The sequence below is a fragment of the Spirosoma migulaei genome (genome assembly GCF_054776855.1).
This window is the reverse complement of record NZ_BAAHBG010000008.1, coordinates 33,584-91,254: the sequence shown is the minus strand read 5'-3', so window position 1 is coordinate 91,254 and position 57,671 is coordinate 33,584. Positions and strand designations below refer to the sequence as shown.

49 protein-coding genes (1 of these 49 cut by a window edge) are annotated in these 57,671 nt (G+C 48.2%); 21 read left to right on the top strand and 28 right to left on the bottom strand.

Features of this window, described 5'->3' with window-relative positions:
• Both ACYVGO_RS10120 and ACYVGO_RS10115 read right to left on the bottom strand, forming a co-directional pair.
• On the bottom strand, positions 1-886 hold the start of the coding sequence (locus ACYVGO_RS10120) for a TonB-dependent receptor (protein WP_460969149.1). It extends 2,432 nt beyond the left edge of the window; only the first 886 of its 3,318 coding nucleotides appear in the window; its start codon is at positions 884-886; its stop codon lies off the left edge, out of view.
• A 265-nt stretch (positions 887-1,151) separates the two neighbouring features.
• On the bottom strand, positions 1,152-2,207 hold the full coding sequence (locus ACYVGO_RS10115; RefSeq protein WP_460969148.1) for a FecR family protein: 1,056 nt from the start codon (positions 2,205-2,207) through the stop codon (positions 1,152-1,154).
• Between the two features lie 419 nt (positions 2,208-2,626).
• Between ACYVGO_RS10115 and ACYVGO_RS10110 the strand changes: the two genes are divergently transcribed.
• Complete coding sequence (locus tag ACYVGO_RS10110; RefSeq protein WP_460969147.1) at positions 2,627-3,916, top strand: nucleoside hydrolase-like domain-containing protein; 1,290 nt, start codon at positions 2,627-2,629, stop codon at positions 3,914-3,916.
• A 32-nt stretch (positions 3,917-3,948) separates the two neighbouring features.
• Here the strand turns inward: ACYVGO_RS10110 and ACYVGO_RS10105 are convergent, their stop codons facing one another.
• The 3 genes from ACYVGO_RS10105 to ACYVGO_RS10095 form a co-directional block, all read right to left on the bottom strand.
• A complete protein-coding gene (locus tag ACYVGO_RS10105; protein ID WP_460969146.1) occupies positions 3,949-4,704 on the bottom strand; it encodes a helix-turn-helix domain-containing protein in 756 nt (251 codons plus the stop codon).
• A gap of 435 nt (positions 4,705-5,139) precedes the next feature.
• Positions 5,140-6,111: an aldo/keto reductase gene (locus ACYVGO_RS10100; RefSeq protein WP_460969145.1), complete on the bottom strand. Its 972-nt coding sequence runs from the start codon at positions 6,109-6,111 to the stop codon at positions 5,140-5,142.
• A gap of 170 nt (positions 6,112-6,281) precedes the next feature.
• Entirely contained in the window at positions 6,282-6,854 is a 573-nt protein-coding gene (locus tag ACYVGO_RS10095) for an RNA polymerase sigma-70 factor (protein ID WP_142775554.1), read from the bottom strand.
• Positions 6,855-7,098: 244 nt separating this feature from the next.
• Here ACYVGO_RS10095 and ACYVGO_RS10090 point away from each other — a divergent pair, with 244 nt between their 5' ends.
• Genes ACYVGO_RS10090 through ACYVGO_RS10080 form a run of 3 tightly spaced genes read left to right on the top strand, consistent with a single transcriptional unit; the run spans position 7,099 to position 10,133 of the window.
• Positions 7,099-8,073: an alpha/beta hydrolase gene (locus ACYVGO_RS10090; RefSeq protein ID WP_460969144.1), complete on the top strand. Its 975-nt coding sequence runs from the start codon at positions 7,099-7,101 to the stop codon at positions 8,071-8,073.
• A gap of 48 nt (positions 8,074-8,121) precedes the next feature.
• Positions 8,122-9,102, top strand: a complete 981-nt coding sequence (locus ACYVGO_RS10085) for an alpha/beta fold hydrolase (protein WP_460969143.1) — start codon at positions 8,122-8,124, stop codon at positions 9,100-9,102.
• Between the two features lie 50 nt (positions 9,103-9,152).
• Positions 9,153-10,133, top strand: a complete 981-nt coding sequence (locus tag ACYVGO_RS10080) for a helix-turn-helix domain-containing protein (RefSeq protein ID WP_142775551.1) — start codon at positions 9,153-9,155, stop codon at positions 10,131-10,133.
• An 8-nt stretch (positions 10,134-10,141) separates the two neighbouring features.
• Here ACYVGO_RS10080 and ACYVGO_RS10075 read toward each other — a convergent pair whose 3' ends face one another.
• Positions 10,142-10,639, bottom strand: coding sequence for a cupin domain-containing protein (locus tag ACYVGO_RS10075; protein WP_460969142.1), 498 nt, complete (start codon positions 10,637-10,639; stop codon positions 10,142-10,144).
• Positions 10,640-10,890: 251 nt separating this feature from the next.
• Here ACYVGO_RS10075 and ACYVGO_RS10070 point away from each other — a divergent pair, with 251 nt between their 5' ends.
• Complete coding sequence (locus ACYVGO_RS10070; RefSeq protein ID WP_460969141.1) at positions 10,891-11,832, top strand: NAD(P)-dependent alcohol dehydrogenase; 942 nt, start codon at positions 10,891-10,893, stop codon at positions 11,830-11,832.
• Here the strand turns inward: ACYVGO_RS10070 and ACYVGO_RS10065 are convergent.
• The 3 genes from ACYVGO_RS10065 to ACYVGO_RS10055 form a co-directional block, all read right to left on the bottom strand.
• The gene (locus ACYVGO_RS10065; protein WP_460969140.1) at positions 11,825-12,733 is read right to left on the bottom strand and encodes a helix-turn-helix domain-containing protein; all 909 of its coding nucleotides are present in this window, start codon (positions 12,731-12,733) and stop codon (positions 11,825-11,827) included. The genes ACYVGO_RS10070 and ACYVGO_RS10065 overlap by 8 nt on opposite strands.
• A gap of 10 nt (positions 12,734-12,743) precedes the next feature.
• Positions 12,744-13,088, bottom strand: a complete 345-nt coding sequence (locus ACYVGO_RS10060; protein ID WP_460969139.1) for a hypothetical protein — start codon at positions 13,086-13,088, stop codon at positions 12,744-12,746.
• A 92-nt stretch (positions 13,089-13,180) separates the two neighbouring features.
• On the bottom strand, positions 13,181-13,969 hold the full coding sequence (locus tag ACYVGO_RS10055; protein WP_460969138.1) for an SDR family oxidoreductase: 789 nt from the start codon (positions 13,967-13,969) through the stop codon (positions 13,181-13,183).
• Between the two features lie 585 nt (positions 13,970-14,554).
• Here ACYVGO_RS10055 and ACYVGO_RS10050 point away from each other — a divergent pair.
• Positions 14,555-15,154 (top strand): hypothetical protein, encoded by a 600-nt coding sequence (locus ACYVGO_RS10050; protein ID WP_142775545.1) that lies wholly within the window; start codon positions 14,555-14,557, stop codon positions 15,152-15,154.
• A 375-nt stretch (positions 15,155-15,529) separates the two neighbouring features.
• Positions 15,530-16,201, top strand: a complete 672-nt coding sequence (locus ACYVGO_RS10045; RefSeq protein WP_460969137.1) for a hypothetical protein — start codon at positions 15,530-15,532, stop codon at positions 16,199-16,201.
• A gap of 718 nt (positions 16,202-16,919) precedes the next feature.
• Here the strand turns inward: ACYVGO_RS10045 and ACYVGO_RS10040 are convergent.
• Positions 16,920-17,795 carry a pirin family protein gene (locus ACYVGO_RS10040; RefSeq protein WP_460969136.1) on the bottom strand — a complete coding sequence of 292 codons (876 nt, stop codon included), beginning with the start codon at positions 17,793-17,795 and terminating at the stop codon, positions 16,920-16,922.
• Positions 17,796-17,961: 166 nt separating this feature from the next.
• Here ACYVGO_RS10040 and ACYVGO_RS10035 point away from each other — a divergent pair, with 166 nt between their 5' ends.
• Positions 17,962-18,318, top strand: coding sequence for a winged helix-turn-helix transcriptional regulator (locus ACYVGO_RS10035; protein WP_142775543.1), 357 nt, complete (start codon positions 17,962-17,964; stop codon positions 18,316-18,318).
• Positions 18,319-18,533: 215 nt separating this feature from the next.
• Here the strand turns inward: ACYVGO_RS10035 and ACYVGO_RS10030 are convergent, their stop codons facing one another.
• Both ACYVGO_RS10030 and ACYVGO_RS10025 read right to left on the bottom strand, forming a co-directional pair.
• Positions 18,534-20,576, bottom strand: coding sequence for a hypothetical protein (locus ACYVGO_RS10030; protein ID WP_460969135.1), 2,043 nt, complete (start codon positions 20,574-20,576; stop codon positions 18,534-18,536).
• Between the two features lie 317 nt (positions 20,577-20,893).
• Positions 20,894-21,793, bottom strand: coding sequence for a helix-turn-helix domain-containing protein (locus ACYVGO_RS10025; protein ID WP_460969133.1), 900 nt, complete (start codon positions 21,791-21,793; stop codon positions 20,894-20,896).
• Positions 21,794-21,999: 206 nt separating this feature from the next.
• Between ACYVGO_RS10025 and ACYVGO_RS10020 the strand changes: the two genes are divergently transcribed.
• The 5 genes from ACYVGO_RS10020 to ACYVGO_RS10000 all read left to right on the top strand — a co-directional run bounded on the left by ACYVGO_RS10020 (position 22,000) and on the right by ACYVGO_RS10000 (position 26,578).
• Positions 22,000-22,761: an SDR family NAD(P)-dependent oxidoreductase gene (locus ACYVGO_RS10020; protein WP_460969132.1), complete on the top strand. Its 762-nt coding sequence runs from the start codon at positions 22,000-22,002 to the stop codon at positions 22,759-22,761.
• 37 nt (positions 22,762-22,798) lie between these two features.
• Positions 22,799-23,278, top strand: coding sequence for a (R)-mandelonitrile lyase (locus ACYVGO_RS10015; RefSeq protein ID WP_460969131.1), 480 nt, complete (start codon positions 22,799-22,801; stop codon positions 23,276-23,278).
• Positions 23,279-23,348: 70 nt separating this feature from the next.
• Positions 23,349-24,032 (top strand): carboxymuconolactone decarboxylase family protein, encoded by a 684-nt coding sequence (locus ACYVGO_RS10010; protein ID WP_460969130.1) that lies wholly within the window; start codon positions 23,349-23,351, stop codon positions 24,030-24,032.
• An 89-nt stretch (positions 24,033-24,121) separates the two neighbouring features.
• Complete coding sequence (locus ACYVGO_RS10005) at positions 24,122-24,535, top strand: putative quinol monooxygenase (RefSeq protein ID WP_460969129.1); 414 nt, start codon at positions 24,122-24,124, stop codon at positions 24,533-24,535.
• A gap of 123 nt (positions 24,536-24,658) precedes the next feature.
• Positions 24,659-26,578, top strand: coding sequence for a pyrroloquinoline quinone-dependent dehydrogenase (locus ACYVGO_RS10000; RefSeq protein ID WP_460969128.1), 1,920 nt, complete (start codon positions 24,659-24,661; stop codon positions 26,576-26,578).
• A gap of 123 nt (positions 26,579-26,701) precedes the next feature.
• On the opposite strand, the gene ACYVGO_RS09995 is transcribed toward ACYVGO_RS10000, so the two are convergent.
• The 8 genes from ACYVGO_RS09995 to ACYVGO_RS09960 all read right to left on the bottom strand — a co-directional run bounded on the left by ACYVGO_RS09995 (position 26,702) and on the right by ACYVGO_RS09960 (position 37,871).
• Positions 26,702-27,589, bottom strand: a complete 888-nt coding sequence (locus ACYVGO_RS09995; RefSeq protein ID WP_142772941.1) for a helix-turn-helix domain-containing protein — start codon at positions 27,587-27,589, stop codon at positions 26,702-26,704.
• 74 nt (positions 27,590-27,663) lie between these two features.
• Positions 27,664-28,488 carry an SDR family NAD(P)-dependent oxidoreductase gene (locus ACYVGO_RS09990; RefSeq protein WP_460969127.1) on the bottom strand — a complete coding sequence of 275 codons (825 nt, stop codon included), beginning with the start codon at positions 28,486-28,488 and terminating at the stop codon, positions 27,664-27,666.
• Positions 28,489-28,767: 279 nt separating this feature from the next.
• Entirely contained in the window at positions 28,768-29,721 is a 954-nt protein-coding gene (locus tag ACYVGO_RS09985; RefSeq protein WP_460969126.1) for a hypothetical protein, read from the bottom strand.
• Between the two features lie 291 nt (positions 29,722-30,012).
• Positions 30,013-31,215: a glycoside hydrolase family 88/105 protein gene (locus ACYVGO_RS09980; RefSeq protein WP_460969125.1), complete on the bottom strand. Its 1,203-nt coding sequence runs from the start codon at positions 31,213-31,215 to the stop codon at positions 30,013-30,015.
• A 10-nt stretch (positions 31,216-31,225) separates the two neighbouring features.
• Positions 31,226-32,902: a glycoside hydrolase family 43 protein gene (locus ACYVGO_RS09975; protein ID WP_460969124.1), complete on the bottom strand. Its 1,677-nt coding sequence runs from the start codon at positions 32,900-32,902 to the stop codon at positions 31,226-31,228.
• Positions 32,903-33,092: 190 nt separating this feature from the next.
• A complete protein-coding gene (locus ACYVGO_RS09970) occupies positions 33,093-34,100 on the bottom strand; it encodes a pectinesterase family protein (protein WP_460969123.1) in 1,008 nt (335 codons plus the stop codon).
• Between the two features lie 139 nt (positions 34,101-34,239).
• Complete coding sequence (locus tag ACYVGO_RS09965) at positions 34,240-35,889, bottom strand: glycoside hydrolase family 28 protein (RefSeq protein WP_460969122.1); 1,650 nt, start codon at positions 35,887-35,889, stop codon at positions 34,240-34,242.
• 446 nt (positions 35,890-36,335) lie between these two features.
• The gene (locus ACYVGO_RS09960) at positions 36,336-37,871 is read right to left on the bottom strand and encodes a TolB family protein (RefSeq protein WP_460969121.1); all 1,536 of its coding nucleotides are present in this window, start codon (positions 37,869-37,871) and stop codon (positions 36,336-36,338) included.
• Positions 37,872-38,293: 422 nt separating this feature from the next.
• Here ACYVGO_RS09960 and ACYVGO_RS09955 point away from each other — a divergent pair, with 422 nt between their 5' ends.
• Positions 38,294-39,019, top strand: coding sequence for a class I SAM-dependent methyltransferase (locus tag ACYVGO_RS09955; RefSeq protein ID WP_460969120.1), 726 nt, complete (start codon positions 38,294-38,296; stop codon positions 39,017-39,019).
• Between the two features lie 97 nt (positions 39,020-39,116).
• Positions 39,117-40,883 (top strand): glycosyltransferase family 39 protein, encoded by a 1,767-nt coding sequence (locus ACYVGO_RS09950; RefSeq protein ID WP_460969119.1) that lies wholly within the window; start codon positions 39,117-39,119, stop codon positions 40,881-40,883.
• 71 nt (positions 40,884-40,954) lie between these two features.
• Here the strand turns inward: ACYVGO_RS09950 and ACYVGO_RS09945 are convergent, their stop codons facing one another.
• The 4 genes from ACYVGO_RS09945 to ACYVGO_RS09930 form a co-directional block, all read right to left on the bottom strand.
• Positions 40,955-44,008, bottom strand: a complete 3,054-nt coding sequence (locus ACYVGO_RS09945) for a two-component regulator propeller domain-containing protein (RefSeq protein ID WP_460969118.1) — start codon at positions 44,006-44,008, stop codon at positions 40,955-40,957.
• Between the two features lie 312 nt (positions 44,009-44,320).
• Positions 44,321-45,349, bottom strand: coding sequence for a sensor histidine kinase (locus ACYVGO_RS09940; protein ID WP_142775529.1), 1,029 nt, complete (start codon positions 45,347-45,349; stop codon positions 44,321-44,323).
• 70 nt (positions 45,350-45,419) lie between these two features.
• Positions 45,420-46,694 (bottom strand): MFS transporter, encoded by a 1,275-nt coding sequence (locus ACYVGO_RS09935; protein WP_460969117.1) that lies wholly within the window; start codon positions 46,692-46,694, stop codon positions 45,420-45,422.
• 320 nt (positions 46,695-47,014) lie between these two features.
• Positions 47,015-47,929 carry a pirin family protein gene (locus tag ACYVGO_RS09930; protein WP_460969116.1) on the bottom strand — a complete coding sequence of 305 codons (915 nt, stop codon included), beginning with the start codon at positions 47,927-47,929 and terminating at the stop codon, positions 47,015-47,017.
• Between the two features lie 58 nt (positions 47,930-47,987).
• Between ACYVGO_RS09930 and ACYVGO_RS09925 the strand changes: the two genes are divergently transcribed.
• The 6 genes from ACYVGO_RS09925 to dinB all read left to right on the top strand — a co-directional run bounded on the left by ACYVGO_RS09925 (position 47,988) and on the right by dinB (position 53,791).
• Entirely contained in the window at positions 47,988-48,119 is a 132-nt protein-coding gene (locus ACYVGO_RS09925) for a hypothetical protein (RefSeq protein WP_460969115.1), read from the top strand.
• Positions 48,120-48,128: 9 nt separating this feature from the next.
• On the top strand, positions 48,129-48,596 hold the full coding sequence (locus tag ACYVGO_RS09920) for a (2Fe-2S)-binding protein (RefSeq protein ID WP_142775526.1): 468 nt from the start codon (positions 48,129-48,131) through the stop codon (positions 48,594-48,596).
• Positions 48,593-50,758: a xanthine dehydrogenase family protein molybdopterin-binding subunit gene (locus ACYVGO_RS09915; RefSeq protein ID WP_460969114.1), complete on the top strand. Its 2,166-nt coding sequence runs from the start codon at positions 48,593-48,595 to the stop codon at positions 50,756-50,758. The genes ACYVGO_RS09920 and ACYVGO_RS09915 overlap by 4 nt, the downstream gene beginning before the upstream one ends.
• Before the next feature lie 246 nt (positions 50,759-51,004).
• Positions 51,005-51,907 carry an MBL fold metallo-hydrolase gene (locus tag ACYVGO_RS09910; protein WP_460969113.1) on the top strand — a complete coding sequence of 301 codons (903 nt, stop codon included), beginning with the start codon at positions 51,005-51,007 and terminating at the stop codon, positions 51,905-51,907.
• Positions 51,908-52,041: 134 nt separating this feature from the next.
• Positions 52,042-52,704: an arginine-tRNA-protein transferase gene (locus ACYVGO_RS09905; RefSeq protein ID WP_460969112.1), complete on the top strand. Its 663-nt coding sequence runs from the start codon at positions 52,042-52,044 to the stop codon at positions 52,702-52,704.
• A gap of 7 nt (positions 52,705-52,711) precedes the next feature.
• The gene (gene dinB, locus ACYVGO_RS09900; RefSeq protein WP_460969111.1) at positions 52,712-53,791 is read left to right on the top strand and encodes a DNA polymerase IV; all 1,080 of its coding nucleotides are present in this window, start codon (positions 52,712-52,714) and stop codon (positions 53,789-53,791) included.
• 10 nt (positions 53,792-53,801) lie between these two features.
• Here dinB and ACYVGO_RS09895 read toward each other — a convergent pair whose 3' ends face one another.
• The 4 genes from ACYVGO_RS09895 to ACYVGO_RS09880 all read right to left on the bottom strand — a co-directional run.
• Positions 53,802-54,134: a hypothetical protein gene (locus tag ACYVGO_RS09895; RefSeq protein ID WP_460969110.1), complete on the bottom strand. Its 333-nt coding sequence runs from the start codon at positions 54,132-54,134 to the stop codon at positions 53,802-53,804.
• A 1,044-nt stretch (positions 54,135-55,178) separates the two neighbouring features.
• Positions 55,179-55,805: a hypothetical protein gene (locus ACYVGO_RS09890; RefSeq protein ID WP_460969109.1), complete on the bottom strand. Its 627-nt coding sequence runs from the start codon at positions 55,803-55,805 to the stop codon at positions 55,179-55,181.
• A gap of 3 nt (positions 55,806-55,808) precedes the next feature.
• On the bottom strand, positions 55,809-57,044 hold the full coding sequence (locus ACYVGO_RS09885) for a hypothetical protein (protein WP_460969108.1): 1,236 nt from the start codon (positions 57,042-57,044) through the stop codon (positions 55,809-55,811).
• The coding region (locus tag ACYVGO_RS09880; protein WP_460969107.1) for an RNA polymerase sigma factor at positions 57,025-57,671 on the bottom strand (647 nt) is incomplete at its 5' end. The genes ACYVGO_RS09885 and ACYVGO_RS09880, both read right to left, overlap by 20 nt.

Below are 57,671 nucleotides of genomic sequence, written 5' to 3'. Positions count from 1 at the left end.
ACCGGTTACCCCGAATGGTGAAATTGAGCGGTGCGCCCGTTTCGCCACTGCTGCGGGTCAAGTCCATACCGGCAACCTTTCCCTGTAACGTTTCCAGTGCATTCACGACCGGGGTGGAGGTGATCTGCGTTTCCTTGATCGAAACGACGGAACCGGTCAGATCCCGTTTCTGAACCTGTCCATACCCAACCACCACGACTTCATCGAGCGAATTCTGGTCGGGCTGCATGCTGATGGTTAGCGCCGATTGATTGCCCACGGCCACATCCTGGCTCTTGTAGCCAACAAACGAAAATGTCAGCGTTACGTCACCCGTTGGAATACTAAGTTTGAACTGGCCTTTGGCATCGCTGGTGGTTCCCCGCGTGGTGCCTTTGATAACGATGCTGACGCCCGGAAGCTTTTCCCCCTTCTCGTCGGAAATCGTGCCGGTAATTACCTGATCAACGACTTCCGGTTCAGGCAACGTAGCGTCAGCTTTTGCTTCCTCATCCTGAACAATACTATCTAAAACAATATGCCCATTAATCAGCTGATACGTTAGATTGAGCGGTTTTAGCAGTTGATCCAGCGCATCGCCCAGTCGCACGTTATTCAGATGAATCGTGACGGGCCGATCGACGCCGATGTTGCGGGAACTGTAGACGAACTTTACCGACGTCTGCTTCTCGATCTGTCCGATCACAGCCCGAAGGCGTTGACCTTCGGTATGTAGGGAGATCGACTTATTCAGCAGTTCCTGCGCCTTGCCGTCGAAGCCGTATGACAGGCCTACAAACGTGACGAAAAAAAAGAGTTGTATAACAGATAGTTTCATAAGCAGCAGAAAAATCGGGACACGCCGGCTGCATGACCAGCTCAATAGAGCTGAATCAAATTTTTTCATACCTTTAAGGGTTTGTTAAATGGACGATTTGACAAATAAGTCCCTCGTTCATTGGGCAGTGCAATGCCGTAATGACTAGCTCACAAGGCTATAGGAGGGGAGATTCTGAAGCTGATTATGGTGCAAACATGATCAGCTTCTTTTTTTGTGAGGGGCGTAATGAATTTACATAGGCATTTGGGTTTAGTGGGTAATGTAAAATGAATAATGTAGAATGGATAATGCACAATGATTAACTTCCTAATCATTGTGCATTATCCATTTACTATAGATTCGCGCATCCTTTTCCACTAATCACAATGATTGTTCCCTGCACGGTGTAGCTTGATTTTGTGGCTGCGCAAATCATATCTAATTGAGCATATAAAGAAAGGTTAGACAGATCGGCGGTGAGCGGGCATTCGTTCTGATTCTCGTTTTCGAGCCTGATGGTCAGGCCGTAGGCTTCCTCCAACTGATCGACAACTCGCCGGAGCGGCACATCATCAAACTCGAATGAACGAGGCTTCGTCACTGATTTTTCTGCTGAAATGATTTGTGGTTGTTCGACAAGACCCGTTACAAATTGCTGATTATCGGGCGAATAGGTAGCTTTCTGGTTCGGGCTTAACACAATCGCATTCGCTCCCTCAGTTGTTTCAGCCGCTTTTGTCTGCTTATAAACGGCCACCCGACCCGTTGCCACTTCCACAACAACCTGTTTTGTAGTTCCCTGCGTTTTTACTAAAAAGCTGGTTCCTAATACCTTGGTGACCACTGTGCCAGTGTACACATAAAAAGGACGGGTGGGCATTTTTTGAATCGTAAAAAAGGCTTCGCCCGTCAGCGAAATTTCCCGTTTATCAGTCGCAAATTTCGCAGGGTATTGAATGGCACTTTGGGGTGCTAATCGAACCTGACTGCCATCGGGAAGTTGAATCACTTCGGCTTTGTCCGACGAGTTTGTCCGCTGCTGCCATCCGGCATGACTGATTTCTTGCTGAATCCCGTTTCCTGACTTTAGCAACCCGCCCTGCTGACGATAGAACCACCAGCCAGCCAACAGTACCAATACGATTGAAGCCGCAACCGCCATCCAGGGATAAGCAACCTGGCGACGGGGACCGCTAACCGGCATCGGAATTACCTTCGGCGACTGCGTCCGGCTCTGAATCTGCTGCCAGAGTAGAGGCTCCAGAGCCTGAAAATCCGTTTCCTCTAAGGGTTCCTTGTCTTTGTTTTGCACGATCCCGTACCAATGTTCGACAAATGCCCGCTCCTCTTCAGAGCATTTTCCGTCGAGATACTGTTGTAGAAGAAACCCAAATTCCTTGCGGCTCATACTAGGTGGAGTTAGTCGTCACATACACGACATATTTCTCACCTATCGACCGCAAAAGGTTTTATTAACTAGTGGAATATTTATAGTTGAAATGGCATTTTGCTAAATAATTCTATATATAGTACAAATTATTTTTCCAGAGTAAGTGAATATGCTTGTCGGTTTATTCCATTTTTTCATAAATGAGTTGCGGGAAAATACTAGGTTGCTTGACTTATAGAATGTGGTATACAGAAAAATCTAGGTCGTTTTTGTCCTTTCAACGCAGGAGAAATCTCAAGACTCCATATCAGTCAAGCTTGAGATTTCTCCTGCGTCGAAAGGACAAAAAAACAGTTTCGTTTTAGTGGAATTGGGAAAGTTTAAAAAGCTTCGATAATAGGTTTTAACTACACTAATTAAACCCTATCCTGACAACTATGAACAAGGTGTTGTTAAGTTACCTATTGGCCCTGCTTCCGTTTACGCTCGTGGCCCAGAAGCCCGTCCCGATTAAACCGCGCATCCTCATTAGCACCGACATCGGTGGTACAGACCCGGACGATAATCAGTCAATGGCCTATTTCCTGATGTACAGCGATAAGTTCGAGACGGAGGGGCTTATTTCGTCTCCCTCGTATGGGCTTGGTACGAAGAAGCATATTCTGGATATGATTGACCTCTATGAGAAAGACCTTCCCCGGCTGAGTCAACACCTGAAGGGCTATCCTACGCCGGATGCGTTGCGGGCCGTGTGCAAACAGGGGCGTCAGGGGGCGGCTCCGTTCAAAGGCTATAGCACCGCCACCGAAGGATCGGACTGGATTATTAACTGCGCCAAAAAGAAAAGCACAAAGCCGCTTTGGGTACTGGTTTGGGGCGGGTTGGACGATCTGGCCCAGGCGCTACACGATGATCCTTCGATTCAAACGAAGATCAAGGTATACTGGATTGGGGGGCCGAATAAAAAGTGGAGCGCGAACACCTATGCCTATATCGCGCAGAACTTCCCGAACCTCTGGTTCATCGAAGCGAATGGCTCTTACAACGGCTTCTTTTCCAATACGGGCGTGCCCGATAGCCTCGATACCCGTACGTATTACGACCGCTATATCCGCGCTGCCGGACACCTGGGCAAAGACTTTAAGAACTACTACAAGGGCAACGTGAAGATGGGCGACACGCCTTCGCTGCTCTACATGATGGATGGCGACCCAAATGATCCATTCAAAGAAAGCTGGGGCGGCAGCTTTGAAAAATTCAACCACAGCCCTCGGACCCTCTTTAACCGCAACACTACCCTTGCCGATACAGTGGGCGTTTATTCGGTGATGGAGTTTCATTTCAAAGGTCCTAAAGTCGATATTCCGGCGGATTCTGCCTGTTTTACGATGACCGTGCAGGCCCAGATTGGTGAGCAAAAATGGCCGGGGCATTACCTGGGTAACGGCAACTATGCAATTCTGTATATTCCCAAACAGGCCGAAACCTTGAGCTACACAATCAGCTCAACCATTCCGGGCTTTCCGCAACAGAGCGGGAAATTTGTGGTGAACAATAGCTGGCCGGGCAAACGGAGTACCAGTGATTTCAAATTAGGTACGAACTGGTACACCGACAAAGGCGACCCATCGTTGTTCGACGGCCGACAGCAGGGTGCTAAAACGGTGTTCAAATGGCGTAATGCCGTATTGCTGGATTGGGCCAAACGGTGGGCATGGCTGTACTAGGCCGGAGCGATCAGGCACCCGGCCAATACAGCCTACATTGACCACTCGGTAGGTGCCTTACCGAATTTTTTCTTAAACGAATGCGAGAAATGAGAGAGGCTTTCAAAGCCCAGTTCGAGGTAGATGTCAGAAGGTTTCTTATGCTTGGTTTCGATCAGATGCCGGGCTTCCGTAAGCCGCCTTTCCTGTAGCCAATGCCGGGGTGCCATGCCGAATGTTTTCTGGAAATCACGCTTAAACCCTGCAAGGCTTCTCCCTGTGAGAAGCGCAAACTTTTCAACTGGAACATTGTAATGAAAATTACTGTACATGAATTTTTCCAGGTCCATCTTGTAGGGTTCGGAAAAATCGAATAAGAATGCTTCGAGTTCAGGCATGGTATACAGGAGGAGGTGTACAGCCTCCTTTACTTTCAGCATGCCCATCGAATTGGTTATTTTTTCTCCCGGATTACGGACATAGGGAATAATCGATTGAAAAAAAGCCCGCAAAAAATCGTTTGCGGGAATAAGAACGTTCGGAGGCCCCACGTATTTTTGACCTATCTCTAGTTGCTCTTCCAGAACAATCTTCCGGAGCAGATCTTCTTGTAGACTTATGATAATGGTTTGGTATTCATTGTCTTCAAGCGGAGTTTTGGTAAGTTCGGCCAACTGATTTTTTTGTATCAACAACATCTCCCCACGACCCATAGAAATCTTTTGATTGGCCGTTTCCATTGAAAAGCGGCCTGAAATCTGCATGACCAGGGTATTATGTTCCAGGAACGCCACTTTCTCCTTTCTCATGGCCGAAGAGTAAGCGTAAAAAATGACTCCCGGAATTATTTCTGTTGGATTCGTCACTAGGAAGTTGTTTTAGGATTATTTTTTCAAGTCAGGTTTACCCTAAATCCCCTGAAGGACAGGGCTGTTAAGTTCTGAATTTTCTTTACTTAACCAGCCTCTTTTTGTTGGCTTATTTTTACCCCCCAACCCCCTGAAGGGGGAGTACTCCGAAGTGGATTTTCTCCCCCTTCAGGGGGTTGGGGGGTAAAAACGCTAGAACTTAACAGCCCTGCCCTGCCCTGCCCTGAAGGTGACTTTGTTTGAACACGAGCTAAGTCCCTTCAGGGGATTTAGGGGTAAAACTGACTGATAAAATCAAACACTCGTTCATTAAAAAGTAAATCCTAAACAGCCTTTAGGTAAAAAAAATAAACTGTAGGTTTATGTACAGACCAACTACCGTTGAAGGTACGTACCACCAAGGATCGCGCCCGGCGAAAACTGCGTAGTAAGCGTATCCATCTCGTCAGCCGTGAACTCGATCGCCATTGCCTGCATGTTTTCCGGTAAGCGTGATCGTCGGCTCATGCTGACCAGGGGCATAATATGATCGCCCTGCGCATTCACCCAGGCAATCGCCAACTGTGTCGGCGTATAGCCTTTTTCCTGTGCCAGTTGCTTCAATACGTCGACCTTTTCAAGATTCCTGATCAGATTCTCCCCTTGAAAACGCGAGAAGTGCGTATGGTAGTCATTGGCAGGAAGAGGGGCTTTCATCTCACCGGTGAGTAACCCCTCTGCCGTATTGGCAAACGCCACAACGCCTATACCCAGTTCCTTTGCCGTAGGAAGTAAGTCGCTCTCTATCTGCCGATCGGCCAACGAATACCCTATTTCCAGGGCGGTTACCGGGTGGATACTATTCGCCTTGCGCAATTGATCGGCCGTTATTTCAGAAACGCCCAGATAACGAACCTTTCCTTCTTTGATGAGGTCGGCAACTGTGCCGATGATGTCTTCTACCGGCACGCTGTTATCCATTCGGCTAGGCTGGTAGAGGTCAATGGTTTCAATACCCAAACGGGTCAGCGAATAGTTGATGAAATTCTTGATGGCTATGGGGCGCAGATCCATTCCCAGCCATTGGCCGTTGTAGAAAATTGCGCCAAATTTGACACTGATAAACGCGTCGTCCCGCCGTCCTTTGATGGCTTTGCCTACAAGCATTTCATTATGACCAGCACCATAAAAGTCTCCGGTATTCAGAAAATTGATGCCGCTGTCTAAGGCCATTTGAATAGTAGCAATACTTTCTGTTTCGTCAGGTGTAGAACCGCCCCAGATAGAAGACATGCGCATGCAGCCTAATCCGAGTTTAGAAACGAGGGGTCCATTTTTGCCGAGATTTATTTTTTGAATCGTTGTCATCGTTGTTGTTTTATGATTTGACGATACAAAGGTGGGCGTTGTTTTCCTTAGGCAATTTCGTCCACGGCTCAAATTACTTGTCTGTATGGATCAGCGATGCGGTCAATTTTAGCTCGTTGGCTATTACAACGAAGGGATCGATGGGGACTCCGTTTGAATGCACAGTAAACTTAGCAGTAATAGAGCGCGACTGCCAGCATAAAATAATCCTGTAATAAAGGCCGGAGCAGCTTGAGGGCTAAGTTGATATGGTATTCGACGGTTCGTTCGGGAATGCCCAGTTGAGTTGAAATTTCCTTCGCCGACTTATACTCCAATCGGTTTAGGCGGAAAATCTGACGGGTTTTTTCTGGCAAATCGTTCAGTTGTTGCTCAACTGTAGCCATCAGGTCGTTTAGCGCAATTTGTTCTTCTGTGGTTTGGGTATTGGGCGAAAAACTTTGCGCATGTTCAACGTACTTCTCGCGGATCAACCTCGCTTTGAACAGATTGATAATAGCGTGCTTGAGGGACGTTTGTAAGTAAGCGCCCAGATTTTCAATGAGTAGGTTTTCCCGCTGCTCCCAAAGCTTCACGAATAAATCCTGAACCATATCTTCGGGACTATCGGTCGATGGGAGTTTGTTCCTCGCTACAATGAACAATTTCCTCCAGTGACGCACATAGATCTCCTGAAACGCGGATTCGTCCCCTTGTTTCAGGTAAATCAATAAGGCAGTATCTGGAAGAGTCTTATACTCCATGATGAGTTGGTAGTACCGAAAATCGCTTGCTAAAGTACAGAATTTTATGCCTATAGTGATTAAAATAAGGGTGCAGAACCAGCACATTGCCCTGATTGTCGGGGGTTATCCATCACAGGAAAGTCAATTGATAGCGGCTTAATTGGTCGCTATGCAGCCTATTTTCTATCGGGAACGTTCCCGGTAACGATTGCGTAAAAAGTCACAATAGTTCCTTTGCTTAATCTAATTGGCTTCTCTATCCTTGACCGTCTTTTCCCTCAATCAGGTCTTGTTTACCTTATCCTTCCTCGAACGTATGCGCAAAATTGGTTTACTAGTTATCCTTCTTTTAGTTTCAGGCAACTACGTTACAGCACAGGACTTTATACCGCTTTGGTCTGCCGGTAGCATGCCAAATACAAAAGGTATGGCGCTAAAAGATAGTATTGCCAACGAGCGAGTATACCGGGTTGGAACGCCAGGCATGTACGCGTTCTTTCCATCAGCTCAGGAGAACAAAGGGGCGGCTGTGGTGATTTGTCCAGGTGGAGGCTACGAGCGTTTGGCGTATGTGATCAGCGGGTGGCAACTGGCGAAATGGTTCAACACGATGGGGATAAGCGCCTTTGTTCTTAACTATCGGTTACCGAATTCACCCGACTTAAAACAACGGGAGCTGGGGCCGCTACAGGACGCCCAACGAGCGATTCGATTTATCCGGGCCAATGCAAAAAAATGGGGTATCAAGCCCGATAAAGTGGGCGTTCAGGGTTCATCCGCGGGCGGCCATCTGGCGGCACTGGTGGCAACCCATACAACTGATGTATCGGCCATCAGCGATTCAATTAGCAGCCAGGCGTTCCGGCCCGATTTTGCGCTTCTGGTTTCACCCGTCATTACAATGGGCCAATACGCGCACGCGGGCAGTCGCAAAAATTTGTTAGGCCCCAACCCGTCGGCCGATTTGTTGAAAGCCTATTCGCTGGAAAACGCAGTGACGGCTACGACTCCTCCCTGTTTTCTGACGCATGCCTACAATGATACGGTTGTCGATCAGCGAAATAGTTTGCTATTTTATCAGGCATTGATCGACAAGAAAATTCCGGCTAGTCTGCATATATTTCCACAGGGTGGCCACGCCATTGCCCTGAGAAACAATCCAGGCTCAACGCAGCAGTGGACAACCTTGTGCGAAAGCTGGTTACGAGAAATGAATCTGCTTACCGATGCTCAATAGTTTGAAAAGTATTCCAAATTACTCGTTGACCGCCTTGACCAAACTTGTATGAATCGACCAGTTGCCCTACTACTTATCCTCGCTTTAAGCACAACAATTTCCTATGCCCAGTTAAAACCAACCGGTGGCCGGGATACGTCGTTTACGGTACAGGGCTCTTACCTGCGCGAGAAGAAATACCATCCCGACATTACTCTGGCCGATTCAACCTTGCCAGCCGGAGTCCGTATCGACAAAGCGGTTACGTACAGCACACCCGTTGCGGGACGAACGCTTAAGCTGGATATCTACGCCCGACCAGCCGTTGCCGGGAAAACTCGCCCGGCGGTTGTCATGGTTCACGGTGGGGGCTGGCGTTCCGGCGACCGATCGCATAATAATACGCTGGCCGGACAACTGGCGGCCAACGGTTTTGTGGCGATTCCGGTCGAATACCGCTTATCGACGGAAGCTCTGTACCCAGCCGCTGTACATGATGTGAAAGCGGCTATTCGCTGGGTTCGGGCTAATGCGAAGAAATACGGCGTTGATCCCAACCGAATTGCCGTGCTGGGCTTTTCGGCGGGTGGGCAGTTAGCCGCTTTGGTGGGCACCACGAATGGACAGGCAACGTTTGAAGGAACAGGCGGTAATGCACGCTATTCGAGCGCCGTGCAGGCGATTGTTGATATTGATGGAGTGCTGGCGTTTATTCACTCAGAATCGGGCGAGGGCGATGACTCGAAGTCGATTTCGGCGGCTACGTACTGGTTCGGCTACTCCAAAATACAGCGGCCCGATTTATGGCAGGAAGCTTCGGCGCTAAACCACATCAACAAGCAAACGCCCCCAATTTTATTCCTGAACAGCTCCGTAGATCGGATGCACGGCGGACGTGACGATCTGATTAAAAAACTGAATGCGCTGGGTATCTATTCAGACGTGCACACCTTTCCCGATGCGCCCCACACGTTCATGTTTTTCAACCCCTGGTTTACGCCAACCCTGACGTATATCACGGAGTTTTTGAACCGGGTATGGAAACCCTGAATTAACTTACTGATGACTAATTCAACTAAGCCTGAAGAGGCTCTTTCGTCATGCTATTCAGTTTCTATGCAACACCTGATTTCGACTTTATAACGTACTTTGCCCGTCATATACAGGCACCGGTACAAAACGGCCTGCTGGTGATACCGGATCATATAGGACAGGGGTACGTACGGAAGTTAGCATTCGGGCCGGACTTCAAGATCACCATACACCGATACTTGCTCAAGGAAGATCTTGTCCTCAAACGCACTACATCCGGCCAGGGAAATGACCTGATCACCGTCTTTTTTTACAACAACGAGCAGGCGCTCCAGATCGCTTACAACGAGGACACCCAGGTTCTGTTTTCGCAGCGCGATGAGTCGGCGATCCAGGTTACCTCCAACGATCTCAGCTCAACCATCCGTTTTCCCGCCCATCAACAGATTCAGTATGTGGTGGTCGCCATAAAACCGCTCCGTTTAACGGAATTATTAGGCGTTAACGAGCCCAATTCGGTACTCCAAACGATTACCGGCAGCGGTAATTCCTTCCTTTTTTTTGAACGTATGGAAGCCGAGACCAAGCTGCTGCTTAAAAACATGGCCGCCATGGACATGACTACCAATCTGAGCAACTTCTACATGCAGATCAAGGTGCAGGAACTGCTCTATCTGGTTTTTTATAAACTGTCTTTACGCGAAAGCGCTGCTCATCAGGCAATCAACAGCGCCGATGCGGAAAGGCTCTTGTCCATACGAAATGAAATTATCAGCGACCTGAGCGTGCCGCCGGTAATCCGTGAGCTCGCCCAGGTCGCTGCGATGAGCGAAACCAAACTAAAACAGCTTTTCAAGCAAACATTTGGCAGCACCATCTATACGTATTACCAGCAAGCCCGAATGGAAGAAGCCGCCTTCTTATTGAAACAGGGCAAGCATTCGGTTAGTGAGGTGGGCTATGAGCTGGGCTTTTCCAATCTAAGCCACTTCAGTCGACTGTTTGAAAAGCATTATGGCCTAAACCCGAAGCGATACTCTTATTCGTAACGCGCTGGTTATCCCAGATAATCCGGCGGGAATACTTGCTGACCGTACTTTTCGGCAATAGCCTGTAGTTTTCTTATCGTAGGGCCATCCAGCACGGGCGGTGGCAGAAACTGACCGGCTGCAACGGGTTGGCCGATCTCCTCAAATAACAGTTCCAGGCCGGCAGGTACCACAGTGCAAAGCAAATGGGCCGTTTGCCCGCTCGTATTCTTGAAGCCGTGCACTACACCCCCTTTGGGAATGCTAATAAAAGATCCTTTGGTGGCTACATAACTGCCAAACTCGGATTTGACCTCGATTTCGCCTTCGACTACGTAAAACGATTCCTCGAAATCGGCGTGGGCATGCGGTCCAGGTCCCCCGCCGGGAGGTACCAGCATGTCAATTGTAGCGAAGGCTCCTGTTGTGTCTTTGCCAGCCACCAGGATTCGATAGGTGCTTCCACCAACAGAAACGCTTTTGCCTTCCTGAGAGCCTACTGTGATCGGTTTTTTGTGATTTTCCATGATGTTTGATTGAAGTACTTCACAAAGCTCGGAAGACTTTAAGCCGGAAAATATTCCGATGTGACCGTAAATCAGTCCTATCGGACAAACCAAAGCATAAAGCCTACTTCCTTCTATATAGGGACACCTACCGGGAAGTTGCTGGGTGTAACTGCCTCGTCGGATTCGACTATTTTTCTGGCTTTTTGCGCTATTTACAGTTCTTTATCAGGCCCAACTTTGCGGTGTAGAAACTAAAACACACGGCAATCATGAGAAAAGTAATGTATAATCAGTTTGGCGACGAAAGCGTGCTGGAGATAGTCGAGCAAGCGGTGCCCAGTATTCAGAACGATCAACTGCTGATCCGGGTAAAAGCGGTTTCGATTAACCCGTTGGATTGGAAAGTATATGGTGGAGACATGAAGTTGATGTCGGGCACTGGCTTTCCTAAATCGGTGGGCATCGATTTCTCGGGTAGTGTCGACCAAGTGGGCAGCGCCGTGAGCCGCTTTAAGACTGGTGACGCGGTCATTGGCGTACTGGACGTATTCAAAGGCGGAGCCCTGGCCGATTACATTGTTGTTAAGGAGACTGATATTGCCCCAAAACCGGCCAACCTCTCGTTTGAGCAGGCAGCCGCCTTACCCCTAACCGGACTGTCGGCCCTGCAAATTATTGATCAATTGGCCGCAGTAGGCCCTAACCAGGACGTATTGATTAACGGAGCTAGCGGTGGGGTTGGCCTATTTGCTGTGCAACTAGCCAAAAAACGCGGTGCCAGGGTGACGGCAGTTGTCAGCACACAGGGCGTTGCTGAAGTAACCAAGTGGGGCGCTGATAACGTAGTCGATTACACCAGGCAGCCTATCCGGGATCTGGCTCAACGGTTCGATACTGTTATTGATCTATCGACCAAGCTTTCCTTTACCGATGCCAGGCCGCTAATGAAATCGAGAGCTGTCTTTGTCAGTACGCTTCCGTCGCCGTTGACGCTTCTTTACTCAGCCATTAACAATCTATTTTCCGGGCAAAAACTCAAGGTTTTGATCGTAAAGCCCACCGTCGACGGGCTCAATACGTTAGCGCATCTGGCTGAACATGATCTGCAGATCGTGCTGAATAAGACCTATTCTCTGGCCAATATCCGAGAAGCCTACCGGGAGTCTCGTCGGGGTAAAGTCATGGGGAAGTCAGTGATCGTGATTAATTGAACGACCGCCTAAATGCTAAAGGCGACAGATTCGTCTTCGATTTGAACAGTTTATTAAATGATTGCGAGTGCTCAAAGCCTAGTTCGTAGGCAATTTCGCCAACAGACAATTCAGTTGTCGACAGTCTTTCTTTCGCTTTGTCAATCAATTTTTCGTGAATAAGCTGTTGCGTGGTTTGCCCCGTGAGCTGTTTCAGTAAACTGCTTAAGTATTTGGTGGTAACATGGAGTGTATCCGCCATGTATTGAACAGTAGGCAGTCCTTTTGCCAGCAAATCCTCACTAGCAAAGTAACGGGTTAGTTCAGCTTCTAACCGGTCTAGTAGTTTGCTGTTGGTGATTTTTCGGGTAATGAATTGACGTTCATAAAACCGCTGGGCATACGTAAATAACACCTCCAATTGAGCAATAATCACATCTTGGCTAAATTTATCCAGGTTGGCATGGTATTCCAGCCTGATATTATCAAGTATGCCGTTGATGATCGTTTCCTCCTTGTCGGAAAGAAACAGGGCTTCGTTGGTCGAATACCCAAAGTATTCGTATTGCTTGATTTTTTTAGCCAGTGACGTATTCCATAAAAAATCGGGATGGATGAACAGCATCCAGCCTTCCAGATGGTGCGGTACACCGCTCTCTTCTCCACGCAAAATTTGCCCTGGCGAGATAAAGGCCATTAGCCCTTCATCGAAATCGTATTTCTGCTGACCATAAAATAATTTGTCGCAGCCCCTTTTTAAGGACACAACATAAAAATCAGAAATAACGGAATTAATGTTGGGGTCATTTTTAAGCCATTTCAGATCAATAATACCGATGAGCGGGTGCTGTGGTTTCGGCAGATTCATCAACCGATGTATTTCTGCTATTGATTTAATTCTGAATGGTTTTTTATTATCCATGGCCATACGGTTAATTCTTGAAGGGATACGTTAACCAAATCAGGAGTAACGGCAAGGCAAGAAAAGGAATTTCCAGTAAAGCCGTACTGACCGTTCCTGCTCGTAAGGATAAAGCCATGATCAATAGAATGGTGATTGCATTGAGTAGGTTTCCGATAAAAAATGTCTGGGGAAACAAAATCATCAACCCAATGATGATTGAAAATACACCAAAGAACGGTTTCACGGTTTCGGTGATGCCTAGGTCTGCCATCATTTTTGTTTGTTCGGCAGTAGCGGGTTGAAAAGCATCCCAACCATGCTTGAGGCTTAAAAACGATGAAATGAACAGGAGTAGGATACTAATGATTTTCATAAATTTAGTTGTGGTTTACTGGATGAACTCGTTTGAATTTCAGGGTCTGACCCAATAGCGGGATGCGTACGATAAGCCGTGAATTGTTCCTATTATTCGTGTTCCTGCTTACCATACATAAATGATGCGCCCATTTTAGCCGATTGCGAAATGATAAAGTTGGGAGCCACCCGGCTCAGAACCCGCATTAATTTGGCAAGACCGGGATAAATCTCATTCTTATCATGTTGCATTCCCTTGATGGCGGCATCGACTATTTTGTCAGGAGCCATCAAGGCACTCTCACTAAAGCCGTCTTCGTTTCGAAATTTGTCGTTTAGGGCGGTGGACGAACCGGGAGCGACAAGCTCAATAACCTTGATGTTGGTATTTTTTAGTTGTACCCGTAACGCTTGTGTATACGCCCGAAGCCCCGACTTACTGGCACTATAAATGGGGGATATTGGAAAAGGCATCAGCGCAATGCCCGACGTAACATTGAGGATAGCAGCCGTTTTTTTTGTTTTGAGATGCGGCAGGAACTGTTGCACCATCCGGATAGGGCCCATTAGATTAATGTCAATTTCTCGGGTAATATCCGTCAGGGTATGCTGATGATGTAAGCTGATTTTTCGCATTTCGCCCGCATTGTTGATGATGATATTGAGGTCCGGAAATTCCCTGGTCACTCGGTTATACAGGGTACTAATGTTTTCTACTAAACTCACATCGCTCTGTATGGTATGTACCCCAGGCAGTTTTTGGGCTACTTCCTGTAGTTTTTGAGCGTTTCGTCCGGTGATAATGACGGTATTGCCCAGTGCCATTAGTTTTGAGGCAAATTCAACTCCGAACCCACCCGTTCCGCCTGTAATCAGGATTGTGTTATTTGTTAAGTTCATGATTTGCGTTTTTTGTTGATGCAAAGTTCTGCCGTACTACAAAAACGGATGTAGCCAAAAGTCGCCATGTTGTAGTTGAAAGGGCATATAGTTACAGTAGGAGCAAGCCAGCTCTTAACCGCTTGCCTTTAGCTGTGGATCACTAAACAAATGTTTAGCGAGAACAGGGTGCGCAGCCGTCTTTTGAGCTGACTGTTTTCATCGTTTACTTTCCAACGTACAAAACAACATGCTGAGGAAAAGCAGACCCATTTTTACGGGCAGGGGAGTGTATACGTTAATAATCTATTTCTATCTGGTCTGGTATTGAGCCATCAAGCCAAGTTTTATGGATACGGCTTATGCCAATAGCGCAAATTTTACACAGGCAACTCATGCTCTCTAGTTTGGAATGATTTAATGGCTATCTTACTCTAAGAAAAGCCTCACGATAGATAGTTACTTCAATTGAAAGAGCCTAACCAAGACCACGTCAAGTCAACTCCAGTTAAACAGACTCTGCTATATCCCAATGCACCCTGGTATTTTGGGGTGGCCGTTATCATAACCTGGCTGGGATTTTCCCGGTCTTATTTTTCCCATCTCATGCAGACTGACCTCTATCATCATCTGCATGGAGCCTCCGCCGGATTATGGATGGGGTTACTCATTCTACAACCTATTTTGTATCGACGTGGGCAATTGGCCTTGCATCGAAAACTAGGTTGGATCGGCACGATTGTGCTAGTGCCTGCCCTGCTGATTGGAGGAGTCAAGATGATGCACCTGATGCTCAGGGCAGCCGATGAGTACCCGCCCGGAGCGGTTTATCAGCTTTCGTTCATCGACGCTTCCTCCCTGGTCCTATTTTCCTTGTTTCTGGGGTTGAGCTTAGGAAATGGGCAACGATTAGCCCTCCATGCCCGCTATATGGTTTGCACTGTACTCATCATTCTGCCACCCGCTATTACACGCCTATTATTTTTCATTCCTTGGTTTGACAGTTTCGCTAAAACATTGAATGGTAGCTTCGTCGCCATTGAAGTGGTATTACTGCTGCTACTGCTTGACGATCGACGAATGGGTCGGCTACAGCCATCGTACCCGTTGGCTTTAGGGCTCTTTCTGCTTTTGCACCTAACGATGAACGTAGCGGGTCAGTGGTTGTGGTGGCACAGACTAATGGATTACTTCGCCAGCATATAAGTAAGTAGGATGAACCCAGTCAATCTACCGTTTCGTAGTTTACGTAAAACCTGCAAAAAAGGGTTTTTATCAGAACTACGAAGTAAACGCCCTATTTAAGACGCAGACACGGACAGTTATCATGCAGGATCGTTTTTTTTAGAAAACTACTATCTCATCGAGTTCCGAACATGGATAGATAAAGCAGGATGTATCAACGTTATTTTCATCTCATATGGGAGCGTTTTGTAAGACAGCTGTATAGGCAACATTAGTGTACAGTATATCCAACTACTTCGAGGCCAAAATCCATAGCAGTCTGTAGAAGAAGATTTTACGTTTCGTTAACATTCTTTTACAGGCCATTAACAGGCGACAGAATACGAACTTTTAGCTTTGCGGACCACCGCAGTGGTTGAAATCCTTGAAAATAAAAAGAATGCCTTAACCGGATCTGATTTATCAGGATATAGACTTATTTTAATTAAACCTGCAAAAAACATGAAAAAAATTATGTATGCGCTGATCTTACCGCTGGTTGTGGTAAGCGGACTAGTATTAGCTAATCGTGAAATTAAAAATGAAGCTTCTAAAAAGTCAACCTCAACGCCATTCTCTGCTGCTGAAAAGAAAGCTGCATTAAAAAAATGGGAGGCTACCCCTGATGGTATAAGGTACAAAAAATGGGAAGCGTCTCCCGAAGGTAAAAAAGTGTATGCCGGTGAAGCTAAAGTAAGGAAACATATAAGTGCTTTTACCAATATGGAGGCTGTTGTAACCTCTCTTTCTCTTCCGCCAGGCTCACGATTAGGTTTCGGAGTGATGGTCAGGATTAATGGCGACGATTATATTCTTAGTTTTGGCTCGGAGAAATCTGACAGGAATTTATTGAACGTTAACAATGAATTTCAGCAATTGCATACCCTGAACGTTAACGACAAAATAATTATAAGAAGCCATAATGTATCGCACGCGCCCAAGTATTCATATCCAATACTATCGGGCGACTATGTAGAACGAGCCAGTAAACTAATTTATAAACGTGCCCCTCGCCAAGGCGGTTGCTAAGTAAATTATGAACTACATAGATTCGTTATTCTTAACGGTTGTTTTTTTTATCTACAGTGGACAAAACCAAACAGGAGGTAAAAAAATAGTATTAAGTCCGAAACCAAAGACGCATCCACTTCCAGATGGATTGACCCTACATATGAGTATACTGATTCTATCGGTAAGAGCCTGATCATACAGAACAGCCTCCCAAAAGGTGGAACAAAATACACTGACCCTGATGGCGAAGTATATTATTATGCTGTATTTTTTACTCGATAAAATCAGTGCACAATCAATGTATAAGCAATAGCGGGGTTCGTGGTAACTGTAATTGAAATAACGCAATCACTAACTTTTTGGGATTTTAGAAGCTAATAATGGACGTATTTTGGCTGGATATTTTTTTCGGAGTGTATCGTTATAATGGAATGACTCCTCACGGACTTTAGACGTAAAGAGGGGCAGAAATAAGGTGTATAGCTGTTCTAAAAACGCCCCATTTAAGAAGCGCATACATGAAATTCCCTTCGTCTCATATGGGAGAGTAGGTTGAGAATACGCTTTAATATCTGTCCTGTGTCCCGCTTCGGCACGGTCCGCCGTTGTGATACTAGCTACAGCAACTCAATAACGAGCGTTTAACGCGAAATTATAAAACAGGGATTATAATCAGAAACGGTCATTTCTGGTTATAATCCCTACGAACTAGGCCTTTCAATTAGCACATAGCTGATTAGTAGTGAATACGTTGCCCTTGGGGAAGGGTGGCAATATGGTTCAGCTTACCCTGTCTATAATCCTGGTAAAGCCGACGAATGTCCTCTTGCGTATCGCCAATGAAGGGTCCATGGGATACAATTTCGTCCCCCTGCCGTTCGCCGGCATAAAGAATGACGCGACCTCCCGTTTCACCAGCCGTTAATCTAAGTTCACTCAGGACGTCATCATCCGCGAATCGGTCAAGCCAGCCCACTTGATCCTGCATTAACTGTTTCTTCGCGTCGCCAACTTCCACACTACCCTCAATCGCATACAAAAAGGCGGTGTAGGGCGCAGGAATATATTGTACGGTAGATGCATGGGGTGCCAACCAGATATCGGCCAGAATCAGGGGCGTATAATTCTGAACGGGCGAGGTTACACCCGCCAAAGAGCCGCTGTAGACTTTGATATCCACCGACTCATTGGTAACTCTGGGCACATGGTTTAAGGGAATGTCCTGCACCCGTGGTGTAGCCCAGCGGTCTTTCTTGGGCAGCGTCAACCATAATTGCAAGAGACGCATATTGGCTTCACGCTCGATGGTTTCGGTATGAATCACGCCACTCCCGGCCGTCATTAGTTGTAAATCGCCCCCACTCATGCGGTAAGCCTCATCGCCCATCTCGCCTTCCAGCAATAGGGAAACCGTTTCAAAACCGGCGTGGGGGTGTGGTCCACCGACTGGCTGTTCATCCCGTTTTTCGAGCCGATCATCCATCAAGACGATAAACGGATCGCTCTCTGAAAAAGCAACCTGAATGAGAGGGCTGGCAAGATGGCCCGCTCCTAAAAATCCCCGCTGGGCTTGGGGTGTATATAGTTTGGCAAGATTTCGTTGAATGCTCATATCACTACCTGGTTTATGAAGGGTCAATGCTTGTGTTCCCTTTGCTTCTACAAATTTACTACATTTGCTATACTTTAGTAAGTAGTATACTCGAGTATAGTACTATACTCAAGTATAGCAACAAGCCCAATAAGGCAAACAACCTGCTTATTCCAAACGATAGTCTATGGAGCCAACAAACTTATTACCGGAGGAATGTAGCCGTACTTTGCGCCCCATACGGGATGCCCTGGATGTATTAAATGGGAAGTGGAAGTTGCCGATTATTGTGGCCCTTACCTTCGGGGAGAAGCGGTTTGGGGAAATCGCCAAAGAGGTTCAGGGGATTACGGATCGGATGCTCTCCAAAGAATTACGGGATCTGGAGTTAAACGGGTTGGTCAAGCGAACTCTATATGACACCTATCCCGCTAAGGTGACGTACACGTTAACAGCTCATAGCCAAACACTACATGACGTGATTGAATCCTTACGCAAATGGGGCGAGTTACATCGGCAAAAGATGATCTCGGGCGATAAATGAATGACAGGAAATAGTTTACGCTTGGTTGGATTAACTGTCTCTAAAAACACCCATTTCTTGAAGTAAACACATAAACGCTCATTCGTCTCCCAAAGGAGCGTTGTTTGAGAACCAATACCTTGTACTTACAAACAGGAAGGTTGATAGGCAGACTTCATAACAAAAGCAGACCCGCCAATTTTGTTCTGGCGGGTCTGTTCCCTCCTACACAAATCTTATCGGCTCTTGATCAACTTTACCGTCTGAACTTGACCCTCCGTGCGTACCTGGACCAGGTGTGTACCTACTTCTTGGCTTAAAGGCAGGCTGATCCGTTCCCGATCTGTGGACCAATCCAGCCGCTGCTGGTGCTGGCTTCGACCCTGAATGTCCAGCACCGTCACCTCTACCCAACGCCCGATAACTCCGCTAATTTCTACGTCCACCTGCTGACTCTGTACTGGATTGCCAAACACCTTAACCTGTAAGCCATTGCCGACTTCACTGGCTGCCTGCCGAGCTCCCCCAGTACAGGCAACCAGCCAGAAGTAATTATAGGCCGAGGTCGTATTCCCCTGTTGGGCAATCAGCGTCAGCAACGGCTGTTCAGTCGATAAGGTCTGTCTATAAGGACCGGCCTGGGTCGTGATTATTCCATTGGTCATGGCCAGCACGATTTGCTCACCCGTCAGCCCTGTATACTGAGGAGTAAACGTCACCTGCCACTGATTCCCCCCCAGGTTCTGACACCCAGTCGTGGTGACACCAACCAACGTAAAATGTTGAGTCGGTGGGGTGGTTCCGTTCACGGTGAGTTGGAACGTAGTTGAGACAAACAAGCCACTTGGATCAACCGCCGTTACACTGATCGGAAAACTGCCCGTGCTAGCGGGCGTACCGCTAATAATGACCCCGGTTCGGGTCAGGGGTGCGGGAAGACCGGATACGATATAGGTTAAGGGGTTTCCATCAGGATCCGTAACATAGTTCGCTAAGCTGAGTTGGTAAGCTTGCCCTGTCTGGGCCGTCTGGGGGGGAATACCCGGGGTGGTAGGCGGGCGGTTGGGCGTAGTCGTGTTGCAGCCAGCCAGCCACTGATAGTTATAGCTGCTTAGAACCCCGTTCTGCTGGGCAATCAGGGTAATGAGCGGATTGCTGGTGTCGAGATTGAGGCTATAGGGGCCTGGTTGGGTGGTAAAGGGAAGCTGCTGATAGACGGTGAAAAGGATGGGCTGTCCTGTGGTACCCACGTATTGGGGGGTGAAGGAGAGTTGTCGTTGGGTAGCCGAGATGGTCTGGCAACTAATCAGGTTGACGCCGGTAATGGCGAAGCTAGTCGCTGATGGGTTGACCGTAATGATGATGGGTACCCAGGCGGATCCCTCCTGACCATTCACATTATTGTGCGCGTTGACGGTCAGCTTCATGACGCCCGTGGCGGTGGGCGTGCCGGTAAGGGAAGGGGGGTAAGTTACATAAGACAGGCTCAATCCATTGTCCGGTAGCTGCGGTGAAGAGTAACCGGTGCTGTTGTCGTGCAATAGGACCGGTATCTCGAAGTGAAACGGCACTCCAGCGGTGGCTGTCAGGCTGATAGGGGTAGGAGGATTGACCGTGATAGTAACGGGTACCCAGGCCGATTCCACCTGAGTATTGAAATGACTGATTGAATTGATGGTCAGGCTCATCACACCCGTGGCGTTTGGCGCGCCGACGATAGAAGGGGGATACGTTACATACGACAGGCTCAATCCATTGCCAGGTAGCTCCGGAGACGAGTAGCTCGCATTATTTTCGAGCACGAGTACCGGTATCTCGTAGTGAAACGGCACCCCAGCGGTGGCCGTCAGGCTGATGGGGGTGGGTGGAATCACGGTGAGGGTGATGGGCACCCAGGCCGATTCTGGCTGACCATTTACAGTTAGATTGGCATTGATAGTCAGGTTCATCACACCTGTGGTATTTGGTGTACCCACGATGGATGGGGGTAAGGTTACGTAAGCTATGCTCAATCCATTGCCCGGTAGCTGTGGTGAGGAGTAAATCGCACCTTGAGTCAGTAGGGCCGGGAGCTTGTAGTTAAAGGGCACCCCCGCGGTAGCTGTCAGGCTGATGGGGGTAGGGTCGATAGCTGTATTTGGTTCACGAAAAGCCTTTGTAGCCTGAATAGAATCGATCTCGGTGAATTTAAGCCGAACCTCGGCCTGCAAATTCCAGCAGACAAGCAGCAACAATCCAATTAACCAACCGAGTGCTCGAGAAGTAGTACGTGTAGACATATCAGGAGTGTTTAAGTAAGATTGTGGTATCTCCTAATACTACTTAAGTCTGGCTACTAAACTCCTTACAAATGTGTAATCGGTAACTTATTTTATTGAATAGTCCACCTTTAAATTACCCTTTCGAAAAACACCCGTTTCCTGTAGCAGACGAGTGAAGATTCTATCGTCTCAAGTAGGAGGGTTTGCTGAGATTTCTTCACTCACGGTGACAACGCATTGGAACTATTGAAACTTCCTAAGTAAAGCTGGTAAGCAAGGATATAAAAACGAAACGTTAGCTACCCGGAGGCATTACGAATTACCTATAAGAAGAGTCAATTCAGCGAATTCCGATAGTCTTTGGGCGTGTGACCTACATGCTGTTTAAAAAGTCGGGTGAAGTGTTGCGGATATTTAAAGCCTAGTTCATAAGCTATCTCGCTGACAGATGCACCATGACTCAGTAGCTTTTCTTTCGCTATATCGATCACTTTCAACTGAATATATTCCAACGTGGTTTTGCCCGTTTCCTTTTTGACTAAGTCCCCAAAATAATTGGCCGATAAATTCAGTTGATCAGCGCAGTAACTAACCGTGGGTAAGCCCTCGGTTTGCGGTTTATCGGAGTTTAAATAAGCCGTCAACAACGTTTCGAACCGTTCCAATGTGTCATGGTTGGCATCGTTTCTGCTGATAAACTGACGGTCGTAGAAACGCCGGCAATAATTCAAAAACAGCTCAATGTTGGCCGCAATTAAGGTTTTACTGTGCTTATCGGTCCCCTGTTCCAGTTCGTACTGAATCTTGGCAAAACAATCCAGCACCAGCCGTCTTTCCTTTTCTGACAGGTGCAACGCTTCCCGGGTTTGGTACGAGAAGAATGTATACTCATCAATATGCTTACCCAGTGACGTCCCGCGAATCAGGTCAGGATGAAATAATAAGGCATACCCCTGTGGTTTGTAATCAGCATTAATATCCACGTTAATAACCTGACCCGGCGCCACAAAGACCAGCGTCCGATCCTGGTAATCATAAGTGTGCCGGCCATACTTCATATCCCCGCATTTTACATCCTTCAAGTACACCGCATAAAAGCCGAAGTTCATGCGGGATGCATAAATTCCGGGTACCCAGCCACTAAAGTCAATCACACTCACCAGCGGATGCAAATTTTCCTGCTGGTAAAAGGCATCATGCTCACTGACACTATTTAGTCTCAAAATGGTATCCATCGGCTTGCTCGTTTTTAACGAATACAAAAGTACGCCTTCTCGCACGCCAGCCATAGCTGGCAAGTCCAATCAGTGAAATAGGTAGGTATATCCGTAACCTGTATAAAAAGGATGCGGATCTGGGTAAGACCTTTGTCATACAAAAGGAGAAACGAAAATAGTCGGATTTAACACGGCTGTTTCTGCTGATAAACTAAACTACAGCAATGGATACTTGGAAAGACAAAGTCGCGCTGGTAACGGGGGCGGGCTCCGGCATTGGCCTGGCAACCGCCAAAGCATTTGCCCAGGCCGGTGCGTCGGTAGCGTTAGCTGATTGGGATGCGAAAGCCGTTCGGGCTGCGGCTGACCAACTGGCTACTCAGGGATACAACACCCTGGCTATCGTTTGTGATGTGTCAGACGATAGTCAGGTCGAGGCTATGATTCAGAAAGCAGTAACCACATTCGGGCGGCTGGACGCGGCCTTCAATAACGCTGGTGTTCAAAACGAACTAGCCAGTGCTGCTGATCAGACTCGGGAAGACTTTGACCGGGTTACCGGTATTAATCTACGTGGTGTCTGGAGCTGTATGAAATATGAGCTGCAACACATGCGTCAGCAGGGCAGTGGTGCCATTGTTAACTGCTCCTCGATTGGTGGCATATTAGGAGGAGCCCAGCGAGGAACCTACCATGCGGCCAAACATGGCGTTATTGGTCTGACCAAAAGTGCCGCCTTAGAGTATGCCCCGCTCGGTATTCGCATCAACACCGTCTGTCCGGGACTGATACAGACGTCCATGGCCGATAAAATGATTGCCAGTGGTCAAAAAGAAGCACTGGATGCTATGTTGCAAGCCGTACCGGTTGGCCGCCTGGGTCGTCCGGAAGAAATTGCGTCGGTAGTTGTCTTTCTATGCAGCGAGGCCGCAAGCTTAATCGTCGGGCATACGTTGGTTGCCGATGGCGGCTATAGTATTCAATAGGCATTGAGCTTCGCTATACTCAACTCATATAAACGTTATGAAATCGATCATTTTATTCAGCGCCTTACTACTCCTGGGCAACCTGCGCGGTCATTCCCAGTCAACGGAGAAAACTTCGGCCGTTCAGGCGGTTATCTTCCCAAAAGGTGATAAAGCCCCAGCTGAAAACTTCACGGGAACGGTATGGGTCAACTCATTAGTGCCGGACGATGCCACCTACAACTGCGTGGTAGGCAGCGTTACGTTCGAAGTTGGTGCCCGAAGTAATTGGCACTCCCATCCGGCCGGACAACTTCTGTTGATTACAGACGGTACGGGCTATTATCAGGAAAAAGGCAAACCCATTCAGCTTATGCACAAAGGCGATGTAGTCAAATGCCCACCGAACACCGAGCATTGGCATGGAGCTTCTCCACAGAGCATGATGAGTCACATTTCGATCATTCCCAATTCGGAAAAGGGAATTGCGGTCTGGCTCAAAAAAGTAACGGATCAGGAATACAACAACGGCAAATGATTCGCCTAGAAACACCATGAAGCCACTACGTATCTCCCTTTTTCTAACACTTCTGTTATCATTCATAGCGATGAACTCCTTAAAGGCCCAAAATAATACCGATACGCCTAAAACACTGGATGTAAAAGAGCAAGGTCTAGTGAACATCTCAGCCCTAACGGCTACCGGTGATCTGACAAAACTAAAACCGGCCTTACACACAGGACTGGACGCTGGATTAACCATCAATGAACTAAAAGAAGCATTGGTCCAACTTTACGCCTACTGCGGTTTTCCCCGAAGTTTAAACGGGTTGAATACCTTGATGGCGGTGCTCGACGAGCGTAAAGCGGCTGGTAAAGTGGACATTGGTGGGAAGGACGCTACACCAGTAACCAATACGGTAAACAAGTATGAAACTGGTAAGAAAACGCTGGAAGCACTCACCAAACTGCCCGACAAAGGCCCTACCGTTGGTGTGAACGGTTTTGCTCCGATTATCGATACGTTTCTGAAAGAACACCTGTTTGCCGACATCTTCAGCCGGGATATTCTTACCTATGCCCAACGGGAACTCATCACCATTTCAGCACTGGCCAGTTTACCGGGACTCCAATCGCAATTACAGGCCCACATCGGTATGGGTATGAATGTAGGACTAACCCAGGCACAATTAAGCCAGTCTTTTTCAATCATCGGAAAAAGCGTTGGTCAACGAGAAGCGGAGACGGCTAAAAAGGTGTTAACTAGCGTAGTTACCGCTCGGGGAAACTAATTATCCTGGCGGTAAACAGCCATGAACGAAACCAACTGGTAACGCTATATAACGTCAATAGCCCATTAACCTCTTTAAAACAACGTCCTATGAATAAAAAGTCCTCACTCATCACCTGTTTGCTTTTCGTCAGTATGCTCCTATTTACCAACACGACGGCTTCGGCCCAGGCCGATAACCGGAAAGTCAGGATTGCCAGGATCGAAATTTACCCGACCGATCTCGACGCGTACCGGGCAGCCCTTGCCGAGCATGCCAAAATCGCCGTTCAGGTTGAACCCGGTGTATTAGCTCTTCAGGCAGTATACGATAAAATACATCCTACCCAGGTTACGGTTTTTGAAGTGTATGCCAGCGAGGAGGCTTATCAGGCACACCTGAAGACAGCACACTTCTTAAACTACAAAAATGGAACCCTAAAGATGGTCAAGTCGCTGGAACTGATCGAGGTATCGCCTATTGCGCTAGAAATTAAACCTGATTTGATCAGCAAAAAAGAGTAGAAATAAGGGCTACCTAGGCCACTTGATTACCGACGAATTAAAACCGGGAACCTTGACTATTTGCTCTCTCGGAGATTCTTTACTGGCCAACTTCTCAATCGATTGTACCGATTTATAAACCTAATGAAAAAACAGCGACGACCTGGTAGCCTGACCCAAGTGGTCCTGGCAGCCGTTTCCATCTGGCTCATCACGAGCCGATCTGTGCATGCGCAGAACGACCGGAGCTGGTCGATCTACAAAGGCAATGAGAAGAGTGCAAACTACTCGCCCCTGACCCAACTGACCGTTGATAATGTGAGCAGTTTGAAGCCCGCCTGGACGTTCAGCATGCATGACATGCCGGCCGGTTCGCCCCCCGGCACCAGCGAGTGCAATCCCATCGTGGTCGATGGGGTGATGTACGCCACCTCCGCCAATCAGGGAGCCTACGCCCTGGATGCCGCTACCGGCAAAGAAGTCTGGTCCTTCAATCCGATTCAGGGCAAGACCACCGGCGAAGTCAACCGGGGACTGACCTACTGGGAAAACGGCGACGACAAGCGTATCCTGACGTCGGCCAATAATTTCCTGTATGCGCTGGATGCCAAAACGGGCAAGCCCATTGCCCACTTCGGAGACAACGGGAAAGTGGACTTGAAAGTGGGGCTGCGCGATGATCCAAAGAAAGGGTTTTACGTTTCCTTGACTACCCCCGGTGGCATTTACAAGAATTTGATCATCATTGGTTGCCGAACGCCGGATACCTACGGCTCACAGCCCGGTTTTATCCGGGCCTACGACTGCATAAGCGGTAAATTAGTGTGGACGTTCCATACCGTTCCCTATCCCGGCGAGCCGGGCTATGAAACCTGGCCCAAAGACGCCTACAAAGTGGTGGGTGGTGCCAATAACTGGGCTGGCCTGAGCATCGACAGCCAACGGGGAATGGTATTCGTGGCCCTGGGTTCGGCTTCCTACGATTTCTGGGGCGCGGAACGGAAAGGAAACAACCTGTACGCCAATTGTGTGGTAGCCCTGAATGCGGCCACCGGCAAACACATCTGGCATTTTCAAACCGTGCATCACGACATGTGGGATTACGATTTGCCCGCCCCGCCTGCCCTGGTGACGATTACCAAAAATGGAAAAGCGATTGACGCGGTAGCCCAAATTACCAAACAAGGCTTCGTGTTTGTCTTTAACCGGGAAACGGGTGAGTCCTTGTTTCCCATTGAAGAACGAAAAGTTCCCCAGTCGCAACTACCGGGCGAAGTATCGTCGCCAACGCAACCAGTTCCCCTAAAGCCAGCCCCGTTTGCCCGTCAATTAGTCACCGAAGCGGACTTGACCAATTATTCGGCTGCCGACCATGATTCTTTAGTGAAGCAATTCCGGTCCATGCGCTACACGGGCTTATATTCCCCGCCGGATTTAAAAGGGACGATCCAGTTTCCCGGTACGCGTGGGGGCGGTGAGTGGGGTGGAGCCGCCTTTGATGCGGTCAGTAACCTACTCTACGTAAAGTCGAATAATGCGCCGGATCTGATCACGATTAAGAAAGGGACTATGCATGGGGCCGTCGAGCAGGTTCAGCTATCGGCCAGCCAACTGGCCACCCCTGGCCGTAGCGCGCGGGATGACCAGTACGTCAACAGCACAGGTTACAAAACCTGGAAAGACCCTAGTGGCAACCCGGCCATCACGCCCCCCTGGGGCACCTTGAGTGCGATTGACCTGGCCACTGGGGAGTACGCCTGGCAGATCCCCCTGGGTAATGACGCAGCCCGCCAAAAGCCCGGCGCACCGGAGACGGGACAGGAGGGGAAAGCAGGGCCGGTGGTTACGGCGGGTGGCCTGTTGTTCATTAGTGGTACGGCTGACAATCAACTGCGAGCTATCGACAAGAAAACGGGCAAGCTGCTCTGGAAAACAACCTTGCCAGGACTAGCCAATGCGACGGCCTGTACCTACCAGGCTAACGGCAAGCAATATGTAGCGTTGTCGGTGAGCGGGAGTGCCGAAAATCCATCTGGCTACATGATGGCCTTTGCGCTGCCTTAACTAGCCCTAGTTTCGAGCTTACGTTTTGAGCCTTTGTTGATGAGCCGGACTCTATTCACATAAATTTAATACCTGTTCGACTCAATCTATAGCGTACAAACTACGCTACACGGAGATTTATCCTCAATTCAAATAATGCTTTTTGTAGTGGTTAGGGCTCACCCCTGTTTGTTTCTTGAATAAGCGGGAGAAGTACGGTGGGTTGTCAAAACCAAGCCGATAGGCAGTTTCTACCACGGTATAATCTCCGCCATTGAGCAGATTCTTGGCCTCCGAGACCAAAGCGATGTGAATGAGCTCTAGGGCGGTTTTTCCAGTTTCCTGCTTTAGCAGATCGCTCAGGTACCGGGCCGACATGTGCAACTCAGACGCCAAAAAAGCTACCGTAGGCAATCCTTTTTCCTGTAATAATCCTTGGTCAAGGTACGCTGACAAAATGGTATTGAACTTAGTCGCTGTTGTTCCGGAGCCGATCGTTCGGTTTAGGAACTGCCGTTTATAAAAGCGCTGGGAGTAGTTGAGGATCGATTCAATATGGCCCAGAATAATGTCCCGGGTGAACTCGTCCTGGTTGTTCGTATATTCGATCTCTATTTTCCGGTAAAGCTCCCAGATAATCTGCTGCTCCTTTGGGGATAGATGAAGGGCCTCATTCAGTTCGTAGTTGAAATAGCTGTACTTCTTAATGGCCGTATGCAACGGATGGCCGCTTAGGTAATCGGCATGAAACCATATCTCGAAGCCATCACTTTCCAGGGCGATATCCTTTAGTTGGATGGCTTGCTGTGGTTTCAAAAAATACATCGATCCGCTCTCGTGGTCGTAGCGTGTTCGGCCGTAGCGGATCTCCCCGGAGCGAAGTCGTTTAAAGGCGATAATATAGAAATCCGTTGTCACTTCATAGCTGAATACGCTCCGCAACGGGTTACAGGTAAATAGCGTCAGTAGCGGATTTTCCGGCCCTGGATAATTATTGCAGCGATGTACATCACTCAGGCTTTTGAAATGCATCGGATGAAACGGTAAGATCAGCCTAGGCCTGTGCCCAGGCTGATCGGTTATAAACGAACACTTAGTTGATGCTCTTAGAGGCCATGGGCTTCTACAGAAACCATGTTCCACTCTTCCCAGCTAGCCAGCCGATGCTGATAAATCGCTTTGGCCAGCGGGAGGGCTTTTTTGCCTAGGAACAGGCGTAGCGGAGGATTTGTTGCATCGACCAGCTTTAGAATAGCTGCCGCCGTGGCGTTCGGATCGCCGTAGGTATCGCTTTCGGTCATGGCCGGATTTGAATAAAGCGCGGTCCGTACCTGGTCGTAAGCTGTAATGGGCTTACTCTGAATCGTTGATGCCGTAAAGTCGGTAGCAAATCCATTTGGCTCGACGATGGTTACATGAATACCCATGTCTTTGGTTTCCAGGTAAAGAGCTTCACTGAAGCCTTCGACCGCAAATTTACTGGCGCTATAGATGCCCACAGAAGGAAATGTATAGACGCCCAGCGCACTGGATAGTTGCACAATATGGCCGCTGCCCTGTGCTCTTAGTATCGGTAGAGCAGCCTGGGTGATCCATAGTGAACCAAACAGGTTCGCTTCAATGATATCCCTCGACTCCTGCTCGCCGAGTTCTTCCACCATGCCAACGACACCCATCGCAGCATTATTGATCACCACATCCACCCTGCCAAAATGAGATTTTGCCTTTTCCAGTGCCGAAAAGCAGGCTGCCCGGTTGGTTATATCCAGTTCAAGCGGCAGCACCGCGCTGCCATACTTCTCGACCAGCTCGCTTAGTCCGCTTTCCTTTCTTGAGGTCACCACGACCTGGTCACCCCGCTCCAAAAAAGCTTCTGCCCAAATTCTTCCAAATCCGCGGGATGCCCCCGTTATAAATATTGTCTTAGCCATTGCCTCTTCTTTTTTTGATGAGGCAAAATTACCCTGTTGATCATCAGCGCTCCTTATACAAAACAGCAGAATACGGATACGTTTTTACGACGAAACCAAAGGAAGACTTTTTCACTACCGACTTGTAAAGAATGACTAGTGGCTGAAGTGTCGCTCAAAACGCCCGTTTCGTGGGGAAATTGACAGACCCAATAAGTACTCGTAACAAGGATAGCCTAGTGTTTCAAAAGGTTAACGGAATCCGGGAATTGTTTAGGGATTTTGCCAAATCGGGCTCTTTCAATTTGGCACTAGTCGTCCCTGGGCGTCCTCCACGTGCGGCCGGTTCAGGTCCAGTCCATCCAGAACCAAAACACCTTGTATGGACGACTGCTGCTTAGGGTCCTGCTTCCATGACCAGACCAGTTTACCTGCTGGCGTGTATTCCAGTATCTGTGTACCGCTGGCTCCGTGTTCAGGCCCGTGTCCCTGCCAGTTCGCAACGACCCAATTCCCGTTCTTCAGTATCTGAAACCCCGCAAAAAAATGGGGATTTACAATGGGCGGGCCACTGATACTATCCACCCAGACGCCCTTTTTATCGAATCGCTGGAAGTTGGCCGAATAGCCTCCACTTACCAGCGTAGAACCATTGCCCAGTCGCTGGGCCTGCCAGGCGTGTTGCGCTTTGTCCTGTTTCGTAAGCCGAGCCTGCCACACGATAGTACCATCGGGTTTACCCTCAAACACCTGATCATTGGAGGTAATCAGAAAGTTACCGTCGACGGTTTCCCGAACCAGTCGGACATAGGTAAAATCGGGGTAATTGATGGTTCGTTGCAGGGCCTGGTTCTGGTCCAGTTCCAGCAGTACGATGCCTTTCTTTCCCTGCCAGTTCAGGCCTACGAGCAATATATGACCATTGCGTAGGCGTCGGGCGGCAATGGTGCCATCGAACGTAGTGAGTTCGGCTACTTTGTTGCCCGTTTTAATGTCCCGCTCTTCATACCCCTTACCGGTGCCGATCATCACCCGCCCCTGCCCCACCAGCTGCAGATCCCGACCCGCCGGAATAGCGATAAAGTAGTTTTTTTCGGGGTGGGCCAGGTCAATGTAATTCAATTTAGAAAGCCCCTCGTCACGTAACAACAACTGCCGGGATGGGTAACTAGTGGGAGAGGGTTGCGCAGCACCCTGTAAATAGAGAAGAACAAAAAGTGCGGAAAATAAGCTGGTGGTGAGGTTCTTTTTCATGCGTTAAAGCTAAGCAGATCAGTTGAATGACAGTAGGTTGCTTTTGTCCTCATTACGGTCAGTAGGGTAAATAACGTTAAGTCGGTAGTTTAGTACAAATACGTGATCATGCAGAATTAGTTTTATTCATTCCTGCGTTGTGTGACCCCGATGGGGTCAAATGTTTATAGAAGAGTTTATTTGCTATAAACATCTGACCCCATCGGGGTCACACCAGGCAATAAATGATGTCGGTTACTTACATCTGACACCATGTCAAGCGGCACTAGCACCACCTTACACAGCCTTACTTTACTTCTGCCCCTCAAACTCAAGCGCCAGCATGATGAAGGGGCCGACGGATTTTGGGTCGTTATCCCGTTTGGCTTCCTTACAATAATACTCATAGGAGCCATCGCGGTAGGGCGTGCCACCCAGACCAGCGCCCGCGCAGGCATCCGTAATGGTTACGATGCCTGTGGGTTGAGTTTTAATGAAATTCGTTAGAATGCCGTCGTATCCCTTCCGGGCAACGTCTGCGTATTTCTGGTCAATATAGCCCTTCTTCGCGGCTTTGATCAGGAAATAAACGAACATCGTTGAACCCGACGATTCCAGGTAATTGCCGTCCTGTTTGCCTACGTCCATGACCTGGTACCAAAGACCTGTTTGCTTATCCTGATACGTAGCTAATGTTTGCGCCAGTTGATTCGTAATGGCTATAATCTGCTTTCGTTGCGGATGGTCGTTGGGGAAATAATCCAGAACGTCTACTAAGGTCATGGCGTACCAACCCATACCACGTCCCCAAACATGGGGTGATTTTCCCGTTTCCTTATCTGCCCAGCGCTGCTCTTTGCTTTCGTCCCAGCCGTGATAGTACAGTCCGGTTTTTGGGTCTTTATTATGCCTGTCGATGAGCTGAATTTGATTGGCTACGTCGGCGAACAAGGCAGGTTCGTTGAAGACCTGGGCATACTGGGCTAAAAACGGTGACGCCATGTACAATCCATCGAGCCACATTTGGTGTGGATAATGTTTTTTGTGCCAGAAACCGCCTTCGCTCGTGCGCGGATGGGTTAGCATCTGACTACGTAGTAATCGAATGGCTTTTTCGTATTTTGGGTCATGGGTCTTTTCGTACAAGGCAAAGAGGATTTTGCCCGAGTTAACCGCGTCGATGTTGTATTGGTTAAGGGTATAGGTTTTTATCGTGCCGTCAGGATTAATCAGGTCATCGGCATAGCCCTTGATATACGTGTAGTATTTTTCATCGCCCGATTTCTTCCACAACTGTTCGAGTGCGCTACACACCAACCCATTGCAATACCCCCAGCGAGGCTCTTTGGAAAAGTCGAGCATCCATCCTTTGGGATTTCGGATCATGTCCGAATCGGCCATCCGAACCGACCAGGATGCATTTGTAGCAACGGTGGCTGCGGGTTGGGCAAAAGCCGTAGTTAGGCAAAAGAGTAGCCATAGGGTAAGTGCGCATGGCTTTATTATCTTACTCATTAGTAAAGTATTAAGGTGTAGCACTTGTCACAGGTTCTACCCGGAACCAGTCGAAATCAGCATAACCCGAATCGTTGATCTGGGTGGTACGAGTGCAGAAAATGCCCATCTTGGCACCGATCCAGCGACCTACTTCGGCTTGAAAACTATCGCCTGTTTTCGTGAAATTCTGCCCGTCTAAACTGTAGCTGAACTGGCATTTCGCCCCTTTCGTTACAGCAACGCGCAGGTAAACCGGGGTGCCCGGATTGATACGGGTAATGACTGTCTCTTCTTCGGATTTTCCTTCCGATGCCTTCTTACAAACACCGTAGACCAGAGCAAGTCCCTCTTTGCTACTTTTTAGCATCAGATTGGCATAGCTCAACCCCATAATTATCAAGCCTGCCTTTTCATTTTCCTGTTTCGGATTCGGCTTGAAGATGACCTTTGTGGTGGCCATGAAGGTTTCTGTCGGAAATTTCTGCATCAGCAGGTTTGGCACCTCCCAGTTATTTTTCGTGTCCTCCGGAGTTTTGTAGGAATACAATCGCAGAAATCCCTGCCGACTGGTGGTGTGCCAAATGCCTTTCGGGTTCGCCTGCCACTGCCATTGCAAGCCCAGCGCTGTCGTGTTAAACTCATCCGATTCCGCGGGGGTAGCAATCGGATAGGATTTTCCGCTGGTGTGGTTCGGTTTTTTATAACTCAACACAGGTTCGCCCTTGCCGTCGCCATCGGGGTCTACACCAATCACTGGCCAGTCGGACACCCACTTCATCGGTTGCAGATGTACCACCCGGCCATAGGCTTCTTTATCCTGGAAATGTAAAAACCAGTCTTCAGCGGCTTTCCCTTTGCCCGGATTTGTCGTGACCCACGCGCCCTGATGCGGCCCGTTGATGGGCGTTTTACCCTGATCCATAACGACTTTCCGTTCGTAGGGTCCATAAATACTTTTCGAACGTAACACCAGTTGCCAGCCCGTAGGTACGCCACCCGCCGGGGCAAAGATGTAGTAGTAGCTGTTCCGTTTATAGATTTTCGGCCCTTCGATGGTAGGGTCGGTTTCGTGGCCGTCGTACACAATGGCACCTTCGTCCGTCACCTTTGTGCCATCGGGACTTAGCTTTTTTACCGTAATGATGCTTTTAATCCCGGCCCGGCTACCCGCCCAGCCGTGTACCAGATATACCTGCCCATTGTCATCCCAAAGTGGGCAAGGGTCGATCAGTCCTTTGCCGCTTTCAACCAGCACCGGTGCCGACCAGGGGCCAGCCGGGTTAGTGGCTTTGGTCAGGTAGATGCCAAAATCGGGGTCGGGGTAATAGATGTAGAACTCCTTATTGTGGTAGCGAATAGCAGGTGCCCAAACCCCGTTACCGTGCTGGGTCTTCTCGAAATGATCGAAAGGGGGCTGACGCTTCAGGGCATGACCGATGATGGTCCAGTTCACCAGGTCTTTTGAATGAAGAATGGGTAAACCCGGAATGGCATCGAAACTGGATGCGACCAGATAGAAATCATCTCCCGCCCGGCAGGCATCGGGGTCCGAATAATCGGCGTCCAGAACGGGGTTTTTGTAAGACCCATTGCCTAAGTCCGCTACCCAAACTTTCGACACATAAGGCGTTGGTGTCGGGCTCGTTTGCGCAACGACTAAACGTGTGACTAAAAAAAATATGCCAGAAAGTAATTGTGATTTCATATGCCTATAGCTGCAATCTGAATCTGTTCGAACTATTTATTTAGATGCCTTTTTTGTCATGCTGACGAAGGAAGCATCTCAACTTGTCCTAGCACATTATCAAGGAAGTCTTGAGATGCTTCCTTCATCAGCATGACAAAAACGCCCACATCAAGCTTATTATCTACATAGTAAACAGATTCTACATTCCTCATTGCTTTTCCGGTAGCCAGGGTGATTTCTCGGAGAAGATACTGGCCACGGTATATTGGCGGACTTCTTTAGCGGTTAGCTGTTTCGACCAGGCTATACGATTCGATGTATTTCCCCCAACGCCGGTACTGCCGTATTCGGCATAGAGCACCGTTTTTTCATTGGCCGCATTGCCCCAGTTGTCCCAACCGACGGGCAGAATATGGTCGCCCATTTCGGTTCGAATGAAAATCGTTTTAGCATACGGGCGCCAGGGGCGACCCAGATATACTTTTTTCGCGGCTGGATCGGCGATGAGTTTGCAATCGAAAAAGATGAACCCATAGTGCTGGTACTCAGGCGTAGCAGCAGCGGTGATGAACGAGTCCGATAAGCTTTTGATGGTGCAGGATTGGAAAACGGAGATCGATTTTCCGAAAATAAAATCGGTCGTTCCTTCGATAAAGCAATTTTCGTAGTACTGACGGCTTCCTTCGGCGGCTGCGTACAACGTATCCTGATTGCCGAACAGCATGCAATTTTTGCACACAAACCGGTCGCCTTCTACATGTAGCGCCACCGCCTGCCCCACCCGACCAGCGGTATTCCGAATGGTCAGATTCTCCAGAATAACATCGGGCGCATCGACCAGTACCGTGTAAGAGGTGTAGGTACTGAATTTGTCTTTCCCTGTTGCATCCTTCCCGCCCGGATAGTCTTTCCCTGAATAATCATCACCTGTAATAATGACCCCTTCCTTACTTTCGCCGATAACGTGGATATTGGGTTTCCAGGACGGAATAACGAGTTTTTCGGCATACACGCCGTTCCTGACATAGAGCGTAACCCGTACCTGCATATGATCCCGGAAGCTGTTGACGGCTTCCTGAATGGTTTTAAAATTGCCACTTCCATCCTGAGCGACTGTAACCGAAGCCGGAGACGTAGGGGAAGCAGGCGGGGACGTTTGGGCAAAAGTGCCTGTTGCCCAGATCAATAGGGAAATCAGGAATGAAAATCGAATCATTGGATTATAGTTGGAACGGTCAAGGGGTTTAAGCACGAATACATTTTATTGTCCACAGAGGCACAGAGAACACAGAGTTTAAACAAGCTCTATGTAAACTCTGTGTTCTCTGTGCCTCTGTGGTTAATTTAATCGTTACCTACTGGCTTATAACCAATTGCTTTTCGGCTGCACCTTTGTTGAACTCAGCTTTGGTTTTGGCTTTGGTGAGATCGGTATGGGAGACCCGAATGGCCTGGCTACGCTCGCCCGTTATTGAGAATAGTAAACTCGTATTCGCATCGTACTGAACAGCATCGAACGTAAGATTGCTGCTATTATCAACCAGAATGACGGGCTTAGTATCGTTGGTTATTAACTGTACATGGTCAAGGCGAATACCACTGGCGTCGATTAACTCCACGCCTTTATCGGCCTGAAGAACCAGGTTGCTCATTGTAATATTCTTGACCGCCATTTCGGGCAATCCCCGAATGAACACGCCCTTTTTGGCCCCATTGCAGACAATGTTCTCAAACTTCATATTCTGGAAGACAGGCGTTCCTTCATTCACGACCGGGCGTTCATCCCGTTCCCCGTCCGTCGCGAATTTGACGAAGTAGTACATATCGAAGAAGATAGCTTCCTGCGCAATGTCTTTCATGAAAATGTCTTTCGCGTAGATGTGCTCGACAACGCCACCACGACCCCGCACCGATTTGAAACGAAGCCCTTTATCGGTCCCCATGAATGTGCAGTTCGAGACGAAAATATAGCGGGCACCTCCGCTCATTTCGCTACCCACCACAAATCCGCCGTGACCGTTGTAGACGGTGTTATTTCGAATGATGCCGTTTTCTGTCGGCATGCCTCGTTTACGGCCTTCTTCGTCCTTGCCGGATTTGATGCAAATGGCATCGTCGCCTACATCGAGTGTGCACCCTTCGATCAGGAAGTTCTTGCAGGATTCGATATCCATACCATCGCCGTTATGGGCGTATTCTGGATTCTTGGTGGTGACGTTTCGGATAGTCAGGTCCTGACACATCAGCGGATGCAGACACCAGGCGGGCGAATTCTGGAACGTAACGCCGTCCAGTAACACTTTTTTGCAGGACGTCAGCACCAGCAGATTAGGCCGCAGAAAGTCCTTCATATCGGCAAAATCCTGAGGAGTTTTTCCGGCTGCCAGCAACATACTTTTATTTTCTGTAGCGGCCCGTTTAAACTGATCACTCGGATACCATACCTTACCATCGTCTTTCAGTACCCCTCCCGACGCTACTTTCTCCTGCCACTGGCTGTCGGTCAGCTGTCCTTTGTTCACAGCCCGCCACACATCCCCATTGCCATCAACAATTCCCTGACCCGTAATGGCTACATTTTCCAGATTCACCCCCGAAATGGGCGATTGATTCCGGGCCGCCCGTTTGCCTTCGTACGTACCTTCGACCAGCGCATACTGGCTTTTGTCGGTGGTAAATAGCAGGGTCGCCGATTTTTTCAGGTGTAGATTGACGTTGCTTTTCAGCTCAATTGGGCCCGTCATCCATAAGCCAGCGGGCACCAGTACCACGCCACCACCTTTCTGGCTACAGGCAGCAATGGCCGCATTGATCGACTTCGTATTCAGCGTAACGCCATCGGGTTTTGCGCCATGCGCCAGAATCGTTATCGTATCCTTTCGAAAAGCGGGTTGAGCGATTTTGGGCAGATTAGTCCAGCTATAGGTAGGAGGAGATTGCGCCCATGTCGGAATATTGGTCAGTGTTGCAAGAGCAGCAACTACTAGGAATTGATGTTTATTCATTTCTTCTGGTTCAAGACTCGGCAGCCGTGGGCTTATACTACCAAGGACAAACAACGGGGTATAAGGCCGCAAATAGTTTTATTGATTACTGGAATAGTTTAACTAAATAAGGGCTATTCTCTAATAATTATTTAAATAATACTATACAGTACGGTTGCAATCCTGCCGAAAAAAGAAGGGACTGCCCAGGCCGATAGTTCAGTCAGGATGAGCTTGTCTTATGTCCGCCCCAAGATGGTATTTGTTGAATCCACACCGTGCTAAACCAAAAAACGCTGGCCCTAACGGAGCCAGCGTTTCCTATTACATCTACATTACTATAACTGCGCCCACAGTTAACAGAATGAAATTAAAAGAAGCAATATCTATACCAAAAGGTAAGTAGTCTTGGTATTTTGTTAAATAAATAATTAATATGGTAACATTTGGGTAATTAGCGAGCGCTCTTATTTCTCAACAGGACTAATACTACTCTCCGCCGTATTGCTGATAAAGGCAACCCGTTTGCTATCTGGCGACCACGAAGGGGTATTAATGGTACCTTGTCCTCCGTAGATGTATGCAATCACTTTGGGTTGGCCAACACCCGAGATGGGTAACAGGCGCAGGTAAACGTGCTTGTAAAATGGGTGATCATCCGCTTTTACTTCTTCCTTCAAAAAGGACAGGAATACGATCCATTTGCCATCGGGTGAGATGTGCGGGAACCAGTCGTGAAACTCCCCATTCGTAATCGCTTCCTGCTCGCTACCGTCGGCTTTCATACGGTAGAGTTGCATGGTGCCGGTACGGCTGGAGTTGAAATAAATGTACTTGCCATCGGGCGTGTATTCGGGACCGTCATCAAGCCCTTTCGCTTCGGTTAATCGGGTTTCGGGGCCACCGGCAGAAGGGACATTGTAAATGTCGTACTCATCATTCCGTGAACCCGTGAAAACCAGCGTTTTCTTATCCGGCGACCAGCCATGCAGGTAGGAGGGACCTTTGGGGGTAATCTGTTTCGGTGTGCCGCCCGTTGCCGGTACGGTGTAAATGATAGAACCACCTAACTCTTTTACGCCACTACTCAGTCCCAGCATTTTACCATCGAACGACAGTACGTGGTCATTGTTGTTATTTTTCACATCTCCCGTGTTCAGCACAGAGGGTTGACCTTTTGCCAGATTGAAGCTATACATCTGGCCGTCGCCATTATAGAGTAGGGTTTTTCCATTGGGCATCCAGTTAGGAGCCTGAATGGACTTGGGTGCGTTGAAGATCACCTGCCGGTTACCTGTGGCTACGTCCAATATCTCCAGGTTACTGGCCAGGTATTCGCGGTAGGGGACGAGGCCATCATGAGCGGGTACGCTGATACGCACATCGCGGAAGGTACCCTGCTCAAGTACGTCTTTGTTGTGCGATCCGATGAAGAGTCCTACATACACTTCGTCGCCCAGATTTAAATCAGTCACCTGTTCGGTCACGAAGGGTTCGCCAAATTTGGCGACCCGCATGGTGTAGGTGTTCCCTTTGCGTTCCAGTTGGATAACATCGGCGTGCGTTAATTTCGAACGGACTTCTTCAGTATTGGCCCCGGTTGTGCGACGGAATTGCAGGGACGTAAGGCCATCACCATGTTCGGCCGCGTTGATATGCGCCGATTTTCCATCCAGACTAGTTCGAACCATCCAGCCAACTTTGCGGTGCGGATCAACGCCTTTTCCCAGCAGGCTTGCCCGCGTGTAGAGAATGAAATCACCTTTGATGCGTTTCCACAGATAGTGAAATTCATCGTGGTCGAACCAGATATTATAGCCGGAGCCAGAGAGTTCGTACTGGTGGGTCTTTGTATTATACTGTGCTGATCCCGGCTTTAACACGGCACCAATGTCGGTATGTCCTTCAAAAATTCCCAGCTTTGTTTGGGCTAAGAGGGGCGTGGTTGGAGTCAGCGATAAGCTGACTAAACCAGCCAGCAACGTTTGTGTTAGGCGTTTCATAAAAGGGCTTACTTAGGTTGGTAATACGTTCTAGTTAGGTCTATCTACGAAAGCCTTGCCGGGTGGATTCTACCGACTACTAAGTAATTAATGAGCAATTAACCCGGAGGAAGGAGTGCTTTATCTAAAAAAATAATTGCTATCCAGCTTAACGGTTGCTTTTTTTCATTTCATTTCTTTATTTGGTTTCAAAATTCATCAGCATAAGTTGAACTAGCTGAACATCTTACGTTCCTGACGATATATAGCGGATACCATATAGCGGATACCGTTTACTATAGGCTTGTTAGCCTCAGCGTACCTGATTCTTTTCTCTTCAATTCTCAGTACCCATTGTCTGTTAGTTAACTAGTAGTCATTGCTTACTAGTGCCCATTTCGAAGTTAGTAGGATCTATCCTCTCACCAGTTTTATCTTCTTTCATGAATATGACTCTAAAAAAGAATGTTCAGGAGTTTAATCGAAACGTGCGGGAAAATGGTGGATTTCTCTACACCACCAATGCTCAATTCTCGTCGCACGTTGCTAACAAACGTATTTCAGACGAAATCTTTAAACTCATTGACCCTTCCTACAAAACGCTGGTAGATATTGGTTGTGGAGATGGTATGTACACCCACAACATCAAACAGAATTTTCCGCAGTTGGAAGTACATGGGTTTGATCCGGCCGAATCTGCCATTCAGATTGCTAAACAAAACTATCCGTCTGTACAATTTAGCTCGATCAATCTCCTCGATGATCAGCTACCCGTACCCCCAAAGAAATACGATGTTGCCGTTATTAGGGGGGTGTTGCATCATTTGTCCGATCAGCAGAAGGCTATCACCAATGCCTTTAAACTGGCCGACAATCTGATTATCATGGAACCCAACGGGAACAACCCTATTTTGAAACTCATCGAACGAACCTCCCAATACCACATCGAGCATGAGGAGCAGTCTTTCTTTCAGTGGGAGCTAAAACGATGGATACGAAATGCAGGTGGACAGATCCGGTCCTGGAATTACGTGGGCTATGTTCCGTTTTTCTTTCCAACTGGCCCCGCCAAAGTGATCTATTTTTTTCAGCCCCTATTGGAAAAAATACCGGTGGTAAAGCACATATTCTCAGCTCAGTTTATTATCTTCTGTACGAAACGTAAATGACCCTGGCAAGTGTAGCTATAAGCAATGGATAATGAATAATGGACAATGAGTAATGAGTCTACATTACCATTGTCCATTAAATTAACGCCATTCATGTATGAAATTAGTCAAGTCGACGAACGCAGTCCTGGCAGTAATTCTGATTCTGGCCTTTACCTTACGGGTTTACCATTCCGGCACCTATGGTATCTACCTTGATGAAAAGTATACGTTGCTTATCTCCCAGGGAATTTCTATGGAGGGGGCTAACCAGCGGGACGTGTTTTTTACACCTGGAAAACCTTATTTTACACCCCGTGAATTCTGGAAAGAAAAGTCTATTGACGATTTTATTGGTGCCAACATTAGGGGAGATATTGGCAATAGCCCTAGTTATTACGCTGTTTTGTGGCTGTGGACTAAGTTGTTTGGCCTGAGTGATTTCTCGCTGCGCTTCCCTTCCGTGTTGTTCAGTACACTACTCGTTGGTCTGGTCTTTCTGTTTGTTCGCCGACATTTTAAATCCGAGCGTTTAGCCTTACTCAGTGCGTTGCTAACGGCTGTCGAGCCCTTTTTTATTGCGTATAGCCACATGGCTCGTAATTATTCGATGAGCTTTTTTCTGACCTTATTAGCAACTCATTTGTTTTTATTGATCCTGGATCAACATCGATCAGGGCAAGCCGTAAACAAACGCCTGTTGGTATATGGACTTGTATTTGTGATGGCTTTACTCTCGCACTACCTGACGATCACCGTTTTTTTATGTCATGGTCTCTATGCACTGATCTATGTACGACCGGCACGCCGTTGGGTACCCTTTCTGCTGACGGGATTGGTGGGGGTGGGGCTCGTATCGTTATGGTTCCTGTTTGGTGGAGGGGTTTATACCTTTAAAACGCTTGCCTATCAGGCACAGTTTTACCGGAATCTGGCGCTCACAGATCCCTACAAGAATGGATTTGGGATCATTCTGCCAGCAACGTTGATCAACGTTGCTGAACGCTCTGCACCCATCTGGGCGGATTTGTTTATTATTTCGAATGGGCTAGGGCAAATCGATGCTCTGGGGATTCGGAATGTAGCGATTTCAGTGTTTTTTGGTTTGTTCGCCGTCGGGCTTCTTTATCGTTACCACCCAATGAGCCCACTTCCGCTGTGGGTATTCCTGCTTTATCCGCTTCTGCTGGTAGCTGCTTTGCCGCTGGTTACGGTCATCAACCTTCAGTATGTAGTGGTAGCTGCGCTCCCTTCCTTTGCCTATCTTCTCCTGCTGGCCATTCGTAGACAAGCGATGGAAGGACGGCTTCCGCTCCTGGTCTTTGTTATCATGCTGGCCGTTGTACCTACCCTCTTTCTGATCGTGATGGCCTTTCGAAATGGGCACACCTATGGAATTACCCAGCGTTATTCTGGTTTCTCGTTTCCGTTCAGTGTTATTCTGGTGGCCTTGTTGCTGCAACAGGCTGCGCGCATCCAAAACGAGTTCCGGGAAGTGCTGTGGGTGGTTTTAGCGATCCAGTGTTATTTTGTTATTCGGCTGCTCTACCACATTTATCAGGACCAGGAGCCCAAATACACGTATTTTGCCAGACAGCGTAGCCCTAATCCCTATTATCTGGTTGCCCAAAAGATCAAGCAGGCTTATGTGCCGGGAGATACGGTGCTTTATCCGTCTATTCGGCTACACCCCCGCGATGAAATTGAAAAGACGTACTGGCCTTTTTCAATTCAGGATGCCCAACTGACCAATATGTATTTGCCCAAAGATGCTGAGTATGTACAGCGGATGGACACAACCGAAGTCGATAAAATCACGCTAGTCAAACCGTCAGGCAAGAAGATCACGCTTTTTGATTTGAAAGGCAACACATACCGCTATTAAGTGTGTGCTTGTTGGTACTGGCGTGCATATTCACTCGTATTTTTCATCTGGCCAGCATTCGATAGCACGTTCTACCCTTTTTCAACGGGAATTATCATTTCTACGCGGGTACCTGCCGGGTTATGAGTGGCGTCGAAGAGGTCGATAATCTCGAGTTTAGCCTTGCTGTCTTTCCGGCTGAGCGATTCGAAAAGACCTTTGGTCATCTCCTGACCCCTTGAAATGTGCCCCTCCCGCTGGGGCGTTAGTGTTCGGCCAACACCGTTGTCTTCGATCATGCAGTAGATGTGGTTACGGTCGATGTAGGCGGAGATGGTAAGTTTTTTCTCTCCTTCTTTGGGCATTAGCCCGTGCCAGATGGCATTCTCGACGAAGGGCTGGAGTAGCATGGGTGGCAACAGGGCATCCAGCAAGGTTTCGTTATCTTCAATGTCGAATTCGTAATGAAATTCGTGATTGAAGCGGAACGACTCCATTTCGACATACATCCGTAGCGTTTCGATAATCTGCTCGAAGCGCAGGTACTGATGATTCGATTTTTCCATGATGCGCCGAACCAGTCTGGAAAATTTAGACAGGTATTTGGCACCCTCAATACCCCGATCGGTGAGCAGGTAATTTTGAACCGAGTTGAGCGAGTTGAACAGAAAGTGAGGGTTCATTTGCGATTGTAGGGCTCTGAGTTTCAATTCGGCAATTTGCAGGTCCATGTGGTTGCGTTCGGCTATGGTCTGGTTTCGCTCAGCCAGGGCATTCACACGCCACCGCATCATACCCACTACAAGACCACCAATGAACAGGCCAATGAGGGAGCGGAACCACCAGGTAGCCGTAAAATGGGGTTTCACTGTAAAACGAACCGCTAATGGCTTATCCGTCCAGATTCCACTCCCATTCCCGCTTTTGATGTTGAGCTGATAGGCTTCTGGAGCCAGGTTTGTAAACGAGAGCATATGCCGATCACCCAGATCGACCCAACTGGTATCCAGGCCCTGCAACTGATACTTGTACTGGTTTTTAGAGGACGGCTCGTAATTTAGTGACGAGAAACTCAGCGTAATGGCATTCTCATCAGGTTGCAGCATAATCTCCTTCGACACATCCTGCTGGATGGGTTTCCCTTTTACTTCAATCGAACTGAGGGCTATGTGGGGTTTTGTGATCTGATTGTTTAATAGATTGACATTGAGAATGTTGATTGTATTGGTGTGGCCAAGAATCAGTTCGTTTGCCGGGCTATAGTAGAACCCAACCGGCGAATTACTGTGTAAGCCCTCAATAGTAGTCAGGTAGCGGATCGTGTGGTTTTGGGGGTTGGCAATATTGATACCTTCATTCGTACTAAACCAGAGATGCTTAGTCGGGGATTCGGCGATGTTTGAACAATAGGTGTCGATAAGGGCATCCGTTTTGAACTCGAAGGTTGTCAGGATATGGCCTTTACTTGATAGCTTCGAGACGCCCCCCCAACTGGAGATCAGGATAGACCCATCAGCCGTTCGTTGCATTCCATTAATGCAATCGCCACCAATAAGCTTGCCTTTATTAGCCGGGAGGCTTTCGATGTTGATAAACTCAGCCCGCTTTTCATCGAAAAAAAATAACCCGCGGGAGCAGGTAGCTACCCATATACGCCCGTCAATACCTTCCAGAATTCCTTTTATGTACGTCAGATTCAGGAGTTTGCGATTCTCTTTTTCGGGCCACAGGTTGAGTTCCTGATTTGTTGCGGGGTCAACTACCTTCACCCCTTCATTTAAATTGGCAATCCAGATCCGGCCTTTCCGGTCGAGCAGACCGTCGCGAAAATCAGTGTTTTTGTACAAACGGGCCGCCGGTTGCCAGACGGAAAAACTGCCTTTCTGAAGATCGCCCGCAAAAACACCTTTATCGGTAAACGCAAAAGGACGCCCCTGTATCCAACGAAATTGCTGCGTGAGCGCATTCTCATTGGTGGGATACGGCAGTTGCTGGAAGTGGTTGGTGGCAGGTGTCCAGATCAATGCCCCCGAATGCGATAAACCCAACAGGTGGTTGCCGTTGGGAAGGGGTAAAATACTGGTAATTTTTACAGGTAGCCGAACAATGTTGGGGGGAATATCTACGGTACGAATACCAACGTTTCGGTAGCGGTACTTATAAATACCTTCGCCCGTTCCGATCCACAGAATCCCATTGGCGGTATCGTCGTACATATCTTTTACCTGAATGCCACTGTTGTAAAACTCAGGTAAATGGTACAGTTGATTCCGGTCAGGATAAAAGATACTCACCCCATCATCGGTGCCCACAAACAGGATTTTTTGCCCATTTTCATCCTGTGACTCCTTCACACAGACCACATTGGTATGATCGAACCCCTCTTTCCGAATACGAAATGCCTGACTTTCTGGCGAAAACCAGACTAAGCCATACTCATAACCGCCAAGCCAAAGGTTACCATCGGCATCGGCGGAGGCTTTGCATAAGCGAATGGGTATGCGATTTCGGGCTAAACTAGCTTCCTTTCCCAGCACACAAATGAGTTTGTCGTGCGAACGGTCAAACCGATAGAGCCCTATTTCCGAAACGATCCACAGTCGGCGCTGGGCATCCTCGAAAAAGCTGGCGTATTGATACACATCGCCACCCGAAGCGGTCTGTGAAAAGGTGTAACGATGGAGTTTTTTAGTGGACGGGTCGTAGCGTTGCACCGAGGTATAGTCGCACACCCACACCTGATCGTAGGAGTCAACCATTCCCTGCTCGTGGAGGTCGTTGCTCGGGTCGGCATCATCGTAATCGTTTTTGACTACAGTTGTTACGGCCAGCGTTTTTACATCAATTTTGCAAAGGCCCCGGGTGTCGTTGGAGGTGTATATATCGCCTTTAGAGTCAGTCGAAACGCCAGAGCAATAGCCCAGTTTCAGGCTATCTAATCGCAGAAAATTGTAGCCGTCGTAACGACAGATATTTCGGCCCGTACCGATCCACAAAAAGCCCTGCCGGTCTTTGTTCAGACACCAGACATCGTTGGAGGGTAATCCCTCGCGGGTTGTTAGGTGTTCAAGCTTTAGGCTGGGCATTTGGGCTGAAGCGGCCCCGGAAATCAGAAGTACCAATAGACCGAACAGAAAACAACGCATTGGTTACCGTGAAAAAAGCCTTTTTGACTATGAGTACTACGATGGGTACGGTTGAGTTAAAACAAATACAACACAAGCAGGATAATCAGCGCAACAACGATCAGGATGATCCAGTCGACTGATTGCTCGAAAAACCTATGCAGCCAGTCGGTGAACAAGTTCATAGGTTTTTTTTTCATAAGCTAATGGCCTTGTTCCAATGAAGGCCATTAAAACAGCACATTCTGCCGTTAACAAACGGACGGACTTGATAGATGGGGCAATCCATCCCAAAAACGGCGGATTTAATTTGACATGCGGTAAGAAATGGACTTACACCGCTGGATTGAGCAGGGGAACGCCAACCAGAAACCGATCCTCATCATGGTAAACCATAACGGATGATTGATCGAGCAGTTTATACTTCATCATGATGTTCTGCAAGCCGATTTGATTCGATGGAACAGTTACCTTCTTCTGTTGCAGGTTGTTTTCTACGTACAACTGCCCATTTTGGGTGTATAATTTGATCGTCAGCGGTCGGTCGGCGAGGATGACATTATGCTTGATGGCATTCTCGAACAGAATCTGAAGGGTCAGGGGTGGAATGCGGTACGCGAGGTACTGACTCTCGATCTCATTCACCAGAAAAATGCCGTCGCCATAGCGGGTTTTGATTAAGTGGAAATAGGCGTTGATAAACTGCATCTCCTCATCAAGCGGGCAAAGATCACGGCTATTTTGCTGGAGCAGATAGCGGTATACAGATGAGAGTTCATCCAGAAACCGCTCGGCCTGTTCGGCGTTGGTGGTAATCAGCGATGACAGCGAGTTCAGGTTGTTGAACAGGAAATGAGGGTTGATTTGGGTTTTCAGCGAGTCGAGTTGACTTTGCAGGTTCACTTTCTTAAGTTCCAGCGCTTCGGTATAGGATACCCGCCAGCGCTCGTACAGATAAACACCCTCGTAATAGGCCGCAATCTGAATTGTGCCCACTACAGATACGAGCGTATTGAAAAAGTAAGGCTTGAATAAAAAGTAATCTTCGGATGGCCAGAGGCCGATAAATTCGTAGAAAAGTGTTTGTGAGATGCGGATTCCGCTGGCACAGCAGACAAACCAGCTTAGCTGAAATAAAACCCGCTTAAGTGTCTGGTTCAGTTCCGGGTAGCGTCGGCGCGATACGATAATGCCCCAACGGTTGGCCTCCCACACCAGTACGCTGCCCAAAATGAAGAAAAACGGAATGCGCCAATCATCCGGATACGGGATGTTGGTATAGCCATACATCATCCATTGCCCGGTTAAGGAGAGCAACGGAACACCGATGATGCGCATCCATTTATCATTCAGCTTCTGCATTGTAATAACTTGGATTAAACACAGAGATACAGAGGCACAGAGAACATAGCTATAACCTGTTGATGATAAGCTATATCTGTGCTCTCTGTGCCTCTGTGTTTAATCTAATTTTTGACATAGGCTTTTTTACGGCGATTAGGGTTATCAGTGCGGAAAGCAACAGCGAGCCTGCCATGAAAATATACGATGCTCCGAATCCATTGGTTGTTCCGTTTAAATAACCAACAATATACGAGCCGATAAATGATCCTAATGCCCCCAGGCTGTTAATCAGGGCCATAGCGCCACCCGCTACGTTTTTGGGTAATATCTCCGGGATAATGGCAAAGAAAGGACCATAGGGCGCGTACATAGCTCCTCCAGCTATGATGAGCAGCGTAAAGGATAGCCAGAAATGATCGGCACCCAGTAAATAGGAACCATAGAATGCCAACGCCCCAATCAACAGGAACGGCCAGACAAAAGCTTTTCGGTTTTGCGTTTTGTCCGAAAAATACGACGCGCTCAGCATGCCAATAATGGCTAGTACGTACGGAACCGAAGACAGCCAGCCTGTTTTGATAATCGACATGTTGGGCGCTGCATGTAGAATAGACGGTAGCCACATTACAAAGCCATACACCCCGATGCTCCATAATGCATACTGTAAACTGAGCAGAATAACCACCCTGGATTTGAAGGCTTCGGCGTAGTTCTTGACTGGTTTGATACCTTGCTGCTCTTGCTGTAACTGATCGGCTAATGCCTGTTTTTCGGCGTTGGTTAACCAGTTGGCATCCTGCGGTTTATCATCGACCAGCCGCCACCAGAAGAACGCCCAGATAATGGCGGGAAGCCCTTCCAGAATAAACATCCATCGCCAGCCCACCGCCTGGATCAAATAACCCGACAGTACCGACATCCAGAGGATAGTGGCCGGATTGCCAAGAATTAAAAACGTATTGGCCTGAGAGCGTTCGGCTTTGGTAAACCATCGGCTTAAAAAAAGCAGCATCGACGGCATAACCGCACTTTCGACCACGCCAAGCATAAAGCGAATACCAATTAGCGCATTCACATTGCTGATGATACCCGTTGCCATAGCGAGCCCGCCCCACAGAATCAGCGACCAGAAGATCAGCTTTTTGGCGCTTCGGTTTTCGGCATATACTGCTCCCGGAACCTGAAAGAAAAAGTAGCCCAAAAAGAACAGGGACCCCAGCAAAGACGACATCGAGGGCGTAATGTGCAGGTCCGTCGCCATGCCGCTGGCAGCTCCAAAGCCAAAGTTCGCCCGGTCCAGGTAGGCCAGACTATAGGTAATAAACGCAATCGGCAGGAGTCGGTACCACCGCGATTTAGCCATTGTTTGATAGAGTTATGCAGACCCGAGGGAGGCCGCTGGTTTTTGTACACGATGTTGTCGCCAACAGAAAAGGAAAGTGCTGGGGTTGCTCTACTGGTAAAACTTGGATTCTCAGGATTCTATTGTTTCCCCATTCACGCGCCGTTCTCGCTTGGCTACGCCGAGTGAGGGCTATTGCTTTAACGGCCTCTGGCCGGAGTAACAGGTCAAAAATGGGCCAGAGGCCCTTGAACTAATAATCCTCACTCGGCGTAGCCAAGCGAGGACAACTTGGGGAATGAATAATGGATAATGTACAATGGTTATTTATTATCCATTATTCAGGATAGCGGTTGGGGCGGGGGTGTTCCGGCAGGCCTTGACTTGTCATTGGGTAAGGGTACAAACTCCGAGTTGTCGTTGGGTGGCAGCGCAATACGACCGGCCAGCCAATCGGCTTTGGCCTGCTCAATGCGCTCGGGCCGGGAGGAAACGAAGTTCCACCAGATAAACCGTTCGCCCAGAGCCTCACCCCCTAACAGCATCAAGGTACAGGTTTCACGCGCCACCAAAACGGGGTCCATGCCAGGTGTGAAAACCAGCAGTTGACCGACTCCGTGGGTTCGGCCATTGACTTCAAGGCTACCTTTGGCTATATACACGCCCCGTTCTGAATAGCCCTGAGGAATACCGAAACGCGTACCGGGTTGCAGCACAACGTGCGCATAAAACAAGGGCGAATGTGTTTTTACTTGGTTCCGCAGGCCAAAAACATCTCCGGCAATCAGCCGTAACCACACACCTTTGTCGGTGAATATAGGTAGTTCGGCTGGGGCGTAGTTCTCGAAGGTTGGAGTCTGTTCTTCGTTGGCTTCGGGAAGCGCCACCCAGGTCTGAATCATTTCCAGTGAGCCACCTACCAGCGTGGCCGGATCTTCAAACCGTTCGGAATGTGCTATGCCTTTTCCGGCTGTCATCCAGTTGACTTCACCCGGCCGAATGATCTGCTGAACACCCAGGCTATCCCGGTGCGTTACCTGCCCATCGAACAGATAGCTAACTGTAGACAGGCCAATATGCGGATGAGGAAGCACATCCATCGTAGACGCCTGATCGGGGGTGAAGTTGACGGGCCCGGCATGATCCATAAAAATGAATGGCCCGAGCATACGTCGTAGTCGGTAAGGTAGAATACGTCGGACGGCAAACCCATTTCCAAGAGAAGCCTGACGTGCGTCAATGATTTGATCGACCATAAAATAATGGGGATAGATAGGCACACTCCCCCGGGAGCTAAATTAGGGGATTACTCGATTGGCAGCGCACATAATCAACCAGAAAATGCAGTTGGTCTATGCTGGCATGCGGGTGGTCAACTACATTTTCTACTTCGTAGCTTACGTATTTCCTTTGAGTACGGGCAACCCTAAAGCGGGCGATTCGTAGCAAAAAAATATGATAACGCTTTCCGTCAATAAAAAGAGGTACACGCTGGATGTCGATCCATCTATGCCCTTACTTTGGGTCATTCGGGATCGTATTGGGTTGACAGGGACAAAATTTGGTTGTGGCATGGCGCAATGTGGGGCCTGTACTGTTCATGTAAATGGTGAAGCGATGCGTTCCTGCGTAACACCCGTTTCAATTGTAAAGGGGCAGGAGGTAACCACTATTGAAGGCCTTTCGGGTGATATTGGTCGGCAGTTGCAGCAAGCCTGGATTGCCGAACAAGTGCCGCAATGTGGCTATTGCCAGTCGGGTCAACTTATGTCGGCAGCTACCTTACTTCGCGAAAAACCAAACCCTTCCGACGAGGATATTGATGCCGCTATGGCGGGTAACATTTGTCGGTGTGGTACGTATCAGCGTATTCGAAAAGCCATTCATCGGGCGGCTATGCGCAACGAAAAAGATGTAAAATGAAGGAAACAAGGCCTGTTAGTCGTCGAGATTTTCTTAAAACAAGCTCACTTGGCGGTCTTGTTATCGCTTTGGGTATGCCTGTCAGCGCTACCCCGTCCAGCTTTACAGCCTCTCCGTCAACCCGACCGGCTCGGAAACTGAATGCGTTCCTGCGTATTGGCGAGGATAATAGCCTACAACTTATTCTCTCGAAGGTAGAAATGGGTCAGGGTATCTGGACGACCCTAACTATGCTGATTGCCGAAGAGCTGGACTGTGACTGGAACAACATACAGGTTGAACACCGGCCAGCTGGCAAAGGGGCTGATTTTGCCGAACCGCTTTCGGTACAGACTACCGGAGGGTCTGATTCAACCCGTTCCGAATTTGATCGGTATCGGCTGGCGGGCGCAACGGCCCGTACCATGCTGGTGCAGGCAGCGGCCAACCGATTAGGTCTACAACCCAGGGACTGCCGAACGGAAAATGGGTATGTCATTGCGGGTGCCCGGCGTGTCAGTTATGGCGAACTTGCTTCTGAAGCGTCAACACTACCGGTACCTGCCGTTAAACTTCGTGAACCTACAGCATGGAGGTACATCGGTAACTCTCAAAAGCGGGTTGACAGTCCCGAAAAGATCAATGGGAAAGCGACCTATGGGATTGATGTTCAGTTCCCTGGCTTACTTACGGCAGTTGTAGCCCATGCGCCCGTGTTCGGTGGAACAGTAAAATCAGTCGATTCCAGCCGAGCGAAAGCTATACAGGGAGTTCGGGCCGTTGTCCAGATTCCTACGGGTGTGGCCGTGTTGGCTGATCACTATTGGGCTGCCAGGCTCGGTCGTGATGCCCTGAAAATAGACTGGAGTCTGGGAACCGATGAGCCCGTTGACAGCAAAACTCAACTGGTCGCATACAGGGAGCTAGCCACAACAAAAGGAATCCCCAGCCAGCAAAAAGGGGATGTAGCAAGTGCTTTGTCAACAGCGGCCAAAACCATTGATGCAGAATTCACGTTTCCGTACCTCGCGCATGCACCCATGGAGCCGTTGAACTGTACCGTTAAGATCCTTGACGACCGATGCGAGATCTGGACTGGTACGCAATCGCCGTTTCTTCATCAGCAGGAAGTGGCTGCGTTTTTGGGAATAAAGCCCGAGCAGGTTGCGTTTAACACGCCTTTTCTGGGAGGGAGTTTTGGTAGGCGGGGTTCCTTTAACGCCGATTGGGTTATGGAAGCCGTTCAGATCGCTAAAGTCAGTGGTAAGTTTATCAAACTGATATGGTCTCGGGAGGATGATATCCAAGGCGGCTATTACCGGCCCGTTTATCTGCATCGGGCAACAATCGGGATTGGCCGAGACGGATTCCCGACAGCCTGGCAACACCGAATTGTTGGGCAATCTCTTTTTACTAATACCCCATTGGCCGCGGAAATTGTTCAGAAGGGTATTGATTATAGTTCGGTAGGTGGGGTGCATGGATCGCCTTACCTGGCAAAGATTCCTGACCATTCCGTTGAGCTTCACACAACTACCTGCCATGTTCCTGTTCTTCCCTGGCGGTCCGTTGGTAATACGCATACCGCTTTTGTGATGGAAACGTTAGTGGATGAACTCGCGACTATAGCGGGCAAAGACCCTGTTGCCTACAGACGTATGCTTTTGAACGAGCATCCCCGGCATCTGGCGGCACTTAACCTTGCTGCCGAAAAAGCCAACTGGGAAAAACCACTACCGCCTGGTCGATTCAGGGGCGTGGCTGTCCATGCGGCTATGGGAAGTTACATTGCGCAAGTCGTTGAGTTATCGGTTGATAAACAAAAGATTCATCTCCACCGCGTGGTCTGCGCCATTGATTGCGGACTGGCTGTAAATCCCGATGGCGTTCGGGCGCAGATGGAAAGCTGTATTGTGTATGGTCTCACGGCTGCTCTTTACGGTGAAATTACCCTGGAGCGGGGCCGGGTTCAGCAAAGCAATTTCCATGACTACCGTATGCTACGTATCGATGAAATGCCAGTCATTGACGTATACATTGTACCCAGCACCGGACCAATGGGCGGTGCTGGCGAACCAGGCGTGCCACCCATTGCCCCGGCGCTTGTTAACGCCCTTTTTGCCGCTACCGGAAAACGACTCCGGCAATTACCGGTTCGCCCGGAAGACCTGGCCAAATCCTAGCCGTCTATAGGGTCTGGGCCAAGCTCCAGCTTGGCCCAGACGTGTCGTTACCTGATTCGTTAATTTGATGAACACTGCTGGTGCTGTCAGTTTTAAGAAACTGACAGCACCAAAAATTGTGTTGAAGAATCAATAGAATCTAGTTTGGACGAGCGGTTACGAAACCGACTTGTATCGGCTTTTTGAGTAACTTTCAACTCAATTAGCCATCGGCTAAAAAATCGCTAAACCCGAACCGACAAGTCCATGAATCGCAGACGTTTCGTTCAACACACGGCCTTAACTTTAGGGGGCGTTTCCCTGTTTCAGCACGCATTGTTTGCCAATCGGTTGGCCGACGACCCATTCAAAATGAAGATGGTTCGCGATAATGTGGGCGTTTTTACCGAAAAAGGCGGCACGATTGCCTATCTCCAAACCAAAGAGGGCTGGGTAGTTGTCGATTCTGAATTTCCCGAACAGGCGCAGCATTTAATTGACGCCCTGAAAAAAACGGAAGATAAAGCCTTTCCCTTACTGATTAATACGCACCACCACGGCGACCATACGTCGGGAAACATTGCGTTTAAAGGGATGGTGGGTCACGTAGTAGCGCACGAGAATTCGTTGAAAAACCAGAAAGCAGTCGCCGAAAAAGCAAAGACCGAGGATAAGCAACTCTATCCCGATATCACCTTTAATGAGGGTTGGAAGCGGAAGGTAGGCAGCGAAAGTATTCGGGCCTATTATTTCGGACCGGGCCACACGGATGGCGATGGCTTAATCCATTTCGAGAACGCCAACGTGCTGCACATGGGCGACTTAATGTCGAATCGCCGGTATCCGTTTATTGATAAAAGTGCGGGAGCCAGTATTAAAAACTGGATTACAGTTCTGGATAAAACGCTGACGACTTTCGATAACAAAACCATCTTCGTGTTTGGGCACGCCTTCGACCCCGAAAAAATTACGGGAAGTAAAGAAGATATCAAGGCATTTAAAGACTATCTGGAGAAGCTCCTGGTGTTTGTTGGGGGAGAAGTCAAAGCGGGAAAATCGAAAGACGAGATTCTGAAAGCAATAGCTATTCCGGGTGTAACAGAGTGGCAGGGTGATGGCATTATACGGAGCCTGCAGGCCGCTTATGAAGAGATAACCACCGGAAAGTGATAGGATAGCGTGAACGTCTACGTTCGTGCTGACTATTTCCCGGCCAAAGGCCGGAAGCCAACTAATCACCAATCGGCCAGAGGCCGGAGAATAATCAGCACGAACGTAGACGTTCGTGCTATCCCAACCCACCTATGAAAGGAAGTATGCTGGATTTGTGTCTGAGCAAGGGCTATTTTCGGATGCAACAGGATGTTTTTACCTGCCGGTTTGTCCTGTTCGATGATTCGCTCTGTGCGGTACACTGGTTACGTATTACACTCGCAAATGTTACATATGGCACAAAACAGCTCCGGCTATTACGAAGCAATGAGAAATTCTCCGTTGCGGTGAAGCCCTTTGTGCTTTCGCAGGAACTGGAGAGCCTGTATGCCTTGTACAGAAGTTCCATAAATTTTGACGCCCCCGAATCTGTTGAATCTTGCCTGCTGGACGGAGCCGTGTATAATGTGTTTGATACGTACGTAGTTGAAGTGCGGGACGGAGCCAGTTTGATTGCTGCCGGTATCTTCGATAATGGCGCTCAAAGCATTGCGGGTATCATGAATTTTTACCACCCGGATTACCGTAAACATAGCTTGGGGAAATACCTGATGCTACAGAAAATTAAGTTTGCCCAACGCTACCAGAAAGAGTACTACTATCCGGGCTATTTGGTCAGTAATTACCCCAAGTTTGATTATAAGCTGTTCGCCTGCGAAGCAGCTACCGAAGTATTTGACAGCACCCGTGATCAATGGCTTCCGTTTTCATGGGATGTTGTAACACGGCTGGCAGAGGTATACAGAAACGGGTAATTTGAGTATGGAGCAGCCCGGTACCCGAAAAATCATCCATATCGATATGGACGCTTTCTACGCATCTGTTGAGCAGCGCGATAACCCCGATCTGCGCGGGAAACCCGTAGCCGTAGGGGGCTCCCGACAGCGGGGCGTGGTAGCTGCCGCCAGTTATGAAGCCCGAAAATATGGCGTACGCTCGGCCATGGCTTCATCCATCGCTCTTCGCAAGTGCCCGGATCTGCTATTTGTAAAGCCTCGCTTTGATGTATACAAGGCCGTTTCCAGTCAGATACGGGCTATTTTCGCTCAGTTTACCAGCCTGATTGAACCGCTGTCGCTGGATGAAGCCTACCTCGATGTAACGGATACACTGACGGACCAACGCACCGCTACGCAAACGGCTCAGGCCATCAAAGAGCAGATCAAACAGGAAACGGGTCTGACGGCATCAGCGGGCGTTTCTTATAATAAATTCCTGGCGAAACTGGCTTCCGATTACCGAAAACCTGATGGCTTGTTTATCATTAAGCCGCATCAGGGACTAGCCTTTGTAGAAGGCCTGACGGTTGGGCAGTTTCACGGGATTGGCAGCGTGACGGCAGCAAAAATGAATCAACTGGGCATTTTTACCGGTCTGGATTTGCGGCAGAAAAGCGAAGCGTTTTTGCTGGACCATTTCGGTAAAGTAGGCCATCACTATTATAGCATCGCCCGGGCCATCGACACCCGCCCTGTAACTCCGGATCGGGAGCGCAAATCTGTAGGTTCAGAGAACACCTTTGAACAGGATTTAACAGACTATGCCGATTTGGCAACGGAGCTGGAACCGTTGATAAAAAGCGTATGGGCCTACTGTGAGCGAACGGGCCTGGTAGGCCGGACGGTTACGCTGAAGGTTAAGTATGCCGATTTTCAGCAGATTACCCGCAGTCGAACGTCCCTCAGAGTCATTGCGGACCAATCGGTATTTGCCAGAATCAGCCTCGACTTATTGGCTTCTTTACTTCCTCTGCCAAAAGGTGTTCGTTTGCTGGGTGTCTCACTATCAAGTTTACAGCCTATAGCAACGGTTCAGGGAGGGCAATTGACCCTGGGTATATAGTGAGATTTTATTAATTCAATTCGTGTTGAAATGACGATTTTCGAGTTGGCCAATACGGGTATTTGATCAGTATGGGAACAATAGCTTCCCAGAAGTCGCATAGAAACCAGTGTAGGCTTAAGTCATGCTCTTCAACCTTTTTGAAGGCTTCAATCAGAACTTTTTTGGTTTTTGGATCAGCTGTTTTGAGGATAAATTTCAGTGTGAAGTGAATTACCTGTAATTCCACACGATTGAAGTCATTACCCCACTGGCGAGGCAGTATACCGGGGAATACTACATCCGTAGCGATAAGTGTTTTGATGTATTCCTTAAGTAAATCCGGGTTGATGTTGCGTTCCATGATTTATGAGTTTTATAGAATCCACAAAGCGCCAAAACCTTGCCAGACAAGCTATTCGTGTTTAAAAATATACTATTCGGTCATATGTTATGAGTAAGGAAACATTAAGACCTCATTTAGTGTGTCAATATCTGGTTTTTGTCTATAAAATCACTTGTTAAGCGTATGAATAGGCAAAATCATGCTGTAAAAATTTTACTAACTGGAATCGTCAGGTAAGCGCCTGATTTATGAGGAAAATTGCCCAAAATTGATGAACGATATTGTCGATAGTTTCGAAGGTCAGGATGATATCTAAGTAGAGCTAAGGACGGATAAAAAAGGAGTGCCATAAGCTACAGACAATCACAGGCCGCCTGTACTTACATCACGTAAAGGAGCTATGTCCATGAGATATTTTTGGCCGTGGGAAAACCATATTGATGATTGAGACGTGAAACAGGCTTCTGGATTAAACGGATTTGGTGTAATTGGTTATAATGCCGATCAATTTTAATGCAATGCTCTGAGGCACAAGATTTATATTTAAATGACCTATGCCGCTCTTAGGGTGAGTTTAGGTTTGAACGGAATGCAGAAACGCCAGTTCTACTAGAACTGGCGTTTTTTTGTTGTCTATTCTGTTGGCCATATAATCAATAAGTTACCAATTTGGTTGTTTTACAACTAAATTGGTACTGATTGCAAGCTGTCGGTCTGTCAGTTTGCGAGCTCTTATGGGTTAGATGAAACGTTGGGACTTTTAGACCCAACGTTTTTTTTGTGTCCAAATAACACTTTCTACGTCTAATAAGTATCCAAGTGCATCTGACCCATAAGATCACGTTTATCAAGAAAAATACTTAGCCCCATCATCAAGATGGGGCTTTTTGTTTACGAACTAAAAAACGCTGGTCTTTGCAAAGACCAGCGTTCCCATTTACTCTATGATGACTTTAGCTGTCAGGCGGTTCTATGTTCTTGTCAACTTTACGGAGTCAAACTCATCCTGTGATCGCTATATATATCAGGTGCAACAGGCTAGCCTAAGGTCAAAAAAGAGCGTTACTCTTCTTCACGTTTCTTAAGCAACTGCACCACTTTGCCATTTTCAACAAGTTTAGTTTTTAGAACTACCTGCTTCGGGATAGCAAATAGCAGAATAGGCTGACTTGTAAAGGATTGCGGATTATTCGTTAAGGTGGTGTCTGCAATGCGAATATAGCGGACCGTCAAAACGGAATCCTGGACGAATACTTTGCTTACGGAAAGCTTTGGGGGCTTGTTAGTTGGTGGTAGGGCAATACCAATGGCCATTTCTTTGGTGAAATTCACCGCATCAGGCCGCTTACTCATAGTAGTGGCTGGTTTGAACACGTTCCCGAATGTTTCGGCCTGTTCGAATACAAATAGGGTAGGCTTTCCTTTATTAACAGGGGCATCGTTACTCAAGAAATAGCCGTTGAGCAGATGGTAGGTTAAATTAAGTTGGGCAACTGTAACAAGACTAAAAATCAGGCTGATCGCAATAATAAAAGAGATGCGTAAACGACGACGACTAGAGGCAAAAAGAGGCATAACCAGATACGAACTACATACAGTACTATCCTCTACTAACGTCCGATTAATAAATTCGGTACATATATGAATAGAAAAAGATAAGTTCCTATTGGCCAGCAGCCGCTCGTTCATTCTTTACAGCCAGATGAGTTTTAGAAAGTGCCTGGGTCTGTGGGAAAAGGGAGTAAGTTTAAATTGTTTTTTGTGCGCTACATACCGATAATAATGTGAGCCAACCCGGAGGGTAGTTGTTCGGGATAACAGGCTGGGCGTAAGGTCATCTTCTAGGGTATGCACACTGCCCTTTGTATGACTGGCAATCCTATAATAGTCAGGTTGGAAGGCCCGTGTTGTATCACTGCCTGTTGTTCCGCAAAGCACCACATGAACCGGTTTCTTTACCTTGCTCAACAAAGCTATATCTTTAACCGTACTGATGTTATCGGCAAGCAGAATCAGATGCTTAGCCTCAGGAAAGGTCTGTTGTGCAAACAAAAGTGCTTCTATATCATTTTCAGCATCGTCGTTGTTACGAGTGGTATTGCGAGCCGCATCCAGTAAAATTGGTAAGGCTTTGGCTGGGTCCCGCTCTCGTGTCACAAACATGCGCCCCGCTGGACCGCCAGGGCGCGTTTGTTGACCCAGACTATCACAATCTGTAAAAAATACCATGCCTTTGATGGCCGGGTTACGGGCATTTTTTCGGAACCAGGCAAAGAGTTGTGTCGTGTATGGATACATACTGGTTGTAAAGTCACAGACAACTACCGCGTCTGGCCACGTACGTAGGTTACGATCCAAAACACGATAGGAAGTTGAGTCTATGCCGAAGTCGCCCGTTATCATTTGTTGCTTGATGGCGGTTTCTTCAGGGCTAAAGGCAATTAGATGTGGTAATGGAATGTGTTCATTTATGTCGGTTGGCAACAAGTTTAGCTTACGAGTCGGACTTAGTATATCAATAACGGGTTGTAAAACGGATGTTGGTTTGACTGTCGCGAATGAATAAAGTGGACTAGATCTCGCTGCTGTGGGCATCAATTTTTCCATTTTCGGAATTCCTGATGAGCTAGTGAGCGCATCAGAATTATGTGCCTCAATAGAATCCAGTATAAGCGCTGGTTTGGGGCTACGTAAGAGAAGAGTAGTAGAACTATGCTTTACGTTGTCTGTTTGCTGTTCAACAACGAACCAACTGATCAAACCGACAAGAAGCAGACATACACTCGTAAGAGCACCCCATTGCACCCATCGCCGACGGCGCAACGTACGCTGGAGACGTGCCCAATCGGTCGGGTTATAATCGGGGCGGTAGGTGTCCAGTGACTGACGTACCCAGTCATGGAGCGGTTTATCGGTTTGTTCGCTCATGGGTAGTGGGAAGTTGGTTGGTCAGCGCTTTACGTAATAATCGGTTTGCTTCCGATAAATGCGCTCGTGATGTACTTTCGGCAAGGCCAAGCTGTTCCGAGATTTCGCGGTGTGTATAGCCTTCCAGCACATACAGACTAAAAACCATTCGGTAGGGAAGGGGCAATTGATGGATTACGGCAAGAATATGCTCGGCTGAAAGTTGGGCAAAAATTGCTTCGTCATTCAGGTAGGGTTCTTCAAGTGTATACGCAAGTTCATCCGTTGATAGATCCAAGGCCCGTTTCCGGTTTCGACGGTAATAATCAATGGCGGTGTTTATCAGAATTCGTCGTAGCCAGGGTACGAGTACATCCTCATTTTTTAACGTATCCAGATGCCGAAATGCTTTCAGGAAACCATCGTTAAGCATTTCGCGGGCGTCTTCCTGGTCGCTGGCATATGCCAGACAAACCGATAGGGCGTAGCTGTAGAAGCGCTCGTAAAGCGCCTGCATGGCTGCCTCCTTTCCCCGTCGGCAGTCTTTTATAATGTCTACTAAAGGACGTTCAGTCAAGTTAATCGAGTAATCGGCGGCCTTCGTCAACTGGCCATCCTGTTCGGCCAATAAACCAGCGGCCAGAAAAT

Bases quoted from the DNA above. Each gene is read 5' to 3' on its own strand.
- ACYVGO_RS10115 (WP_460969148.1), bottom strand. From the start codon at position 2,207: ATGAGCCGCAAGGAATTTGGGTTTCTTCTACAACAGTATCTCGACGGA.
- ACYVGO_RS10110 (WP_460969147.1), top strand. From the start codon at position 2,627: ATGAACAAGGTGTTGTTAAGTTACCTATTGGCCCTGCTTCCGTTTACG.
- ACYVGO_RS10105 (WP_460969146.1), bottom strand. From the start codon at position 4,704: ATGAGAAAGGAGAAAGTGGCGTTCCTGGAACATAATACCCTGGTCATG.
- ACYVGO_RS10100 (WP_460969145.1), bottom strand. From the start codon at position 6,111: ATGACAACGATTCAAAAAATAAATCTCGGCAAAAATGGACCCCTCGTT.
- ACYVGO_RS10095 (WP_142775554.1), bottom strand. From the start codon at position 6,854: ATGGAGTATAAGACTCTTCCAGATACTGCCTTATTGATTTACCTGAAA.
- ACYVGO_RS10085 (WP_460969143.1), top strand. From the start codon at position 8,122: ATGAATCGACCAGTTGCCCTACTACTTATCCTCGCTTTAAGCACAACA.
- ACYVGO_RS10080 (WP_142775551.1), top strand. From the start codon at position 9,153: ATGCTATTCAGTTTCTATGCAACACCTGATTTCGACTTTATAACGTAC.
- ACYVGO_RS10075 (WP_460969142.1), bottom strand. From the start codon at position 10,639: ATGGAAAATCACAAAAAACCGATCACAGTAGGCTCTCAGGAAGGCAAA.
- ACYVGO_RS10070 (WP_460969141.1), top strand. From the start codon at position 10,891: ATGAGAAAAGTAATGTATAATCAGTTTGGCGACGAAAGCGTGCTGGAG.
- ACYVGO_RS10065 (WP_460969140.1), bottom strand. From the start codon at position 12,733: ATGGATAATAAAAAACCATTCAGAATTAAATCAATAGCAGAAATACAT.
- ACYVGO_RS10060 (WP_460969139.1), bottom strand. From the start codon at position 13,088: ATGAAAATCATTAGTATCCTACTCCTGTTCATTTCATCGTTTTTAAGC.
- ACYVGO_RS10055 (WP_460969138.1), bottom strand. From the start codon at position 13,969: ATGAACTTAACAAATAACACAATCCTGATTACAGGCGGAACGGGTGGG.
- ACYVGO_RS10050 (WP_142775545.1), top strand. From the start codon at position 14,555: ATGCAGACTGACCTCTATCATCATCTGCATGGAGCCTCCGCCGGATTA.
- ACYVGO_RS10040 (WP_460969136.1), bottom strand. From the start codon at position 17,795: ATGAGCATTCAACGAAATCTTGCCAAACTATATACACCCCAAGCCCAG.
- ACYVGO_RS10035 (WP_142775543.1), top strand. From the start codon at position 17,962: ATGGAGCCAACAAACTTATTACCGGAGGAATGTAGCCGTACTTTGCGC.
- ACYVGO_RS10030 (WP_460969135.1), bottom strand. From the start codon at position 20,576: ATGTCTACACGTACTACTTCTCGAGCACTCGGTTGGTTAATTGGATTG.
- ACYVGO_RS10025 (WP_460969133.1), bottom strand. From the start codon at position 21,793: ATGGATACCATTTTGAGACTAAATAGTGTCAGTGAGCATGATGCCTTT.
- ACYVGO_RS10020 (WP_460969132.1), top strand. From the start codon at position 22,000: ATGGATACTTGGAAAGACAAAGTCGCGCTGGTAACGGGGGCGGGCTCC.
- ACYVGO_RS10015 (WP_460969131.1), top strand. From the start codon at position 22,799: ATGAAATCGATCATTTTATTCAGCGCCTTACTACTCCTGGGCAACCTG.
- ACYVGO_RS10010 (WP_460969130.1), top strand. From the start codon at position 23,349: ATGAACTCCTTAAAGGCCCAAAATAATACCGATACGCCTAAAACACTG.
- ACYVGO_RS10005 (WP_460969129.1), top strand. From the start codon at position 24,122: ATGAATAAAAAGTCCTCACTCATCACCTGTTTGCTTTTCGTCAGTATG.
- ACYVGO_RS10000 (WP_460969128.1), top strand. From the start codon at position 24,659: ATGAAAAAACAGCGACGACCTGGTAGCCTGACCCAAGTGGTCCTGGCA.
- ACYVGO_RS09995 (WP_142772941.1), bottom strand. From the start codon at position 27,589: ATGCATTTCAAAAGCCTGAGTGATGTACATCGCTGCAATAATTATCCA.
- ACYVGO_RS09990 (WP_460969127.1), bottom strand. From the start codon at position 28,488: ATGGCTAAGACAATATTTATAACGGGGGCATCCCGCGGATTTGGAAGA.
- ACYVGO_RS09985 (WP_460969126.1), bottom strand. From the start codon at position 29,721: ATGAAAAAGAACCTCACCACCAGCTTATTTTCCGCACTTTTTGTTCTT.
- ACYVGO_RS09980 (WP_460969125.1), bottom strand. From the start codon at position 31,215: ATGAGTAAGATAATAAAGCCATGCGCACTTACCCTATGGCTACTCTTT.
- ACYVGO_RS09975 (WP_460969124.1), bottom strand. From the start codon at position 32,902: ATGAAATCACAATTACTTTCTGGCATATTTTTTTTAGTCACACGTTTA.
- ACYVGO_RS09970 (WP_460969123.1), bottom strand. From the start codon at position 34,100: ATGATTCGATTTTCATTCCTGATTTCCCTATTGATCTGGGCAACAGGC.
- ACYVGO_RS09965 (WP_460969122.1), bottom strand. From the start codon at position 35,889: ATGAATAAACATCAATTCCTAGTAGTTGCTGCTCTTGCAACACTGACC.
- ACYVGO_RS09960 (WP_460969121.1), bottom strand. From the start codon at position 37,871: ATGAAACGCCTAACACAAACGTTGCTGGCTGGTTTAGTCAGCTTATCG.
- ACYVGO_RS09955 (WP_460969120.1), top strand. From the start codon at position 38,294: ATGAATATGACTCTAAAAAAGAATGTTCAGGAGTTTAATCGAAACGTG.
- ACYVGO_RS09950 (WP_460969119.1), top strand. From the start codon at position 39,117: ATGAAATTAGTCAAGTCGACGAACGCAGTCCTGGCAGTAATTCTGATT.
- ACYVGO_RS09945 (WP_460969118.1), bottom strand. From the start codon at position 44,008: ATGCGTTGTTTTCTGTTCGGTCTATTGGTACTTCTGATTTCCGGGGCC.
- ACYVGO_RS09940 (WP_142775529.1), bottom strand. From the start codon at position 45,349: ATGCAGAAGCTGAATGATAAATGGATGCGCATCATCGGTGTTCCGTTG.
- ACYVGO_RS09935 (WP_460969117.1), bottom strand. From the start codon at position 46,694: ATGGCTAAATCGCGGTGGTACCGACTCCTGCCGATTGCGTTTATTACC.
- ACYVGO_RS09930 (WP_460969116.1), bottom strand. From the start codon at position 47,929: ATGGTCGATCAAATCATTGACGCACGTCAGGCTTCTCTTGGAAATGGG.
- ACYVGO_RS09920 (WP_142775526.1), top strand. From the start codon at position 48,129: ATGATAACGCTTTCCGTCAATAAAAAGAGGTACACGCTGGATGTCGAT.
- ACYVGO_RS09915 (WP_460969114.1), top strand. From the start codon at position 48,593: ATGAAGGAAACAAGGCCTGTTAGTCGTCGAGATTTTCTTAAAACAAGC.
- ACYVGO_RS09910 (WP_460969113.1), top strand. From the start codon at position 51,005: ATGAATCGCAGACGTTTCGTTCAACACACGGCCTTAACTTTAGGGGGC.
- ACYVGO_RS09905 (WP_460969112.1), top strand. From the start codon at position 52,042: ATGAAAGGAAGTATGCTGGATTTGTGTCTGAGCAAGGGCTATTTTCGG.
- dinB (WP_460969111.1), top strand. From the start codon at position 52,712: ATGGAGCAGCCCGGTACCCGAAAAATCATCCATATCGATATGGACGCT.
- ACYVGO_RS09895 (WP_460969110.1), bottom strand. From the start codon at position 54,134: ATGGAACGCAACATCAACCCGGATTTACTTAAGGAATACATCAAAACA.
- ACYVGO_RS09890 (WP_460969109.1), bottom strand. From the start codon at position 55,805: ATGAACGAGCGGCTGCTGGCCAATAGGAACTTATCTTTTTCTATTCAT.
- ACYVGO_RS09885 (WP_460969108.1), bottom strand. From the start codon at position 57,044: ATGAGCGAACAAACCGATAAACCGCTCCATGACTGGGTACGTCAGTCA.